Here is a 57,671-nt window from a genome sequence, read left to right on the forward strand (position 1 = left end):
CGCCGACGGCTTCTTCACCAACGTCTCCAACTTCAACACCACGGCGAACGAGGTCAACTACGCCAAGAACGTGCTGTCCGCGCTGGGCAACCCGGGCAACCTGCACGCCGTGGTGGACACCAGCCGCAACGGCAACGGCCCCGCGGGCGGCGGCGCCTGGTGCGACCCGTCCGGCCGGGCGATCGGCACGTACCCCACGACCGACACCGGTGACCCGGCGATCGACGCGTACCTGTGGGTGAAGCCTCCGGGCGAGGCGGACGGCTGCGCCGGCGCCGCGGGCACCTTCCTGCCGGACATCGCGTACGCGCTGGCCTCCGCCGGGGCGTCGGACCCGACCACGCCGCCGACCACGCCGCCGACCACTCCCCCGACCAGCACGCCCCCCACCAGCACGCCGCCGACCACTCCGCCGGCCGACGGGACCTGCTCGGTCAGCTACAAGATCGCCAGCTCGTGGAACGGCGGCTTCACCGCGGACGTCACCCTGCGCAACACCGGCAGCGCCGCCGTCAACGGCTGGACGCTGAAGTGGACCTTCGCCGGCGACCAGAAGATCAGCAACGCCTGGAACGCGAAGACCACCCAGTCCGGCGCGGCCGTGACCGCCTCCGACCTGGGCTACAACGCGTCCGTCCCGGTGGGCGGTTCGACCGGCTTCGGCTTCCAGGGCACGGGCTCCAGCACCACCGTGCCCACCGCCTTCACCCTCAACGGCACGTCCTGCAGCGTGTCCTGACGCACCGCCTGTCCGACGCGGCGGCCGGCCCGGAACGTCCCGGGCAGGCCGCCTCTTCTTCCTGCGCTGCGGGGAGGTCAGCGCTGGAGGGTGAGCAGGCCCGGTCGCCAGGGGAGCTGGTCGTAACTCCGCCGGCGCTGGGGTTCTTGCCCTGGTACAGGAGCTGCAGATTGCACGGGTCGACGGTCATGGTCTGGTCGGGGTTGCTGCGGACCAGATCGCCGTGGCTGATGTCGTTCGTCCAGGTGGCGCCGCTGTTGGCCTTGCCGGCGAAGGGGTTGCTCTCGCTGGCCGCCTGCGGCGTCCAGGTGCCGCCGAGGCTGGAGGCGGTGAAGGAGCGGAAGTAGCGCCCGTTCGCGCCCATCGCCTCGACGATCATCAGGTACTGGTTCTGGCCCTGGACCTTGTAGACCTGCACCGCCTCGAAGAGGTTCGCCTGGGAGTCGCTCATCACGGTGGTGTAGGTGGAGCCGAAGCTGGACGGGAAGTTCCCGATCGGCATGCTCGCGCGGTAGATGGAGCCGTTGTCCCCGGCGAAGAACAGGTACATGTTCTGGCCGTCGCCGATGAGCGTCTGGTCGATCGGGCCGGTGCCGGAGTTGCTGATGCTGCCGGTGAACAGCGGCTGCGGGGCGGACCAGCCGTTGGGGTTGGTCGGGTCGCTGGAGGTGCGGTAGATGAACGGCCACGTGCCCCACTGGTAGGCGAGCACCCAGATGTTCTTGGGGGCGAAGTAGAACAGGGTGGGCGCCACCGTCGACTGGCTCATCCCGGTCTGGGTGGCCGAGCCCATGTCCGACCAGTTGGTGAAGGGGGCGAAGGCCATCGATCCGTACCCGGAGCCCGAGACGTTCGAGGCGTAGACCAGGTGCTTGCCGTTGTAGACGACGTCGGTGAAGTCCTTGAGCGAGACCCACCCGTTGGCCGGCTGCGCCAGCGGCCCGGTCGAGGACCAGTGGTACGTCGACGGCAGCGTGCACGAGCCGCCGGTGCTGCCTCCGGTGGTCCCGCCGGTCGTGGTGGTGCCACCCGTGGTGGTACCGCCCGTCGTCGTGCCACCGGTCGTCGTGCCGCCCGTGGTCGTGCCCGTGGACGTGCCGCCCGAGGTGGTGGTGCCGCCGGTGCAGGCGACGCCGTTGAGGGTGAAGGCGGTGGGCACGGGGTTGCTGCCGGTGTAGGCGCCGTTGAAGCCGAAGCTCGTGGAAGCGCCGGTGGCCAGGCTGCCGTTGTACGAGGCGTTGGTCACCGTGACCTGCGCACCACTCTGGGTGTAGGAGCCGTTCCACAGCTGGGTGACGGTCTGCCCGGACGCGAAGGACCAGGCGACCTGCCAACTGCTCACCGGATCGCCCAGGTTGGTCACGTTCACGTTGGCGCCGAAGCCGCCCGACCACTGGTTGGTGATGCTGTAGTCCACCTTGCACCCGCTCGCGGCCTGCGCGGACGACGCGGTGAACGAGATGCCCGCGGCGGCCATGGCCGCCGCGACCAGGCCGATCAGCAACGGCCTGTGTTTCCTGAACAGGTGTGTGCGTGTGCGTTTCACAGAGCACTCCTCATGTCGTCGGTGGAGCGGCCGGGGCAGCGGGACGGCCGGCTCCGGCCGCCCGGATCACCCGGCGCCGAAGGCCGGCCGGGGTCAGCCGAGGGTCCATCGCTGGTTGCTGCCGCCGTTGCAGGTCCACAGTTCGACCAGCGCGCCGTTGGCCGTGGAGGCGCCGGTGACGTCCAGACACAGACCGGACTGCACGCCGGTGACGGTGCCGTCGGAGTTGAACCTCCACTGCTGGTTGGACTGGCCGTTGCACGTCCAGGTCTCCACCTTGGTGCCCGGCGACGTCTGGTTGTCGTAGGCGTCCAGGCACAGCTGACCGCCGCCGGAGGCGACCGTGAGCTGTCCGGACGAGGTGCGGGTCCAGGTCTGGTTGGCCTGGCCGCTGCAGTCCCAGATCTGCACCTGGGTGCCGGGCGTGGTCGAGGAGTTGGGCACGTCCAGGCACTTGCCCGCCCCCATGGCGCGCAGTGCGCCGGTCGACCCGCCGCCGGTGCCCCCGGTCGTGCCACCCGTCGTGCCGCCGGTGGAGCCGCCCAGCGCGGCCACCGCCGCGTTGTACGCGGGCTTCGGCTGGTAGTTGCTGTCGTACATCGTGGCCGCGCCGTACCCGGGGAAGGTGCCGGGGATCCAGGAGTGGCCGTCGTCGACGCCCCACTGGCTCACCCCCACGCAGCGCGCCACCGCCAGGCAGTCGTCGACCACGGTGGTGTAGTCGGCGGCCTGCTGCTGCAGGCTGGCGCTGGAGGCGGGCAGCTGGATCCGGTCGTCCAGCTCGGTGACGGCGACGTCCAGGCCGAGGTTCGCGAAGCGCTGCATGTTCGCGAGCATGGAGGAGGGCACCTGGCCGTCGATGAAGTGGCTCTCCAGGCCGATGCCGCCCAGCGGCACGCCCTGCGCGAGCATCGACTGCGCCAGGCTGTAGAGGGCGTTGCTCTTCGCGTTCTCGCCCTCGATGTTGTAGTCGTTGATGTACAGCTTGGCGTTCGGGTCCGCGGCGTGGGCGGTACGGATCGCGTCCGCGAGGTAGCCGGAGCCCATGGCGTTGGTGAAGGCGTCCTGACGCAGGCTGCCGTCCTCGTTGAACGGCTCGTTGATCACGTCCCAGGCGTAGATCTTGCCCTTGTAGTGGCTGACCTCGCCGGTGATGTGGGACTCCATCGCGCTCTGGACCTGGTTGGCGGGCAGGCTGCCGACCCAGCCGGGCAGCTGGGCGTGCCAGACCAGGTTGTGGCCGCGCACCCGGGCGCTGTGCGCCTGCGCCCAGGTGACGATCTGGTCGCCGGGGCCGAAGTTGAACGACCCGCGGGAGGGCTCGGTGGTGTCCCACTTCATCTCGTTGCCGGGCGTCACCATGTCGAACTGCGCGCCGGCGACCGCCATTTCGCCGCCGACGTTCAGGTCGCCGTCGGTGAGCGCGGTGCCGAAGTACTTGCCCTTGGCCTCGGCCAGCGACCGCAGCGTGGTGGCCGCGTGCGCCGGGGCGGCCGAGAGCACGGCCAGGACCGTGGCCGCCGTCACGGCCACCGCGGCGGCCAGGGCCCCCGATCGGCCGCGTGGTGTGCGGATCGTGCGCATGCCGGAAGGCATCGCGTACCTCCTTCGTGTTGCTCCTTCGTCTTTCGCGGGCGCTGCCCGGCGGGAGCGGTCGCGCGCGGGAAGCGGGCGCGCGGCCGTGCACGGTCCGGGGAGCGAGGGCTCTCGCCGGGACCGCGGTCACCCGCGGGACCGCGTACGGCCGCAAGGCTCCGGCGCGCTGCCGGAGCAGGGCGGGCGCGCCGCCGCCGGCCGCTCCGGAGCGGGGCCGGGCGCGCGGGCGGGCGCGTCCCGGGGAACCGGCATGCCGGGCGGACGCCCCGGAGGAAGAGCGTTCGCGGTGTTCGGCGGCCGGTCCTGCCGCGTGCCGCCCGCGTCCGGGCAGGCGGCTCGTGCGCCGCGCCGGGATTTGGGCGTCGACGGCCGCCCCGCGGGCGCGGTTGCCGAGCGGGCGCGGTTGCCGGGCTGCACGGCGCGCGTGGGGGCGCGCCCTGCTTCAGCGCGGCCGGCGCGCCCGGTGGTCGTGCGCCGCGCCGCCGCCGGGGGGCCGGTGCGTCCGGTCGTCGTCGAGGAGCCGGCGCACCCCGCGGGCGCCGAGGGCGGCGGCATACGGGTGTCGCCGGAACCCGCCCGGCCGGGCGGGCGTGCGGCCTCGTCCCGGCCAGGGCGGCGGCAGGCCGCGGAAGCTCTGCTGCGTCATGTGGACACTCCTGAAGCATGGGCCGCGAGCCTGATGTGAGCGCTCACAACCCGAGGTGGGGGGATGCGACGCCGAGCCGTCCCGGGACCGCGCGCGCACGGTCCGGTGAGCCGACACCGGGGTCGACACGAGGCTGACACACCTCCCGAGCCGAGCACAAGGGCCGTGCACCGGGCGATGCGACCCGGGTTGAGGACACCCGGGAAGCACCCCGGGTGACGGTTCGCTCGCACGGAGGGATTGACATCACCCCCCTCCTCCTGCACGCTGCGGTCGTTCCCCACACACACCACCTCTCCGACGGCAGGAGAAAACCCCACTGAAGTGTTAGCGCTCACATTCCGTCGAGTCGCACATCCGCCCTGCACCGACGCCTGTTCCGGGCGCCGGGGGCACCGCCGCCGCGCGGTGTCCGGATGTTCGCGCCCGGCTCCCCCCACATAAGGAGGACTCCGTGTCCGCACTCGCAATGGCCCGCCCCGGCAGACGGCTCACCCGCTGGCTGCCGGCGTTTCTGGGCGCGGTCGCCCTGATCGCCGGCGTGCTCGCCGGCACGACGTCGTCGTCCCAGGCGGCCGGGTCGCTGCCCTGCGACATCTACGCCTCGGGCGGCACCCCCTGTGTCGCCGCGCACAGCACCACCCGCGCGCTGTACTCGTCGTACAACGGCCCGCTGTACCAGGTGCGCCGCTCCTCGGACAACGCCACCAAGGACATCGGCCTGCTGTCGGCGGGCGGTTACGCCGACGCTTCCGCCCAGGACTCGTTCTGCTCCCGCACCACCTGTCTGATCACGGTCATCTACGACCAGTCCGGCCGCGGCAACAACCTCACCCAGGCCCCCGCGGGAAGCGCGGCCGGCGGCCCGGACAACCTCGCCAACGCCACCGCCGCCCCCACCACCGTCGGCGGCCACAAGGCGTACGGCGTCTTCGTCGCCCCCGGCACCGGTTACCGCGACAACCACACCAACGGCATCGCCACCGGCGACAACCCCGAGGGCATGTACGCGATCTTCGACGGCACCCACTACAACGGCGGCTGCTGCTTCGACTACGGCAACGCCGAGACCGACAGCCGCGACGACGGCAACGGCACGATGGAGGCCATCTACTTCGGCAACATCAAGGTCTGGGGCTACGGCGCCGGCAACGGCCCGTGGATCATGGCGGACCTGGAGAACGGCCTGTTCTCCGGCGTCAACCAGCACTACAACGCCAACGACCCGACGATCAACTACCGCTACACCACCGCCATCATCAAGGGCGGCCCGAACCACTGGGCCATCCGCGGCGGCAACGCCCAGTCCGGCGGGCTGTCCACCTTCTACGACGGCGTGCGGCCCAACGTCTCGGGCTACAACCCGATGAAGAAGCAGGGTGCCATCATCCTGGGCACCGGCGGCGACAACAGCAAGGGCGCCCAGGGCACCTTCTACGAAGGCGTCATGACCAGCGGCTACCCCTCCGACGCCACCGAGAACGCGGTGCAGGCGAACATCAACTCGGTGAACTACGGCAGCGGTTCCACCGGCGGGACGTCCACCGGACCGCTGCGGGCCGTCGGCGCCTGGCAAGTGCCTGGACGTGCCGAACAGCTCGGCGACCGCGGGCACCCAGGTGCAGATCTGGGACTGCAGCGGCCAGGCCAACCAGACCTGGACCCGCACCTCGTCCAACCAGCTCACGGTCGTCACCGGCGGCAGCCAGATGTGCCTGGACGCCTACGACAACCAGACCGCGCCGGGCACGAAGGTCGAGACCTGGCCGTGCAACGGCGGCGCCAACCAGCAGTGGCAGCTGAACTCCGACGGCACCGTCACCGGCCTCCAGTCCGGCCTGTGCCTCGACGTCACCGGCGCCTCCACCGCCAACGGCGCGCTCGCCGAACTGTGGACCTGCAACGGCCAGTCCAACCAGCAGTGGGCCCTGGGCTGACGCATCCGTCCGGCCGGCCGGGTGGGACGGCGGAGCCTTCGGGCCGACCGCCCCACCCGGCCGCGCCGGCGCGCCCCCGCCGCGAGGACCCGCCCATCCCCCCACCCCAACGGTTCACGGAGGTCGCTCACTGATGAACGGTCATGTTCGCGCCGCGGCAGAACGCCACCGGACGCTTCTCCTGGCGCTCGCCGGCCTGCTGCTCTCCCTGCTCGTCCCCCTGGTGTCCGCCGGGGCCGCGCCGCCGGCCGCGGCGCTCGGCAACGGCCTGGCGACGACCCCCCAGATGGGCTTCAACGACTGGAACGCCTACGGCTGCAACGTCTCCGAGTCGCTGATCAAGTCCACCGCGCAGGCGATGCACACCAACGGCATGCAGGCGGCCGGGTACACCTACGTCAACATCGACGACTGCTGGCTGACGCACTCCCGGGACTCCTCGGGCCACCTGGTGCCCGACCCCGCCAAGTTCCCCGACGGCATCAAGGGCACCGCCGACTACGTGCACTCGCTCGGCCTCAAGCTCGGCATCTACGAGGACGCGGGCACCGCCACCTGCGCCGGCTACCCCGGCAGCCTCGGGCACGAGACCACCGACGCCCAGTCGTTCGCCTCCTGGGGCGTCGACTACCTGAAGTACGACAACTGCAACAACAACGGGGTCCCGGCGCAGACCCGGTACACCGCCATGCGCGACGCCCTGGCCGCGACCGGCCGCCCCATCCTGTACAGCCTGTGCAACTGGGGCCAGGAGAACGTCTGGACGTGGGGCGCCGGCGTCGGCAACAGCTGGCGCACCACCGGCGACATCTCCGCGAGCTTCTCCAGCATGCTGTCGATCTTCCACAGCAACGTCGGCCTGGCCTCGTACGCCGGACCCGGCCACTGGAACGACCCGGACATGCTGGAGGTCGGCAACGGCTCGCTGACGGCCACCGAGGCCCGGTCGGAGTTCAGCCTGTGGGCGGAGATGGCGGCGCCGCTGATCGCCGGGACGAACATCGCCTCGGCGAGCGCCACAACGCTGTCGACCTACACCAACACCCGTGTGATCGCGGTGGACCAGGACTCCCTGGGCAAGCAGGGCGTCCTGGTCTCCTCCTCCGGGGGCCTCGACGTGCTCGCCAAGCCGCTGGCGGGCGGCGACGTGTCGGTGGCGCTGTTCAACGAGACCGGCTCCACGGCCACGATCAGCACGTCGGCCGCCGCGATCGGCAAGACGGGGGCGTCGTCCTACACGCTCACCGATCTGTGGTCCGGCGCGACGTCCAGCACCTCGGGCGCCATCAGCGCGTCCGTGCCGGCCCACGGCACGGCCATGTACCGGGTGGCGGGCGGCACCACGGGCGGCGGGGGCGGCACCGTCACGGGCGCGGTCCGCGCGGTGGGGGCGGGCAAGTGCCTGGACGTCCCCGGCTCGGCGGGCGCCGGCACGCAGGCGGACATCAGGACCTGCGACGGCGGAACCGGCCAGACCTGGACGCACAACGCGTCCAACCAGCTGACCGTCGGCGCCGGCGGCTCCCAGCTGTGCCTGGACGCGTACGACAACCAGACCGCGCCGGGCACCAAGGTGGAGGTCTGGACGTGTAACGGCCAGCCGAACCAGCAGTGGCTGGTCAACGGCGACGGCACGATCACCGGCGTCCAGTCCGGCCTGTGCCTCGACGTGACCGGCGCGTCGACCGCCGACGGCGCCCTCGTCGAGCTGTGGACCTGCAACAACCAGTCCAACCAGAAGTGGGCCCTCGGTTAGGCGGGCGTACCTCCCCCTCCCCCGCCCGGCCGCCCGGCGGTGCGGGGCGCGCGCAAGCGGCGCCCCCTCCCACCGCCGGGACGTCCGACGCCGTGCCCGCAGTGCGCAGACGCGCCGTATCAGAGGAAATCGACCCCTTTATGCGGGAGGTTGCGCTGTACCTGCCAAACCTGCACACTGCACCGGCCCGGGCGTTCCTCTCCGCCCGCGTCGCCCTTCGCCGCTCTTCTCCTGACACGGCCGTTGCCGGCACGGTCCGCACCACCGGGGCGACCGGGAACCGGGAGGACCGCCGAGGCCGGCACACCGACCGGCCATGACCTCAAGGAGAGTCCTATGCAACTGCGCTCACGCGCGAAGCTGTTGGGCATCGGCGCGGCGGCCCTGGCGGGGATCCCGCTCGCGGTCCTCGGGCCGGCGGAAGCCTCGCACGCCGCGGCGTCACCCGCGGCGAAGACCGCGCACTCCTGTGCCGCGAGCAAGCCGGGCTTCGCCTCCTGCAAGGCGATCGTCCGCACCGACACGGCGCAGGCCGCCTCGATCGCCCCGCACGCCACGCCGTCCGGCTACGGCCCCTCCAGCCTGCAGTCGGCGTACAACCTGCCCTCGGCCACGGCCGGCGCGGGCCGGACCGTGGCCATCGTCGACGCCTACGACGACCCCACCGCCGAGGCCGACCTCGGCGTCTACCGCGCGCAGTACGGACTGCCCGCGTGCACCACCGCCAACGGCTGCTTCAAGAAGATCGACCAGAACGGCGGCACCAGCTACCCGCGCGCCAACGGCGGGTGGGCCCAGGAGATCTCCCTGGACCTGGACATGGTCTCCGCGATCTGCCCGAGTTGCCACATCCTGCTGGTGGAGGCGAAGTCGTCCAGCTTCGCCAACCTCGGCGCCGCGGTGAACCGCGCGGCGGCCACCCCCGGCGTCGTCGCGATCAGCAACAGCTACGGCGGCTCGGACGCCTCGGACGCGAGCTACGGCTCGTACTACAACCACCCGGGCATCGCCGTGACCGCCAGCTCCGGTGACAGCGGCTACGGCGCGAGCTACCCGGCGTCCTCGCACTACGTCACCGCCGTCGGCGGCACCAGCCTCAAGTCGGCCTCCACCACGCGCGGCTGGACCGAGACCGCCTGGAGCGGCGCGGGCAGCGGCTGCTCCGCCTACAACGCGGCCCTGTCCGCCGCCGCTTCCTTCGGCACCGGCTGCGCCAACCGCGCCGAGGCCGACGTCTCCGCGGTCGCCGACCCCTCCACCGGCGTCGCCGTCTACGACAGCACCGCCTACCAGGGCCTGTCCGGCTGGCTGGTCTTCGGCGGCACCAGCGTGTCCTCCCCGGTCATCGCCTCGGTGTTCGCCCTCGCCGGCAACACCGGATCGATCGACAACAACTACCCCTACACGCACGCCTCGTCGCTGTGGGATGTGACCTCCGGCAGCAACGGCTCCTGCCCCACCACCCAGTGGTGCACCGCCCGCACCGGCTGGGACGGCCCCACCGGCCTCGGCACCCCCAACGGCGTCGGCGCCTTCTGATCCCGTCCGTCCACGACAGCCGGGGCCTCGGCCCCGGCGCCCCGTCGCACACCGCGGGCCGGAGCACCCCTCCGGCCCGCGGCCGCGCCCGGCCACCGCCGCACGCGGCGCTCGGTCAGTCGATCCGCAGCGCCGCCTTCACCCGGGCGAGGCGGGTGAGGGACTCGGCGTGGCGTTCGGCGCTGTGGCCGGGGCGGGGGTCGAGGAAGGGCGCGCGGGTGCCGGCCACGACCTGGAGGTCGGTGTACTGCAACAGGCCCTCGGCGCCGTGCCGGTGGCCGACCCCGGACAGCTTGCGGCCGCCGGCGGGCGCGTCGTAGGAGGCATAGGCGGTGCGGAAGCCCTCGTTGACGTTGACGGCGCCGACGTGCAGGCGGCGGGCGAGCGCTGCGGCGCGGCGCGGACTGCGGCTCCACACGCTGGCGTTCAGGCCGTACGGGCTGTCGTTGGCCAGTGCCACCGCCTCGTCGTCGTCCTGGAAGGAGCGGACCGACACCACCGGCCCGAACGTCTCCTCCCGGTACGCGAGCATGTCCGGTGTCACGCCGGACAGCACCGTGGGCTCGTAGAACAGCGGGCCGAGGTCGGGGCGTTCGCGTCCGCCGCAGAGCACCCGGGCGCCCTTGGACCGGGCGTCCTCGACGTGCCGCCGCACCCGGTCGAGCTGCTGCCGGGAGGTGAGCGACCCCATGTCGGCGCCGAAGTCCAGGGCGGCGGACATCCGCAGGCCGGCGACGCGGTCCAGGAGGAGCGCCAGGAAGCGGTCGTGCACCGCGGTGTCGACCAGGAACCGCTCGGCCGACATGCACAGTTGGCCGGCGCTGCTGAAGGCGGCGCGGACGGCCCCGCTCGCGGCGCGTTCGAGGTCGGCGTCGGCGAGCACCAGCAGCGGGTTCTTGCCGCCCAGTTCCAGCATGCAGCCGATGATCCGGTCGGCGGCGGCGCGGCCCAGCACGCGCCCGGCCGCGGTGGAGCCGGTGAAGGCCAGGTAGTCGGCCCGTTCGACCAGCGCCGGGCCGACGTCCGCGGGGTCGCCGACCACGATCTGCCACACCTCCTCGGGCAGCCCGGCCGCCACGCACAGTTCGCGTGCCCACAGCGCGGTGCACGCGGTCTGGGTGTCGGCCTTGTGCACCACCGCGTTGCCCGCGAGCAGCGCCGGCACCACGTCGGTCACGGTGAGGCTGAGCGGGTAGTTCCAGGGGGTGATGACGGCGACCACTCCTTTGGGGTGGCGCACCTCCCGGACCGTGGTCAGCAGCGGCACCACCGCGCGGCGGCGGCGCGGCGCGAGCAGGGCGGGGGCCCGGCGGGCGTAGTAGCCGCACACGCCCGCGGCGTCGGCCAGCTCCTCGAAGGCGTGGGCACGCGCCTTCCCGGTCTCCCACTGGACGAGGTCGAGCGCCTCGCGCTGCCGGTCGAGCAGCAGGTGCTGCATCCGCCGGAAGACCCGGGCGCGCTCGCGCGCGCTCCGCCGGGCCCAGGCGCCGCGCGCGGCGGCGGCCCGGTCGTGCGCGTGGGCCACGTCGTCCGGCAGGGCGCTCGGCAGGCGGGCGATGACGTCCAGGGTGAACGGCGCCAGGGGCGTGAGCACGGGTCCGCTGCCGGCCAGGCGCGCGGCCAGGCGGCCGGCGGTCTCGGAGGGCCGGGGGGCGGGGGCGGGCTGCGTGGCGCTCGGGGCGAGGGGCATCGGGTCAGTCCTTGAGCGGGGTCAGGCCGCCGTCCGCGTAGAGCGACGCGACGACTTCGCGGTAGTGCTGCTGGAGTCGTGACCGCCGCAGCTTCAGCGTGGGGGTCACCAGGCCGCTGCGCGGCGTCCAGTCGTCCTCGACGACGGCGAAGCGCTTGATCTGCTCCGGCTGCGACAGGCGCAGGTTCGCGCGGCCGACGGCGGCCCGGAGCGCGTCGGGGTCGGCCGGGCCCGCGGTGGCGATCAGGGCGACGTTGAAGGGGCGTCCGTCACCGATCACGCAGACCTGGTCGATCAGCGGTTCCTCCTCGGCGATCCGCGCCTCGATCCGGGCGGGGGCCATGTTCTTGCCGTAGGCGTTGACGATCAGGTCCTTCTTGCGCCCGGTGATGCGCAGCGAGCCGTCAGGGGCCAGTTCGCCGAGGTCCCCGGTGCGCAGCCAGCCGTGCTCGTCGAAGGCCGCGGCGGTCTCCTGCGGCCTGCCGCGGTAGCCGAGCATCGTGACGGCGCCCCGGACCAGCACCTCGCCGTCGGGCGCGGTCCGCACCTCCACCCCGGGCAGCGGCGGGCCGACCCAGCCCATCCGGTGCCGGCCGGGCTCGGTCACGCAGGCGGCGGCGCACAGTTCGGTCATGCCCCAGATCTCGCCCACCGGCAGGCCGAGGGCGCGCAGGAAGAGCATGGTCTCCTCGCGGATCGGCGCGGCCCCCACGTGCACGAGCCGGGCCTCGTCCAGGCCGAGCAGCGCGCGGACGGGCGCCAGGTGGCTGCGTTCCAGCAGGAGGTACTCCGCCCGCCCGTCGTCGTCCTCCCCCGCGGCCAGTGCCGCGCCCAGCTCCAGCGCGCGCAGGACGCCGTCGCGGAACTCCGCGGGCGCGCCGTCCAGTTCGGCCAGCAGGCGGGTGCGGAGCTTGTCCCACATCCGGGGCACCGAGAACAGCCAGTGCGGCCGCACCTGGGGCAGCACGGTGAACAGCCGGTCCGGCTGCGGGCAGCAGGTGACGTCGGCGCCCAGCAGCATCGGCAGGTAGTGCGAGCAGCACCGCTCGGCGATGTGCGCCATCGGCAGGTAGGACACCAGCCGGCTGCCGGCCGGCAGGGGCGCCCGTTCCAGGAAGGCACGGGCGGTGGCCAGCGCCACGCCATGGCTGATCTCGACGCCCTTGGGCGGCCCGGTGGTCCCGGAGGTGTAGACGACGGTGAGGACGTCCCGCGCGCGCACCCGGTACGGCGCGGGCCCGGGGTGCGCGTCGCCCGCGGCCAGCAGGTCCTGATAGGTCCGCACGCCCGCCGCGCCGGCGGCGGGACCGACGACGACGAGTTCGCGCAGGCCGGGGCAGCGCTCCAGCAGCCCGCGGGCGCGGGCCAGGCCGGCGGCGTCGCACACCAGCACGCTCGCCCGGGAGTCGGTGACCAGGTGGCGCAACTCCTCGTCGGGGGCGGTCGGGTAGAGCGAGCAGGTGGTCACGCCGAGCGTCATGGCGGCCGCGTCCGCCACGTGGAACTCCGGCCGGTTGCCCAGCAGCAGGCCGAGCGTGTCCCCGGGCCGCAGCCCGAGCCCGGCCAGTCCCGCGGCGCAGCGCCGGGCGTCGCCGCGGTAGCGGGCCCAGGTGTACCGCTCGCCGTCGGCGCCGGTCAGGGCCGGCCGGTCGGCGTACGCCTCGGCGGTGAGGTCGAAGGCGTCGGCGAGGGTGGCCGCGCCCAGGGCGCGGTCGACATGGCCGGCGGGGGCGTCGTCGACCGCCGCGGGCCCCGGCCCGTCGGTCGCCGCCGGTCCCTGCCCGGTCATGGGGCGGTCGTGGGGCACGGCCTCAGTCATGGATCACAGCCTCAGTCATGGGTCGCGGCCTCGTTCTCGGTCCCGCGCATGGCCGCGGGGGATTCGGGGAGATGGCGGTATTCCAGGGCCGCCAGGGCCAGTCGGAGCCGCGGCGCGGCGACACCGAGGAGTTCCCCGAGCGTGCCGAGTCGGGTGGAGACCCGCGGCTTCCTGGTCACCAGCGCGCGGCAGATCAGGTGTGCGGCCTGCCGGGGGTCGAGGGCGGGCAGCCGGGCGAACGCCTGGGTGGGCATGCTCATCCGGGTGCGGACCAGCGGCAGGTGGACGGTGCTGACGGCGATGCCCTCGTGGCGCAGCTCCGGGGCCAGCGACTCGCCGAACGCTTCGAGGGCCGCCTTGGAGGGGTTGTAGGCGGTGAACCGGGACATGCCCAGTTGGAGCCCGATGGTGCCGACGTTGACGATGTGGCCGTGCCCGCGCTCGCGCATCCCGGGCAGCAGGCGCAGGGTGAGGTCCACGGCGCCGAAGTAGTTGACGGCCATCGTCCTGCGGTAGTCGTGCGGCCGGTCCGCCGCGTGGACGGTGCCGCGGCGGATCGACCGCCCGGCGTTGTTGATCAGGATGTCGACTCCGCCGTAGTCGTCGATCAACCGGTCGGTGAACGACGACAGCCGGCCGGGGTCGGTGAGGTCGACGGAGAAGGTGCGCACCGTGCCGCCGCCGGTGGCGGCACGGCGCGCGCTCTCGTCCAGCTCCTGCGGGTGGCGGCCGAGCAGCAGCAGCTCGGCGCCGGCCTGTCCGAGCAGCACCGCGACCTCGCGGCCGATCGCTCCGGAGGCCCCGGTGACCAGGACCCGCCGCCCGCCGACCCGTGCGGCCAGCCGGGCGGACCGTCGCTGTCCGCGGGAGATGGGCATGTGCGTCCTTCGGTTCGGGTCAGACGGGCCGGCTGCCGGAGCCGGCCTTCGCCACGGACACCCCGTGGAGGTGGGAGGTGCGCAGGATGGGGTAGTTGAGTTCGCCGAACGGGCCCCCGGTGCGGCCGGTGCCGCCGTGGGTGCCGAGGTAGGGGACGAAGCCGATGTGGGAGTCGTTGACCTTCAGCAGTCCCGCGTTGGTGACCTCGCGGGTGAAGGCGTCGACGACCTTCTCGTCCCGCGACCACAGCGAGTTGCGGAGCCCGTACTCATTGTCGTTGACGAAGGCGATGACCGCGTCGAGGAGGTCGAAGTCGTCGCGGTCGTCGGGGACGACCACCGACAGCAGCGGGAAGAAGGTCTCCTCCCGCACGGCCCGCATCCGGCGCGCCTCGCGGAGCCCGTCGACCCGCAGCACGGTGGGCTCGACGAAGACGCCGTTGACCGTGCGGACGCCGTCGACGTCCACCCGCTCGCCGCCGCAGAGGACCTTTCCGCCCAGCTGCCGCGCCTCGGCGAGCACCTCCTGGAACCGGTCGATCTTCAGTACCGGGCTGAGCAGCACCTCCGGGTCGTCCGGGTATCCGGGGCGCAGTTCGCGGCAGCGGGCGGTGAGCCGGGCCAGCAGCTCGTCGGCGATGTCCGGGTGGACGACGGCGCACTTGGGCACCATGCAGATCTGCCCGGAGCCGTAGAAGCACTCGACGAGCGCCTCCACCGCGCCGTCCAGGTCGGCGTCGTGCCACACCACGGCCGTGTCGTTGCCGGCCAGTTCGAGCACCGGCTTCTTGCCGCGGGCCACGCACTCGGCGCCGAACTCCAGGCCGACGTCGCTGTCGCCGAAGAACATCACGTCGTCGACGTAGGGGCTGTCCAGCCATTGCCGCAGCATCGGGCTGGTCGGGCCGGAGACCAGGTTGAGGGTGCCGGGCGGGGCCCCCAGGTCCTCCAGGACGGGCGCGACCAGTTCGCGGTAGACGAAGGCCACGCCCAGCGGGGAGGTGCGGGGCGCCTTCACCACCAGGGTGTTGCCCGCGGCGAGGGCCGCGATGCCCAGGCCGGAGTTGGTGGCCGCCGCGTTCTGCGGCGGGTTGAGGCAGACCACGCCGTCCGGCTTGCGCAGCAGCGCGAGCGTGTGGTCCGGGCTGTCGAAGCGCTGGTCCATCTGGTCGCGGTAGAAGGAGACGGTCTGCTCGCTGCTGCCCATGAGCATGCCCGCGATCTCCCACTCGGCCAGGCGGCGCGGGTGTCCCTCGGAGATGAGGATGGCCAGCAGTTCGTCGTAGCGCTCGGTGAGGCCGGTGTGCAGCCGGCGCAGGAGCCGCAGCCGCGTCTCCAGGTCCACCCGGGCCCACTCGCGGCGGGCGGCGTGCGCGGCCTCCAGCGCGTCGGCCACGTCCTGGGGACCGCTGATCGCCACTCGGCCGACCATGCCGGTGACGTCGCCCTCCGGGTCGCCGGCGCCGAGCCGTTCGAGTTTGCGCTTGCGGACGAAGGAGGCCCGCGGGTCGGCCAGGAAGGCGCCGGCGTCCAGGCTGTACGTCCAGCCGGTGCCCGGGCGGTCCTCGCCGTTGATGTAGAGCGGGTAGGAGTACCGAAGGGGGGAGGTCGTCGAGGTCGTCGAGGTCGTGGAGGTCGTGGAGATGTCCCGCACGGTCATCGCCGGTCACCCGGCCAGGCCGGCGACGGCGGGCTCGCCCGCGGCCAGGGCGACCTCGTACGGTTCGGCGTCGGCCATCTCCCCGGCGTTGAACGACCTGTAGGCGCCCAGGTCCAGCAGGCCGTGGCCGCTGTAGCAGAAGACGATGACGGCGTGCCGCCGCTGCCGGGTGCACTCCTGGGCCAGGTCGATGACGGCCCGGATGGCGTGCGCGGACTCCGGCGCGGGGACCAGGCCGTGCAGCCGGGCGAAGAGCGTCCCGGCCTCGAAGACCTCCCGCTGGGCGTACGCCCGGGAGTCGAGGATGCCCTCGTGGCGGGCCAGCCCGACGAGCGGCGCGGCGCCGTGGTAACGCAGCCCTCCGGAGTGGATGGGCGGCGGCACGAACTCGTAGCCGAGGGTGTATGTCCTGGCCATGGGGCCCGAGCCGCTGCCGTCCGCGAAGTCGTAGCGGTACTCGCCCGCCGTCAGGGTGGGGCAGGCGGCCGGTTCGGCGGCCAGGATGCCGATGTCGGCGCCCGCCAGCTTGTCGCTGACGAAGGGGAAGGCGAAGCCGCCCATGTTGCTGCCGCAGCCCACCGACGCCACCAGGTGGTCGGGCTGCTTGCCGATCTCCGCCAACTGCTCGCGGGTCTCCAGGCCGACGACGGTCTGGTGGAGCAGCACGTGGTTGGCGAAGGCCCCCATGGAGAAGCGGTCCCCGGGGTTGCGCCGAACGGTCTCCAGCGCCTCGGAGACGGCCGTGGCCTCGGAGCCCGGGTGGTCGGGGGTGCCGGCGAGCAGCGCCCGGCCGTACTCGGTGTGCGGCCCCGGGCTGGGGAGCACCTGCTGCCCGAAGGTCTCCATCAGGTTCCGGCGGTAGGGCTTGCTCTCGTAGCTGGCCCGGACCATGTAGGCCAGCGCCTTGATGCCGAAGAGGCTGCAGGCCAGGGAGAGCGCGCTGCCCCACTGGCCGGCGCCGGTGTCCGTCACCAGGCGGTCCACGCCTTCCAGCTTCGCGTAGTACGCCTGTGCCAGCGCGGAGTTGAGCTTGTGGGAGCCGGACGGGCTGGCGCCCTCGTACTTGAAGTAGATCTCCGCCGGCGTGTCCAGGTGGCGTTCCAGCCCGTGGGCCCGGAACAGCGGGGTGGGCCGCCAGAGGCGGTAGGCCGCCCGCACCTCCTCGGGAATGGTGATCCACCGCTCCATGGAGCTTTCCTGCGCGACCAGGGCCTTGGGCAGCAGCCGCTCCATGAATTCCCGGTCGACCGGTTCCCGGGTCACCGGGTGCAGGTAGTCGTCGGGAATACGCGGCAGGTCGGGGACTACGTTGTACCAGCGCTTGGGAATCTTCGAGAGGGGAAGGTCGTGGCGCTCCAGGAAATTCACGGCTACTCGCTGTCCTTTCGTTCAGTACGCACATCGGTCGAATGATTGACTACTGGACGGAATGCGGGCATGCGGACCCGTGCGGGCATGCGGGCCGTCGATCACCCCGGAAGGATTCGGCAGTGGTAGGTGAATTGCGCGGTGGCCACGTGATCGCCCGCCGGGTCGTAGAGGAGCGAACTCACCACCTCTTCGAACCGCTCTCCGGCGGCGAGCCGCGAGCACCTCGCCCGCACGTCCTCGCCGGACACGTCCGCGACCGCCCTGAGCTGCCCGCGGGCCGCGCGCAGATAGCGGATCTCCGAGGCGCGGAGCACGAAGCGGACGGTGGTCACCCGCTCGCCCAGCGCCCCGGCCAGCGCCCCTCCCGCGGCCGCCTCGGCCACCAGGAAAAGAGCCGCGGCGTGCCCCGTTCCCACGTGGTTGAGCAGGTGGGGGGCGTCGGGCAGGGTGGCGACGGCGCCGTCCGCGCCCAGCTCCGCGAGCCGCGCGCCGACGAACTTCTGGAACGGCACCAGCTCGTTGATCGCCGCCCTGAGGTCGTCCGGGCCGATGGCCGCCGCAGGCGCGGCGGGCGCGCCGGGCTGGTGAGTGGTCTGTGTTCCCGAGCGTTCCAGGACCGTCTCCGATCTCTTCGGTTCGGCGATGTCGATGTCGGTGTCGATGTCGGTGTCGAACTCAGTCGAGAGTGTGACACGGAGGCGGCGGAACATTTTGCATTTCGCCGCATGGCGATTCGTGTTCCTTTTTCCTCGCACAGAATGGTGCAAGGTTGCCGATGGGCAATGTTGCCGCAGGGCAAGCTTATGACCGCAGGGCATTCGGGTGCACCGCGATCATATGTCAGCACATGCAATTGCACGGACACCGCCCATCGTCCGGAAATTCGCCGGATCCGGTGGAACACGCGCGGGCGCCTGGTGGATCCGCGGCCGATCTGCTGCAATTGCCGGACCGAATATCCGGGCTCGCCGAACTGAAATGACGGGGTGTTCTCGTGCCGCACGATGAGATCGAGTCGGAGGGGACCGGCGCCTTGGGCCGCACGGCCGGCCACCCCCGCCGGTGGTGGGTGCTCGCGTCCCTCGTCGTCAGTCTGGTGCTGGTGGTCCTCGACACCTCGATCGTGAGCGTGGCCCTGCGCACCCTCGCCCTCCCGGCGCCCGCGGGGCTCGGGGCCTCCTCCGGCGAACTGCAGTGGGCGGTCGACTCCTACACCCTGGTCTTCGCCTCGCTGCTGATCACCGGCGGGGTGGCCGCGGACCGGTTCGGCAGGAAGCGCACGCTCCTGGCCGGCCTGCTGGTGTTCGGGGCCTTCTCGGCCGCGTCCGCCTACGCGCAGCACGCCGGCCAACTCGTCGCCGCCCGCGCGGGCCTGGGCATCGGCGCCGCGCTGGTGGTGCCGGCGACGCTGGCGATCATCACCGACGTGTTCCCGGCGCGGGAGCGGCCGAAGGCGATCGGCCTGTGGGCGGCGTCGGCCGGACTCGCCGTGGCAATCGGCCCGGTCACCGGCGGGCTGCTGCTGGAGCACTTCTGGTGGGGCTCGATCTTCCTGATCAACGTCCCCATCGTGCTGGCCGGTTTCGCCGCGATCGCCGCCGTGGTGCCCGAGTCGGCCGATCCGGCCGGCAGCCGCTTCGACCCACCGGGCATCCTGCTCTGCGTGGCGGGCCTCTGCCTGCTCGTGCTCGGCATCGTCAAGGGCGGCGAGGCCGACACCTGGACGGCGCCGCCGGTATGGGGGAACACGCTCGCGGGCCTGGCCGTGCTCGCCCTCTTCGTCCTGTGGGAACGCCGCAGCAGCCACCCGGTGGTCGATCTCGGATGGTTCCGGCAGGCCCGGTTCTCTGCCGCCGCCGCGGCGATCGCCGTGGTCTTCTTCGGCCTGCTCGGCACCTCCTTCTACATGATCTTCTACTTGCAGAGCGTCCGCGGCTACTCCTCGCTCCGGGCCGGGTGCTGCCTGCTGCCGCTCGCCGCGGCCCAACTCGCCTTCTCCCCGCAGAGCACCGCCCTGGTCCGACGCTTCGGCGTCCGCGCCGTGTGCACGGCGGGGCTGCTGCTGACCGCGCTGACCTTCCTCGGCGTGAGCACACTGGACCAGCACTCCCCGATCTGGCGGTGCGAAGTCCTCTTCTTCATGATGGGCAGCGCGATGGGCCTGGTCATGCCCGCCGCGACCACCGCCGCCATGGCCACCCTGCCCGACCGCGCGTCGGGCGCCGGCGCGGCACTGCTCAACGCGCTGCGACAGGTCGGCGGAGCGCTGGGCGTGGCCGTGCTCGGCTCCATCCTGTCCTCGCACTACCGCGATCGGATCCAGGAGCCGCTCAGCCTGCTGCCCGCCGGCTTGCGTCCACTCGCCGGAGAGTCCGTCGCCGGAACGCTGACCGTGGCCGACCGCCTCGGCCCGCGCGGCGCGCCCCTGGCCGCCGACGCGGTGCACGCCTTCGTCTCGGCGCAACGCGTCACCTCACTGGCCGCAGCCGGCGTCATGCTCCTCGGCGCCGTCGCCGTGTTCGTCTTCCTGCCCCGCCACCGCGAACACCGAGACCCCGCCGCCCAGCGCACGACCTCCCCCGAGGGCGGCCTGGAATTCCGGACGGAGTGAGGCACGGTCTTGCGGGGGGAGGCAGCACGCTCGTACGGCGGGCGGCACGGTCGTACGGCGGGCGCGGCGCAGTCGCACGGCGGGCGGTGTCCGTGACGCCGTCCTGGCGAACGGTCAACAACGCGGGCGTCCAGAACCCGGCGGCCTCGTCGAGCACACCGGCCTCCGCACCGGCGCCGCGGCAGGCCGGCGCCGCCCGGGGCCGGGGGCGGGGCGGCGCCGGGGGGCTGGTCAGAACTGCACGTCGGAGCAGGCGTAGAAGGCGTTGCCGGTGTCGGCGATCGTCCACACGCCGACGATCATCTGCTTGCCGGTACGCCCGGTGGGGACGGTGCCCTGGTGCACGACGGTGGCCGGCGGCTGGGCGCCGTTGTACGACACCTTCAGGAAGGGCGTGGTGTCCAGCTCCGAGCGGGTCAGCGGCTTGGTCGGATCGTAGCCGTTCTTGGTCAGGTAGTACGAGAAGTCGGTCGTGGCGTGCTGGGCGGTGAGCTTCCAGGTGAAGGTGTAGCTCTGGCCGCCGGTCAGGCGGGTGGCCGGCCAGGCCCCGCCGCGCGGGTCGTCGAGCTGGGCGAAGCGGCTGACGCCGCCGCTGCAGATCGTGCCGTCGGCGGGACCGGCGGCCGGGAAGCCCTTGGGGCCCTCCACGCTCTGCGGCTCGTACTGGATGTCACCGCAGTTCTTGACGGTGCCGGCCGCACACAGGGCCTGGCGGCTGGGCGGGGTGCTGATGTACCCGTGGCTGCTGGCACTGCCGGTGGCCAGCACGACGGCGCTCAACGAGCCGAGGCCGACGACGGCGGCGGCGAGCTTCTTGCGCATGACAGGCTCCCTGGGAATGTGGGGGGATTCCGCCGGTCTGCCGGGACCGGGCGGCACCGGGTCGTTCGGGCCCGGTGCCGCCCGCCAGGTCTAGACCACGCCTCACCGTAGCTGCGCAAAATGGGCATGTCCACAACAATGACAGCCACTTTCGGCCGTCCTGACGCCGGTCGGCGCGCTCGCGTCCGTGGCCGTGCCGTCAGCCCTTGCCGGGTGCCCGGGTTCCCTGCGGCTCGCTGCTGCAGCCGCCCTTGCGGCAGTCCGCGTTCGAGCAGGACATGGCCCTCCCCCTCTCCTGCCGTCGAAGGAACGTCACGCGGCGGGACCGCACCCGGGCCGCACTGACCGTCTGCCCACCGACGGCCACACATTCCTCACAGTTTTCCTCCACTCTCATCAGCGCTCGTCCGCGCTCATCCCCGCTCATCCCCTGCTCATCCGCCCCGAACGTCCGGCTCGCACCCGCCGCGCCCGCCCGCCCTGCCCGCAGCCGTGCCCGCGGATTCTGCCGGATTCTGCCGGTGCCCGGCGGCGGACGGGATACCGGGCGGACCCCGTGCCCGGCGGTGACCATGAGCGGCGCTGGCCCCGCCTCACGGGAACAGCACGCAGCACCGCAGACAGCGACAGCAGACAGCGAAGGAGTAGGTGTGCGCATCGAAACCCGACGCCGACGCGGCCTGGCCCGCATCGGCGTGGTCATGGCCGCCGTCGCGGCCCTCGCCATCGCCGTGACCGCAGCGCCGGCGAACGCCGCCGCGCCCGCGGCGACCCCCGCCGGCGCGCGCAAGGCCGCCGGGACGGTCTCGCCGGCCGACGGCATCGGCAATCCGACGCTCAGATTCGCCAACGTCAACAGCGGCCTGTGCCTGGCCTACGACCCGGAGTCGCGGGGCGCGGCGCGCCAGGAGGGCTGCGGCGACGACAACACCGTCTTCTGGGAGGCCGCGAGCAACGGCAACGGCGCGTACGAGCTGATCGACCTGCACAACAACCAGTGCCTGTCCATCGCGGGCGGGTCCCGCGCCGACGGGGCGACGGTCTTCGTCTACAACTGCGCCAACACCGCCGACCAGCTCTTCACCCTGGTCCCGGAGTTCGCCGGCTACCCGGGCGCCTACGAGCTGGTGAACGTCAACAGCGGCAAGTGCGTGGCCGTCGGCGGCGCGCGCAAGGACTACGACGCCTGGGTCATCCAGTGGTCCTGCGCGCCGAGCGGCGAGTTCATGTGGCGTCCGTACTGACGTCGCCGAGCACGTTCCGGACCGAGGTCGCCGCGCACATTCCGACGACGCCCACGCGCGAGGTCGTCCGGCCGCCGGCCGGGCGGCCTCGCCCCCGTCCGCGCCCCCGTGACGGCCGTCCGCCCGTACGCCGCCCGGCCCCCGGCCGTCTGTCGGCCCGGAGCGGGCGGCGGTAGCCTGCCTCCACCGGCACCCCCGTGCGAGTCCTGGCCCCCTCGGAGGTCGCGGCGATGGAACCCGGCGCACAGCGCCACCCCGCGCAGCCCTCCGGGGCGCTGGCCCAGGCCGCGACCCGGGCGCAGACGCTGGAGGACCTGTCCGCGCTGTTACGGGACCTGCGCCGTCGGCACGCGCGCGAGCGGCGCGACAGCCCCCTGACGTACCGGGAGTTGGCGAGCAGGACCGGCTGGTCGCAGGCCGCGATCGCGGAGTACCTCACCGGCCGCACCCTGCCGCCCACCGACCGGTTCGACGCCCTGGCCGAGGTGCTGGGCGCCGGTCCGGCCGAGCGCGGCGCGCTGGCCGACGCCCGCGACCGGGTCGAGGAGAACCAGCGCAGGAGCAGGACCCGGGCCGGCCGCGCCGCGCCGCCGCCCCCTCCGGCCGGCCCCGGAACCGCGGAGCCGCCGACCCCGGCCCCCGGCCCCCGGCCACGACGGTCCCGGCCCCGGCGACTCCGGCTCCGGCTCCGGCTCCGGCTCCGGCTCCGACGTCCCGGGTCCCGACGGCCCGAGCACCCAAGGCCCCGGCCCCGGGGGTCCGACCGAACGCCCCGGCCCCGAACGCCCCGAGGGTCCGGGTCCCGACGGCCCCAACGGCCCCCGCTCCGGCGCTCCCGGTCCCGCTCCCGCGAGCACACCGGAGCGCGCCACGCACCCCGCTCCCCGCCAACTGCCCGCCGGCACCGCCCTGTTCACCGGACGGGACGAGGACGTCGCGCGCCTGCTCGCCCTGGCCGCCCACGCGCCGGCCAGGAACGTCCCGGGCGCCGTGGTGATCTCTGCCATCGACGGCATGGGCGGGGTGGGCAAGAGCGCGCTGGCCGTCCACGCCGCGCACCGGCTGGCCGAGCGCTTCCCGGACGGCCAGCTCTTCCTCGACCTGTACGGCTTCACGCAGGGGAAGGCGCCGCGCGATCCCGGCGACGCGCTGGCCGCGCTGCTGGGCGGTCTCGGCGTCCCGCCCCAGCGGATCCCCGGGGACGTCGACGCCCGCGCCGCGCTCTACCGCGACCGCCTGTCGGGCACCCGCACCCTGGTGGTCCTGGACAACGCCGCCGACGAGGACCAGGTACGCCCGCTGCTGCCCGCCGCCGGAGGCTGCCTGGTGCTGATCACCAGCCGCCGGCGCCTGACGTCCCTGGACGACGCCCTGCCGCTGTCCTTGGACGTGCTGCCGGTCGACGCGGCGGTGGCACTGCTGCGCGAGGCGTCCCGGCACGACACCGGGTCGGCCGACGAGTCCCTGTGGCACCAGGTCGCCGAGCGATGCGGACGCCTGCCGCTGGCCCTGCTGATCGCCGCCGCCCTGCTGCGCACCGGCGGCAAGGCGTGGGACCTGCGGCGGCTGCTCCACCGGCTCGCCTCGCGGCGCTCCGGCGACGAGCTGGCCGGGTACACGGTCACCGGCCGCAGCCTCGCCGCGGTGTTCGACCTGTCCTACCGGGAGCTGTCGCAGCGGCAGCGGCTGCTCTTCCGCCGCCTGGGCCTGCTGCCGGGACCGGAGATCGACGCCTACGCGGCCGCCGCCCTGCTGGACGCCGACCTGGACGAGGCCGACCTGCTGGTGCAGCAACTGTCCGACCACAGCCTGCTGCTCGGCGCGGCCCCGGGCCGCTACCGCGTGCACGACCTGATCCGGGCGCACGCCCGTACCCTGGCCGCCGCCGATCCCGAGGACCAGCGCGAGCAGGCCCGCGACCGCCTGTTCGCCTACTATCAGCACACCGCACGGCGCGCCGGCGTCCTCCTCGACCGCGTCCCGCGGCAGGGACCCGGCGGTCCCGCGCCCCGCCACGCGCCCGCCCTGCCGGACGAGCAGAGCGCGCGGACCTGGCTGCGCGTCGAGCGCGCCGGCCTGGAGGGCGCCTTCGAGCAGGCGCACGGCCGCGGCATGGGGGCGCACACCGTGGCGCTGGCCGCCGGGCTGGCCCAGATCATGGTGACGGACGGGCCGTGGGCCCGCGCGCTCGCCGTGCACGAGACGGCCGCCGGGCACCTCGGCGACCGCCGCGGCCGGGCCGGCGCGCTGACCGATCTCGGCCGCGTGCGGCGTCTGACCGGGGACGCCTCCGGCGCGGCCGACGCGCTCGGCCTGGCGCTGCGGCTGCACGCCGAGGTGGACGAACCCCTGGGCCGGGCGGGCGCGTTGGTCGAACTCGTGCGCGTGCGGCACCTCACCGGCGACTACGCCGGCGCGGGCGAGGCGCTCGCGCAGGCCCTCCGGCTCTACCGCGGCCTGGGCAACCGGCACGGACAGGCCACCGTGTTCGCCGAGCTGGGGCGGGTGCGGTATCTGACCGGGGAGTTCACCGGCGCGGCCGACGCGCTCACGCGGTCGCTCGGGCTCTACCGCGAGCTCGGCAACCGCCAGGGGCAGGCCACCGCCTTGTCCGAACTGGGGCGCGTGCACTCCTTCGTCGGGGACCTCGCCGCGGCCGCCGACGCCCTCGCCCGGGCCCTGGAGCTCAACCGCGAGCTGGGCAACCGCCAGGGTCAGGCGACCGCCCTGACCGACCTGGGCGCGGTGCGGCGGCTGGCCGGCGACCACACGGGCGCCGCCGACGCACTCGCCCAGGCTCTCCAGCTCTACCGCGACTTGGGCCACCGGCACGGCCAGGCCCTCGCCCTGGCCGAGTCGGGCGTGGTGCGGCGGCTGGCCGGCGACCACACGGGCGCCGCCGACGCGCTCACCCGGGCCCTCCGGCTCTACCGCGAGCTGGGCCACCGCGGCGACGAGGCCTGGGCGCTCAACCACTACGGCACACTGCTCCTCGCCATGGGCGACCGGCCCCGGGCCCTCGCGCTGCACCTGCGGGCCCTGGCCGTGCACCGTGAGTTGAGCAAGCACGACGACGAGGCCGTCTCCCTCGAAGGCATCGCCGAGTGCCACCTCGACGCCGGCGACACCGTCCACGGCGCCGACCGTCTGCGTCAGGCGCTGGAGATCTACCGGCGCCTCGGCATGCGCCCGGACGCCGACCGCGTCCGCGCCCGCCTCACCGACGTGACCGGAAGCGGGCGCTCGTCGTGACGACACACGGCGCCGGGCCGCCGTCGACGCCGTGGCGCCGGAGGTCCGGCCGGCACGGCTCAGCCGGCCTGTCGTCCTTCCGCCCGTTCGGCCGCCAGCGCCGCGAGTTCGCGGGCGACCGCGCTGTTGTGCGCGGCGGCGTCGGCGCGGGCCTTGGCGGGGCTCCAGCGTCCGGCGAGCAGCCAGATGGACGGCAGGAAGACCAGTTGGCCGATGAAGCAGAGCCACCACCAACGCTGCCACTGCTCCGGGCCGTCCTCGGTCGCCTTCCGCACCGCCGGCGCCTCCTTCTGCAGGGAGGCCAGCGCGGACGCGACCGCGGGGTCCTTCAGGCCGCGGCCGTAGGTGTTCAGGAACGTCAGATCGGCCGGCGGGACCGCGGCCAGCGCGGTGAGTTTCGCGCGCGCCTGCTGGACGGCGGGCCCGTCGGTGCGCAGCAGGACGAGGTCGGCCGGCGGGACCTCGGCCAGCGCCTGCAGGTCCGCGGTCGCCGTGGCGACCGGCACGTGCAGTCCGGCCGCTATCTCGCCGACGGCCTTGGCCAGGGTGGCCGGGTCGGTGGCGCCGGTGGCCAGGGCGGTCTGGGTGGCCGGGTCGAGGGTGGCGGCGGTGGCGAGCTGCGCCCGGTAGCGCGTGCTGAGCGTCATCACCCGGGCGATCTCGCCGACCGGTTTGCCGGAGATCTGGCTCAGCGCCGCGGCCTGCGCCTTCTGGTCGTCCGGGTGCGCGATCAGGGCAGTGGAGACGGACGGTGACAGGCGCGCGGCGGTCGCGACCTCGGCGGAGTCCCGCGCGGCCAGCTGCTGCGCCCTGGCCGCGATGCCCGGGTCCGCCGCCACCGCCTTGACGATCGCGTTCTGCGACGCGCTCAGGTTCGGGTCCTTGCCCGCCACCGCGGCTTCGACCTGCGGCCCGTGGTCCACCAGGGTCTCGGCGGCGGGGATCGCGAAGGTCACCGAGCCCAGGGTCGCCACGACGATGACGCGCAGCATCGCGCCCCAGATCGCCAGGCCGGTGGCGGTGGCGGCCGGGCTGTGCTTCTCCACGGTCTCGGTGAAAGCGGCCATCCACGCGGAGAGGGCGATCGCGCTGCCGACCGAGATGAGCGCGATGATCCACGCGAAGTGGTAGTAGCCGGTGTCGGCGTGCGTGGTGGCCAGGGCGAACAGCGCCACGCCGACGGCGCTGACGGCCGCGCCGACCACCATGAACGGCTTGCGCACGCGCAGCCGGTCGGACACCACGCCGGCGATGACCAGAGCGACGGCCTGCAGACCCCAGTACCAGTTGCCCAGGGCGTTGGCGCGGGCCAGGCTGTAGCCGAAGGTCGTGGTGTAGAAGACCACGAACAGGCCGACGGCCATGTAGAAGAACAGCAGGAAGGCGCCGATCCCGAACGCCGGTCCGATCACGTCGGTCCGCAGCACCTGCCGCCACCGGCCGTCCACGGCCCGGTCCGGGTCGACCCCGCGGGCCCGCGCCTCGACCACGGCCTGGTCCCGCAGGCTGACCATCAACTGGTCGCGCAGCCGCGGCGCCAGCTCCCGCAGGCCCACGAACGCGATCACGAACACCCCCAGACCCACGACGCCGCAGAACCGGAACTGGTACTGCCAGTCGGGGTGCGAGGTGAGGGTGTTGCTGGAGACCTCGGTCACCAACAGCGAGCCGACCACCGGCCCCAGCGTCCACAGGCCCATCGCCGAGGCCCGGCCGACCTGCGGCGAGAAGTCCCGCACCAGCGCCGGGCTGGCCACCAGGACGACGCCCTCGACGATGCTGACCAGTCCGAACAGCACCAGGTACGTCAGCTTGGTGTGCGCGTTCGGCAGCCCGAACAGCACCAGCCCTCCGGTCAGGGCCAGTCCGTAGACCACCAGGTTCGCGCGGCCCCAGCGGTCCGCGAGCCCGGCGACGACCGATCCCACGGCGCCGAGCCCGTAACCGGTCACGATCACGGCGATGAAGTACGCCAGCGACATGTGCAGGTTCGCGGCGATCTGCGTCGAGACCGCGTTCTGCACGAAGAGCTCGTAGTACAGCGTCACCGTGCTCACCACGATGATGCCGAGATAGAGCGCGCGCGCTCCGTTCCCGGGATACCGGTCGAGTTGGCGTCCCCACAGCCCGCGCCGGGCGTCGATCGGCGGCGCGGCCGGGATGGTCGGTGCTGACATGTCGGTACCCCTTCTGTCGGAGCAGGTGGGAGTCCGCTGGTGGCAGAGCACCGGAGGGGCCTCCGGCCGCCGACCGCAGGCCGGCGCTGTGCGGCGGCGCACGCGGGCCGGAGTTCCCGACCGCCCCGGCGGCCCGCGCTGCCTCAGCGGACCCTGGACCGCCGGGAGGCGCCGGACCCCGCGCCCGCGGGCAGCGGCGCGGACCCCGTCGAGTCGGTGGTCGCGGCGGCGGCGAAGACTCCCGGAGCTTGTCGTCTCTTCATGCCGCTCATCGTGACGACGCGGTCGCCGAAGAGCTTCTCCGCCATTGCCGCGCCGCGGCGGAGCCGGTGCCCCGGGGGCCGACCGCACGGCGGCGATGCCGGACCCGACCCCCGGAAGTACAGATGCGTCGCCTGTCCGCCGGCCACTGATCCCGTGGTGGGGGCGGCGACCGACATGGGCGTCGAGCGCCTCGACGCGGTCTCCGCACGGGCGCGTGCGGCGGTCCGCGCTCAGACCGCGGTGCGTGGCAGGTCGAGGGAGCGGTTCTCCTCCACCACGCCGTAGCCGGCGCTGGTGTACAGGCTCATCGCCACGTCGTTGCCGCCCCACACGGTGAACATCAGCGTCGTGTCGCCGGCGGCGAGCGTGGCGCGCTCGCCGACCGCCATCGCCGCCCGCCCGTAGCCCTTGCCGCGGTGCTGCTCGTGGACGTGCAGCGAGTAGCCGTACGTGACCCCGGGCAGGTGCCCGTGCCTCAGCCAGCCGGTGCCGATCGGCTCACCGCTCGCGGCTTCGAGCACCAGGAGCGTGGTGTCGGGCGTCGCCAGGCCGTCGGGGAGGAGCCGCGCGAAGTCGCGGTCGGACTTGCGTACCGCGTCCTCCCGGCTCAGGGCTCCTGCCCTGACGATCCCCGCGACGTACGACGCCCGCTCGGCGGACAGCCAGGCCGTGAAGTCGGCCTCGGTCATCCGCCGGGCGGTGACGCCTCCGGGCGCCTGCGGCGGCGGGTCGGCGAGCCGCGCCCTCGTCTGGGCGCGCAGGCCGTAGCCGGCGAAGAGTTCGCCGCCGGGCTCGGTGAGGGCCACGTCCACCCGATGTGCACCGCGGTCCGCGCACCACTGCTCGGCCCACTCCCGCGCGGCCTCTTCGAATCCTCGGCCCGCGTGCTCGGCGTCGACGTGGAGGTCGCCGATGCGGCCCGCAAGCGTGCCGTCGTCGTCGGACACGGCGACGGCGACGTGTCCGACCACCGCACCGGCGTCCACGATCCGGGCGACGGTCCACTCGGCGGCGGTCTCCCGCAGGTGCTCCAGCATGCGATCCGCCGCGGCCGTACCGAGCCCGACCGCGGTGTAGGAGGCGCGCCGCCGCTGCTCGAAGTCCACCTGCCACCGTGTGCGGCCGGGGCTGTCGTCGAGAACGTATTCCGTCATCCGATCAGACTATCCACGTGATCAACCAGGAACTCCAGCCCGGTCGGTGCCGCTGCTTCGTGCCGAGTGCTTCGTGCCGAGTGAGGCCGCGAACCGGTCCAGCAGGTCGAGCGCCACGGCGCCGCCGTCCGCCTCGGTGACGGCGGAGCCGCGCAACCGCGGGGCGCGGCCGGGCGAACGGCGGACCCGTTCGCTCGGCCGCGGCCCCGGGCGTCGAAGAGCCGTCGGCGAGGCGGCAGGAAGCGGCGGGACACGCGACGGGATGCGGCCGGCCGTCAGACGCTCGTGCAGGTGCCGCCGTTGAGGGTGAAGGAGGTCGGCGCGGGGTTGGTGCCGCCCTGGTCGGCGAGGAAGCCGACCGTGACGGAGCCGCCCGCGGGGATGGAGGTGGTGTAGTCCACCGGGGTCACCGTCACCGCGCCGCCGCTCTGGGCGGGCGTGCCGCCCCACATCTGGGTGATGGTCTGGCCGGCGGTGAAGGTGAAGGCGAGGGTCCAGCCGGTGAGCGCGGCGCTGCCGGTGTTGCGGATGGTGATCTCGCCCTGGAAGCCGCCGGTCCAGCTGCCCGTGACCTGGTAGCCGACGCCGCAGCCGCCCGCGGAGGAGCCGGTGGACGTGGTGACGGTGACGGTGGAGCTGCGGGACGAGCGGTTGCCCGCCGCGTCGCGCGCGTACACCGCGAAGGTGTAGGCGGTGCCGGCGGTCAAGCCGGTGACGGTGGCCTGATTGGTCGTGGCGGACGCCGCGGCGCTCTCGGTGCCGCCGCTCACCCGGACGACGTCGTAGCCGGCGACGCCGGTGTTGTCGGTGGAGGCGGTCCAGCTCAGCGTGACCGAGGTGGCCGTAATCCCGGTGGCGGTGGGGGTCCCGGGCGCGCTGGGCGCCTGGGTGTCGGCGCCGGAGGAGGAGCCCACCGTGACGACGAACGTCGTGATGCTCGACGCCGGGAGCGTGGCGGTGAGGGTGCCGTTCGCCAGGGTGGGCCCGCTCAGCGCCGCGAGGGTCCGGGAACCGTCCGTCACCCAGGAGGACACGCTGGACGCGGTGGTGTTCGCCAGGGTGAACTGCTGGCTCACCGCGCCGGTTCCCTTGTTGACGGCCACGATGACCACGTTGGAGCCGCCGGCGTAGGCAGAGGTGTAGACGTTGCTCTGGGGATTGGCAGCGGCGTCGACGCGGACGTACCCCGGGCGGACGAACTTCGAGAAGTGCGCCATGACCGCTCCGCGCTTGCTGATCTGCCCGTCCTCGCGCATGGGGCCGTAGCTGCGCCGGATGTACCACCACACGTACGCCTGGAACTCGGCGTCCACCATCGCGTGGTGCATGTGCTCCCCCACGCCGAGCGCCGCGGGCCACAGGTCGGCGGAGTCCGTGCTATTGGGGTAGTAGACCTCGGTCATCCACAGTTCCTTGCCCTGCCCCTTCTGCTGGAAGAGGGGGTAGGGGAAGTTCGCGAACGGCGTGCCGTAGAGGTGGGCGCCGAGGATGTCCAGGTTGGCCAGGGCCGTCGCGTCGTTGAGGATCGGGTCGGACATGCTCTTGACGTACTGGAAGGACTCCGGCGCGATGACCCGCGTCCCGATCGAGCCGGCGTTGTTCCGCAGGAAGGTGACGATCTCGCTCGACGTCCACCACGTCCAGTCCTGGGCGTAGTCGGGCTCGTTCTGGACCGACACGGCGTACAGGTCCACCCCGTTGCTCTTCATGAACTGGTAGAAGGCGTTCAGGTGCTGGGCGTAGGCGCCGTACGAGTCGTGCCGCAGCCGCTTGGCGTCGGTCTGGCTGCCGTGGGTGAACGTCTCCACCATGCTCGCCGGGGGATTCCACGGCGACGCGAAGACGATCGCCCCGAGGGCCGCCGCCCGCTGGGCGGTGGCGACTTCCGCGCCCCAGTTCGCCTGGTTCTCGTCGATGTGGATCCGGAGGACGGAGAAGCCCAGCTGGCCCGTGCCGTTGCCGAACGCCGTGTCGCGCTGGGCGGCCGTCAGGTCCCCCGCCCACGCGGGGTGGTTCATGCCGCCGAAGCCGCGGATCGTCTGCCGCCGCGCGGACGGGTCGACGGACACGGCGGCAGCCGTTGCGGCCGTCGCCCGGGAGGAGGGCACGGCGACCGCGAGCAGCGGCAGCGCGCCCATCGTCGCCAGCACGGCCCGCCGGCTCGGCGACCGCGGGCCTTCGGTGGTCGGTTCGTCCCGTCGTGATGTCATGGCTGTCTCCAGGCTCTGTGTCTGCGGCCGGTGGCCGGTGGGACAGCCGGAGGACGCTGTCACCGTGGGGGGACCCGCCGCCGCCCGAGGGTGGGCGCGGGCGGGGGGGTGAGGGTGTGGGTGCCCGCGCGGGGGCGCCGCGGCGGACACCCGCGGCGGCGAGGACGCGCGTCTCGCGTGCCGCGGACAAGTGAGCGCTAACATTCGGCTCGCATACGACGTTCGCTCCTCTCGGCGTCGGCGTCAAGCCCTGCGGTGCGACGCTCACGGGCCCGGTCGCCCCGGCTCAGTCCTTGACCGCTCCCGCGGTGACGCCCGCCGCGACGTAGCGCTGGGCGAGGACGAGGAGGACCGCCGCGGGCACGGACGCGACGACGGCGGTGGCCATGATCGCGTTCCACTCCTGGTTGTTGTTGCCGATGTACTTGTAGATGCCGAGCGTGATGGGGCGCATGCTGCCGCCGCCGTCGAGCGTGCTGGCGAAGACGAAGTCCGACCACGCCCACAGGAAGCCGAAGAGCGACACCGTGATGACGGCGTTCCTGCTGACCGGCAGCACCACCGAGACGAAGGTGCGCAGCGCGCCGGCGCCGTCGATCCTGGCGGCGGCGATCAGCTCGTCGGGGATGCCGGACATGAAGGCGGCGAAGATCATCACGCCGAAGGGGACGGCGATCGTGGAGTCCGCGACCACCAGCCCCCACCAGGTGTTCATGATGCCCAGGTCGAGGAAGACGCCGTAGAAGCCCATCGCCATGACGATCCCCGGGATCATCTGGGCGATCAGCAGCAGCACCCCGACCGCGCCCGCGCCGCGCGGGCGCAGCTTGGCCAGCGCGTAGCCGGCGGGCGCGGACAGCAGCAGCGTGAGCGCGACGGTCCCCAGCCCGACCAGCAGGCTCACCCACAGGTAGGGCAGCTGGTCCCGCAGCACGGCGCGGTAGCCGCTGACGGTGGGGTGCAGCGGCAGCAGGTCCGGCGGGTCCTTGCGCATGTCCTGCTGCGGGGTGAGCGAGACGTTGACCATCCAGTACACGGGGAAGAGCATCAGCGCCGTCAGCACGATGCCGACCGCGGTCCGCACGCGGGCGGTGCGGCGGCCGGTGGGGCGCGCGGCAGACGGGGACACGGCGGTCACGGGACCTGCCTCCTCTGGACGCGGATGTAGACCAGGCCGAAGGCCAAGGCGATGAGGATGAGGATGTTCCCGACCGCCGCGCCGGGGCCGAACCGCGGGAGCAGCGAGCCGAAGCCGAGCCGGTAGGACCAGGTGGCCAGCGTCGAGGAGGAGTCGCCCGGACCGCCCCTGGTCATGATCCAGATCAGGTCGAAGACCTTGAGCGTGTAGATGAAGCCGAGCAGCAGGGTGATCGCGGAGACCGGCCGCAGCAGCGGGAAGGTGATGCGCCGGAACTGCTGCCAGCGGCCCGCCCCGTCGAGGGCGGCCGCCTCGTACAGCTCGGCCGGGATGTTCTGCAGCCCGCTGTGGAGGATGACCAGGTTGAACGGGACGCCGATCCAGATGTTCGCGATGATCACCGAGGTGAGCGCCCACGACGGCGACGTCAGCCAGTCCACCGGGCCCGCACCGGCCAGCCCGAGGAGGTAGTTCACCACGCCGGACTCGCTGTTGAGCATCCACGACCACGTGGACGCCGACACGATCAGCGGCAGCAGCCACGGGACGAGGAACAGCGCCCGCAAGGTGGCGGCGAGCCGGAAGCCTCGGTCGAAGAACACCGCGAGCGCGAGCCCGAGCCCGTACTGGAAGACGATCGACACCAGCGTGAACACCATGGTGTTGCGCAGCGCGGTGCCGAACGCCGGGTCCCGCAGGACCTGGTGGACGTTGTCCCAGCCGGTGAACTCCGCGCCGCCCTGCACGAACGAGCGCACGGTGTAGTGCCGTACGGACAGGTCGACGTTCCGGTACAGGGGGTAGAGGTAGAAGGCCGCGAGGTAGGCCACGACCGGCGCCAGGAAGCCCCAGGCCGCCAGTTGCGAGGAGCGGCGGCGGGGCGGCGGGGGCGGGGGCGGCGACAGCGGGCGGGCGGGCGCCCCGGACGTGTCCGGGGACCGTTGCAGGCCACCGGCCTGGGCGGTGCTCATACGTGCTCCTCAATCACGGTGCTGCCGTGTTCCGGTGCCGGTCGTGCGGACCGTGCCGGGAGCCGCGGGTGAGGCGGGCCCCGGCGGGTGGGCCCGCCGTGCCGCCGGGACGGTCGGCGGCACGGCGGAGCGGGGGAAGCGGACCGCCGCGCCGCCGCGGACCCGGTCGGCCCGTCCGGCGGGCGACGTGCTCCAGCCCTGGTGGTTCTCGGCTTCTAGCCCTGGTGGTTCTCGACGGCCTTCTGCGCGTCCTGGAGGGCGGCCTGCGGACTCTTGCCGCCGGACAGGGCGCTCTGGACGGCGCCCCACAACTGTTCGGAGATGACGGGGTACGTGGTGCCCAGGCCGCCGCTGGTGCGGCCGCGGGCGGCGCCGACGGCCGCCTTCCACGGCGCCAGCCCCGGGTCCTTCGCCGTCTGCCGGCTCTGGACGGCGGTGGTGGGCGCGATGTAGGACAGCGTGGTGTCGGTGGCCATCAGGTTGGCGTCGCTGGTCAGGCAGGCGACGATCTTGGCCGACACGGCGTAGCGGGCGCCGTCCTTCTGCACGGGCACGGTGACGAACTCCCCGCCGGTGGGCGCCGGGGCCACGCCGCCGGTCCTGCCCGGGATGGAGACGACGCCGTAGGGGAAGCCGGCCTTCTTGGCGTTGCCCAGCTGCCAGGTGCCGTTCTCGCCGAACGCGAAGTCGCCGGTGGCGAACTCCTGCCAGCTGGTGGTCTGGGTGTTGGTCAGCACGTCGTTCGGGGCCAGCCCCTGGGACACCCAGTCCTTCCACAGCGACAGCGCGGCCACGCCGCCCGCCCCGTCCAGGTGGTCGAGGTCGCCCTGGGCGCCCCAGAACCACGGCAGGAACTGGAAGCTGCCCTCCTCCGTGCCGATCGCGGAGAAGGTGATGCCCTTTTTGCCCGCGGCCTTGACCTTCGTCAGCGCCGCGGTCAGCGACGGCCAGTCCTTCACCGAGGACGGGTCGACACCGGCGGCGTCCAGGACGGTCTTGTTGTAGTAGAGGGCCAGCGTGTTGGCGCCGATCGGCACACCGTAGGCCGCCCCGTCGACGGTGCCGGCGCCGATGATGTTCGGCTGGATCGAGGACGTCGGCACGCCGACCTCGCTCATCTTGTTCAGGATCCCGGCCTGCACCAGCGTGGAGACCACCGGGTTGTCCACCAGCATGACGTCCGGCGCGTCGCCCTGCTGGGCCGCGAGCAGCGCCTTGTTGCCGAGGTCGGTGGTGTCGTACGCGGTGCGCTTGACGGTCACGCCGGCCTTGGCGCCGCAGGAGGCGACGAGCCTGCCCCACCCGGAGGAGCCGTCGAACTGCGGGTAGGGGTCCCAGAAGGTGTACGTCCCCGAGGCGGCGGATGACGAGGAACCGCCGCCGGATCCGCCGCAGGCGGCGAGTGCCGCCAGCGCGGCGCAGGTGGCGACGAACGCGAGGGCACTGCGTGTTGGTCTCATGGCGATCCTTGCTCGGTGCGTGGCGGGGGTGGGGGGAGCGGTCGGCGGCGGGCGCCGGCAGGCCGAGGGAGGGACAGGGGCGGGACGGAGACGGAGTCGGAGGGGGGTCGCGCGCAGGCCCGGCCGGCTAGCGGGTCGGTATCCAGACCCGCATCGGGCCGTCGCTCCTGTTGGCCCAGGCGTAGTAGGGGACGGCGGTGAGCCGCAGCGGCGTGCCGTGGGACTCGTCGGGCTCGTCCGGCCGTTCGGCGCCGTCCGCGGGCGCCGGGCGGGTGGCGTCGCGGTACGGCCACCAGCCCTGCTCGGGCAGGGCGCGGCGGTGTCCGGCGGCGGTCACGGTGGTGACGCCGCCGAGGAGGTCGGGGCGGTGCTCCTCGGCGAGGGGGGCACGGGTGTCGAGCACGACGTCGTCCAGGCCGCCCCCGGGGTGGTCCACGCCTTCCAGGCAGTAGACCAGGGGGCCCCGCTCGATGGCGGCGCAGCCGCGGACGGCGTCGACGCGGGGATCGGCCCGTGTGAGCCGCGGTGCCACGCGCAGGTCCAGCACGACCTCGTCGCCGGGCGCCCAGGACCGCTCCAGCCGCAGCCATCCGTCCGCGGCCGGCGCGGGCGCCGGGTCCTCCCCCGCCACCGCGACCCGGGGATCGGCGGACCACTGCGGGATGCGCAGGGAGAGCGTCCAGGGGCGGCCGGCCGGTCCCTCCTCGACGGTGATCCGGATGCGGCCGGTCCGGGGATAGTCGGTGTTAACGCTCACAGCGGTGGTCGTCCCGGCGACGGCGCCCGCGTAGCGGCCCCCGGCGTACTGGTGGAGCTGCAGTCCGCCGTCGTCGGTGGAGGCCACGTAGTGCTCCAGGCTGGCCAGCAGCCGCATGACGTTGGGCGGGCAGCAGGCGCAGCGGAACCAGCGGGTGCGCCGCGCGGACTGGTCGCCGCCGGCGTCGGTGTGGCCGTCGCGGACCTGGAGCGGGTTGACGTACAGCCACCGCTCGCCGTCGAGGGACATGCCGGCCAGGAAGCCGTTGAACAGCGTGCGCTCGATGAGGTCGCCGTAGCGGGCCCGGCCGGTCAGCAGGGCCATCCGCCAGCCGAACTGGACGGAGGCCACCGCGGCGCAGGTCTCGCAGTAGGCGCGCTCGTTGGGCAGCTCGTACGGGTCGCCGAAGTCCTCCTCGTCGTGGTGGGCGCCGAGCCCGCCGGTCAGGTGGGTCTTGGTGGCCACCATGGCCGACCACAGCCGTTCGCACGCGGCGGCCAGTTGGGCGTCGGCGTTCTCCGCCGCCAGGTCGGCCGCCGCCGCCAGCAGGTAGAGCTGCCGCACCGCGTGGCCCTCGACGTTCTCCTGCTCCCGCAGCGGCACCCGGTCCTGGCAGTACGCCTCGCCGCCCAGCACGCCGTGGCCGCGCCGGTCGACGAAGTAGGCCGCCAGGTCCAGGTAGCGGCGCTCGCCGGTCTCGCGGTAGAGCTCCACCAGCGCGGTCTCGACCTCCGGGTGGCCGTCCACGCCGTCGATGGGCCGGCCCGGTCCGAAGGCCGTGTCGATCTGGTCGGCGAAGCGCGTCGCCACCTCCAGCAGCGCCTTGTCGCCGGTGGCGCGGTGGTGGGCGACGCCGGCCTGGATCAGGTGGCCGGCGCAGTACAGCTCGTGGCCCCAGCGCAGGTCCTGGTAGCGACCCGCGCCCTTCCCGGCCTGGAACCAGGTGTTGAGGTAGCCGTCCGGCTCCTGCGCCGCCGCGACCAGGGCGGTGATCCGGTCGACGTCCGCGGCGAGATCGGGGTTCGCCGCGCCGGCCAGTTGCCAGGAAGCCGCCTCCAGCCACTTGTAGACGTCGGAGTCCATGAACGGGTAGTCGCCCCGGAACTCCCCCGCCGCGCTGCCCGCGGCCAGCCGCAGGTCGTGCAGGTTGCCGGCCGACTCCAGCAGCCCCGGCCCCTGCGGGATGGCGACGCCGGCGTTGACCTGCCGGCGCTCGTGCCAGAAGCCGGAGCGGATGTCCGCCGAGCCGGCCGGGCGCAGCGCGGTACGCGCCCCGGCCGTCGGCCGGACCGGGCCGGCCGGCCGGCGGGTGACGGGTTGGTACGGGACATGGAACTCCCTGGAGAAGTGCGGCCGACGGCGCGCCGGCGCCGAAAAACTCTGAGCAACCGTTTTCTTGCCGGAAAACTAGGAGTGGTATCAGGGTCCCGTCAAGACGTCTGCACGCCCCGCTTCCGTCAGCTCGTCGCCTTGGGGATACGGCCGGTTTGCTGGCACTATGATCCGTACCCGGCACATGAGCAAAGGATTGTCCGTGACTGAAACCGATCGGCGCCCCGCACCGCGGGGGCGCGTGACCCTGGCCGACGTGGCGGACCTGGCCGGCGTCAGCGTGGGCACCGCCTCCAAGGCGCTCAGCGGCAGCGGCCGCATGCGCCCCGAGACGCGCCAGCGCGTGCTGGACGCGGCACGGCGGCTGGACTTCCAGCCCAACGAGGCCGCCCGCAGCCTGCTCGCCGGACGCACCTGGACGGTCGGGCTGGTCACCACGGACGGCATCGGCCGCTTCAGCACCCCCGTGCTGCTCGGCGCCGAGGACGCCCTGGGCGCCGGCAAGATCTCCGTCCTGCTGTGCGACACCCGCGGCGACGCCATCCGCGAACGCCACTACGTGGAGACGCTGTTGGCCCGGCGGGTGGACGGAATCATCGTCACCGGCCGCCGCACCGATCCCCGTGACCCGCTCCCGGGGCTGCGCGGCGTGCCGACCGTCTACGCCCTGACGCCCTCGACCGATCCCGCCGACATGTCGGTGGCCTCCGACGACGAGGGCGGCGCCCGCCTGGCGGTGGAGTACCTCATCGACTCCGGCCGCCGCCGTATCGCGCACGTCACCGGCCCGGCGCACCACGCCGCTGCGCGGCACCGGGCGCGGCTGACGCAGGAGCTGCTCGACCGGGCGTCGCTCGAACCGTCCGGCGGCCGGATGCACTTCGGGGACTGGAGCGAGGCGTGGGGCCGCCGCGCCGCCGCCTCCGTCCTGCGCACGGCTCCGGACACCGACGCCTTCTTCTGCGGCAACGACCAGATCGCCCGGGGCGTCACGGACACCCTGCGCGAGGCCGGCCGCCGCGTCCCGGACGACATCGCCGTCGTGGGGTACGACAACTGGGACACCATGGCCCTCGCCTCCCGTCCGCCGCTGACCACCGTCGACATGAACCTCCCCGACATCGGGCGGATCGCCGCGCTGCGGCTGCTGGACGCCATCGACGGGCATCCGGGCAGCGGCGTCGAGACGGTGCCGTGCCGGCTCGTGGTCCGCGAATCGGCCTGACCGCGGCCGGCGGGCGGGCCCGCCGGGCGGCCGATGACCGGAGCCGGTGACCGGAGCCCGCGGCCCGGGCCGGTGAGCGGAGCCGGTGACACGAACCGGAAGCCCGGCCGGCCCGGGTGCCGGCCGCCGCCCCGCGGGGAGGGCGGCGGCCGGCGCGGCCCACCGGCCGGGCGGCGCCCGGTTCAGCGCGGGTCGAGCCGCCCGGTTCAGCGCGGGTCGAGCCTCCACAGGTGGTCCGCCGTGCCGTTGTCCTCCCACTGGAGGACCTGGGCGCCGCTGGCCGTGCTCATGTTCTGCACGCCCAGCAGCAGCCCGCTGTTGCTGTTGGCGATCTTGTAGAAGCCGGCGCCGTCGGAGGTCACCCGCCACAGGTGGTCGGCGGTGCCGCTGTCACCCCAGACCAACGCGGTCCCGCCGTCGGCCGTGCTCATGCCGGTGATGCCGAGCACGAGCCCGCTGGCCTGGTTCCGGATCTTGTACAGGCCCGAACCCGCGGACACCAGCGCCCACTTCTGGGTGCCGGAACCGTTGACCGTGGCCTGGTCGACCATGGTGCCCTGGGCCGTGCCGCCGTTCTTGGTGTCGAGTGCCAGGCCGCTGTTCTTGTTGGTGATCTGGTACGTGCCGTCCAGCGTGCTCCCTCCGCCGGTCGCGGGGGTGATGACGAGGTGGTAGCCGTAGGTGCTGTTCGCCGAGACGGGGACGGTGACGGAGCCGTTGGTCACCGTGTAGTCGGACTCGGTGAGCGTGGTGGGGCCCGAGACGGCGGTGGTGCGGCCCGGGGAGGGGGTGTACTCGACCTTCACGTGGACGCGGGAGCTCAGGGCGGACAGGGCGTTCAGGCCGTTGACGGTGACGGCGCAGTCGCCGGAGCCGCCGCCGAAGACGACGTCGACCTCGTTGCCGGCGCTGTTGCGGGAGGCGGCGCCGTCGATGCCGGTCTGGGCGGGCGGGGTGGTGACGAGCATGGAGCCGCTCATGTCGGCGTACCACTTGTAGAGCCAGTAGGCGCCGTTGGGGCTGCCGCCCTGTCCGGTCAGCAGGTCGCCGAGGGCGCCGGACTGGTTCCAGAAGGCGAGTTCGGCGTCGTGGACGCCGAGGCGTTCGAACTTGGCGATGTAGCCGACCAGCGCGCCGGGCACGCCGACCTCGGCGGGGGCGGCGTACTCCTCGATGGCGATCGGACGGGGGCTGATGCCGTACTTGTTCTCCAGCGCGGTGACGGTGGCGACGTCGCCGGCGATCTTGGAGGAGCGGATCAGCTCGTGCCAGGCGATGATGTCGGGCACGGTGTTGGTGGCGACCGCGTTCCGGAGGAAGTTGTCCATGTCGCCGATGTTGTCCGAGAAGCTCGGGCCCTGGATCGGCGTGGTGGAGTCCTTCGAGCGGATCTCGCGGTAGGTGCGGGTCCAGAAGTCCTCGAAGGTGCCGTTGGAGGACTGCCAGGTGTTGTCCGACTCGTTCCAGGGCGCGTACGCGGCCAGGTTGGTGATCCCGGACGCCTTGGTCTGGGCGATCTGGTCGTCGACGACGCTCAGCCAGTTGTTCCAGCTGAACTGGTAGGGCCAGCCGGCGTAGTAGTCCGAGAGCCGGTTGACGACCTTGGCGCCGGCCCGGGCGGCCTTCGGCGCGACCGTGAGGATGTCGCCGGTGCCCTGCTGGCGCCCGCCCTGGGGCTTCTGCACGAAGGTGTTCGGCTTGATCGCCTGCACCAGGTTGTCGGCCGGGGTGGAGGCGTTGGCCAGGCCGTAGAGGCTGCCGGTGGCGACGTGGGTGACCGGGCGCAGCACCTGGTCGGCGCTGACCACCAGGGTCGTGGACGGGGAGGCGGCGGCCTGGGCGGGCGGGCCGGCGACGGCGGTGGACGCCAGGGCCAGGACCGCGGCTCCGAGGCCGAGGGCGCCGGCGGCTCGGCGGCCGGGGCGGTGATGCGCGAATCCACGCATGGGGGGAACACCCTTCCGAAAGATGTGGGGGGCGCGCGGCGACCGCCACGGGACTCGCAGGGCACCGAGCCGCCCGTCCAACGGCTCCGTGCCGACCGGTGCGGACCGATCGCTACGCAAAAGAGCAATGGTTTGCTCAGCGCACAACGTAGGAGTGTTCCGCTGACCGGTCAAGGGAGCGCGCAAGGCTTCGCCGAACGCCCGGCTCGGTCGGCGCGCCACGGGTCCTCCTGGCGGCGAGCGGGCCGGAGTGGCGATTCATCCGACTACACGCTTGTAGTAGATTGACGCGCCTTGGCGCACTCGCGCGCCCGACAAGGAGGCGTTCGATGGGACCGACGCAGATCAACGGCCTGCCCGCCCACGTGCTGCTGGTGCACGTCGTGGTCGTGTTCGTGCCCCTGACCGCGCTGCTGCTGGTGGGCAGCGCGATCTGGCCCGGCTGGCTGCGGCGGCTGGGCATCGCCCTGCCTCTGCTGGCCCTGCTGACACTGATCAGCGTGCCGCTGACCACCCATGCCGGCGAATGGCTGGAGCGGCACACCGCCTCCACACCCCAGATCCGCCACCACGCCGAACTCGGCGACGGCCTGCTGCCGTGGGCGGTGGGCCTGTTCGTCCTGGCCCTCGCCCTGTGGGAATGGCAGCGCCGCACCACCCGCGGCGCGCGGTCCGCGAGCGGCGCGGACGCCTCCGGCGCGGACGCTTCCGGGACCGAAACCTCCGGCACGGACGCCTCCGGCAATGGAGTCTCCGGCACCGCGGCTTCCGGCACAGGGCCGCGGAGCCTGCCGGGCGGCCCCCTACGCATCGCCGCCGTCGCTCTGTGCGCGGTCGTCGCCGCGAGCTCGCTCGTGCAGGTGTACCGGATCGGCGACTCCGGCGCGAAAGCCGCCTGGACCGGGAACTTCTCCAGCCACAGCACCCCCGACCAGCACGGCTGACCCCCCACACCGGCGACAGGGCACGGCGGGACCCGCGCCGAACGCCCCGGCCCCCGCCCCCAGGGCTCAGCGCGGTCCGGAGCCCCCAAGCTGCCGGCGACGTCAGCGCCGAGGCGGGCCGAGGTCGTCCCGCAACGCCTCCCGGAGTACACCGCATCGGACACGGGCCCCTGCGAACCACTGCTTCGCCCGGACGAGCCGCGGGTCCGTACGCGGCAGGAGCCCTGCTCCGGAGTCGCGACGGCCGGCCGCCGCGTCCTGCTCCTGGTACTGCCAGGACCAGGACAACACGACGCCGCGCGTACAGACTGGACCGCGGGAAAGCCGGGGAGTCGACCGGACGGCGCTCTGCTCGCGCGACCGGACGGCACCCGGAGGTCGTCGGCGTGCGCGCCGGTCGGCGCGGCTCGACCGGTGCTCGTCACCGATGGTGTGAAGGAGATCCGACCATGACCCGTATCGCGCTGGTGACCGGCGGCAACCGAGGGATCGGCCGCGCCGCCGCGGAGGCCCTCGCCGACGACGGCACCGATGTCGTCCTCACTTACCGGTCCAACCGCGAGGAGGCGGAGGACGTCGTCGGCCAGCTCGCCGCTCGCGGCCGCACCGTGGCCGCCCTGCACCTGGACCTCACCCAGCCGGGGGCCTTCCCGGACTTCGCCGAGCGACTGCGCGCGGAGCTGACCGGCCGTTGGGCGACGGACCGCTTCGACATCCTCGTCAACAACGCCGGATTCGACCTGCTGACACCGTTCGGCGAAACCACCGTCGACGCGATCGACGCCCTGTACTCCGTGCACGTGCGGGGACCGGTCCTGCTGACCGAACTCCTGGCTCCCATGGTCCGCGACGGAGGCCGGATTCTGTTCACCTCCAGTGGCCTGACCCGCTACGCCGCCAACCCCGCGTACTCCGTCTACGCCGCCATGAAGGGCGCCGTCGAGGTCTACACCCGGTACGCCGCGAAGGCCCTGGGGGCACGTGCGATCACGGTGAACGCTCTCGCGCCGGGCGCGACCGCGACCGATTTCGCCGGTGGTGTCATTCGCGACGACGACGCGTACCGGGCCATGATCACGGCCAACCACGCGTCGGGCCGTGTCGGCGAGCCCCAGGACATCGGCAACGCGGTGCGGGCCATCACCGCCGAAGCGGCGTCGTGGATCACCGCGCAGCGCATCGAAGCGTCGGGCGGACAGAGCCTGTGACGCGGAACCCGTGACGCGGCGCCAGTGACCTGGAGCCTGTGACCTGGAGCCTGTGACGCGGCGCCCGTGACGCGGAGACCTTTCCGACCGGCGAGTCCTGGTCCCCGGCGGTACCGGCGGTCTTCGAGCAACTCAGGGCGCGCCGAGCACGAACAGGAGCTGTACCGCTCTGACGTGGCGCACACCCGCGTCGTCACCGCCCGGCGCGCTCGTCCGGGGTCGTAACGTCACGGCAGCCGGCTGGTCGCGATTCGGCAACGCCGCCTTCCGGCGCGCTCGGGAAGCCGCATCGTCGTTCCCCAGGGGTGCGCGTCCCGGGAGGTACCGTGTCGCTTCCGCAATTACCGCCGTTGAACGACCGATACCAGTACGACCTGGCACGCGTCACCGTGCTGCGGTGGTTCGGCATCCGGGCCGACAGCACCGGTAACACGTGGAGTCCCAGGGACAGCGCGCTCTTCGTGGCCGCCATCTTGTCCCCGCTGGTCGTCGCCGGCCTCCACCAGACGTTCTGGCATCCCACCGCGCAAGGCAGGGGAGCCTATTTCTTCTGGCTCGGCTACTACGTGGGCACCGACCTGATCACGGTCCTCGGCCAATGGGTCGGCTGCAGGGCTTTCCACCGCGCGCTGCCCAGCGTCGACCGCATGCTCACCCCGCACGGCGCCTGGGAGGTGCACTGCTGGATCGAGCGTGGCATGAGGCCCTGGCGGCAGCAGCGGTGGATGCTCGTGGGGGCGGCGTTCTCCTGCGCGACCGTCTGGGCGCTCTCCACGGCCCACCAGGTGACGGACCACATGTCCATCGACGTCGCTTCGTACCTGACGGTCGTCATGACCGGCGCGGCCGGCGCGAACAGCCTGTTCTGGCTGGTGCGCGCCGCCCGGCTGGCCCGGATCGTCACCAAGCCGGGGAACCTGCGGCTCGTGTGGTCGGCGCCCGCCCGGACGCCGGGCATCGAGGCGCTGTCGCGTTGGCACCGCTCCATCACTCTGGCCGTGGTCGGCGGGGCCGCGGTGGCGTTCGCTCCGTGGGTCTGGCTCGCTCCCTACGTGGGCCACGAGGGCGTCTACCTCGCGACGAAGTGGGTGGTGGCCGGCCTGATCATCGTGGCCATCGTCCTGTTCGGGTTCTACCCCCAGTGGCGGCTGTCGCAGGCGGTGATGGCCAAGCGCACAGCCGTGCTCCACGTGCTCTCGCACCGGCTCCCGCGCCACCTGCCGGGCGGGCGGGTGCTGACCGAGGATGAAGCAAAGGATGTCGACCTGTACGAGAAGGTGTCGCAGAGTCCGTCGAGCGTGATCGACGGGCAGACGGTGGCGGCGACGCTCCTGTCGGTCGGCGGCGTCCTGGTTCCGCTGGCGGTCGCGGCTCTCGCACGGTAGGGACGGGGGCGGGGGCGTACTGCGGGCTGGGCCGGGCCGGGGTCGGGCCGTGCCGCGGCCGGGTCGGATCGGGCCGGGCCGGGTCACGGGGTGATGGTCAGTGGTGTGCCGGGGTCGATGACGTCGACCGGGACGTCGGGGGCGAGGCGGCGGACGGCGTCGACGAACGCGCCGAGGTCGGACGCACCACGTTCTTTCGCCACTTCCGCGACAAGCAGGAGGTCGTCTTCGCCAGGGAGCAGGAGTTGCTCGGCCTGGTCGCCGCGGCCGGCGAGACGGACCAGGCGGACGACGCCCCGCCTCCGCGCAGTGTCACCGAGGCCGTCGAGCAGCTGGGCCCGGTCCTGCTCGCCCTGTGTTCCCGGGCGACCGCCGATCCCGCGGGCTACACCAGCCACTACGCGTTGATCGAGCAGCACCCGGAACTGCGCGACCGCGACGCCGCGAAGATGCGGCAACTCGGGGAGAAGCTGAGCGAACTGCTCGTCCGACGCGGAGCCGACGAAGCGACCGCGGTCCTCGCCGGCCACATCGCACTGGCCTGCTTCCAGACCGCCAGACGTCTCGGCAACAATCCGCTCACCCTGGAGGACGACACCCGCGCCGCACTCGCCCGAGCGCTGCCCCTCGGGACCGGCACCAGCGCGCCGGCCCCGAACCCGGCCGGATCGCGACCCGTCGAGGCGAGAACGGCTACGTGTGGATGCGCCGGTTCGAGGACGAGGACCAGAGCAGGAAGCTGTACGAGGCCGTCTACCAGCACGACCGCTGGGAGAACGAGATCGGGCCGGTCGTCCACGGCCTGCTGATCTCCGAGAAGACCGTCGTCACCCGCGTGGTCCCCACTCCGGCCTCGCCCCTGCGGTGACCCGGCTCCGGGCAGTTCGAGCAGGCCCTGTCCGCACTGGGCTTCGAGCTGCCCGGCCCCTGACCGGCCGCGCACCCGGCGGGCTCCCCCTCTCCCCCTCTCCCCCTGCACGCGCACCGACGCGCACCGGATCACACGACACCGGCGCCCGAGTCGTTCGACGCACGGGTGCGCGGGGAAGCGACGGCCGCCGTCGTCGACCCGAGCAGTGCGAGCTTCTCGGCGCTGCCGCTGTCGGGATGCGGGTGCCAGACGACCAGCAGCAGACCGGTCGGCCCGCTGATCACCAGCTTCTCCCGCATCAGGGTCAGCTCTCCCATCTGCGGATGTGCCAGCCGGGAGGGCGGCGTGCCGGTCCGCGGCTGGACGTCGTGACGCGCCCACAGCTCGCGGAACCGCCGGCTGCGCAACGACAGTTCGCCGACCAGTTCCACGGTCCTGGCGTCGTCCGCGGCGTCGGCCACGCTCGCGCGGAACGCCGCGACCATCTCCGCGGCCACCGCGTCCCAGTCCGGGAACAGCGCGCGCTCCTCCGGGTCCAGGAACGCCGCGAGCAGACGGTTCCGACCGGTCTGGAAGTTCGGCGAGAGCGCCACCGCGAGCCGGTTGGCGGCGAGGACGTCGAAGTGGCGGTCCTCCACGAACACCGGCAGGTGCAGCGTCTCGACCAGGAGCCGGATGCTCGCGGGCACCGCCTGGCGGGGGGAGCGGCGGCGCGCCGAAGGCGGGCGCGGGGCCGCGAGCCGCATGAGGTGCTCGGTCGCGGTCTGGTCGAGCACCAGTGCGCGGGCCAGGGATTCCAGCACGGCCGGCGACGGATTGCGGTTGCGGCCCTGTTCGAGCCGCAGGTAGTACTCGGTGCTGATGCCGGCCAGTTGGGCGACCTCCTCGCGGCGGAGCCCTGGCACCCGCCGATCCCCCTGGAAGGGCAGACCCACGTCGCCGGGGCGTATCCGTTCGCGTCGCGCCCTGAGATATTCGCCCAGCAGATTGCTCTCGCTCATCGTTCGACGATAACCCCGATCGGACCGGCCCTGACGGGCCCTGACTGGTACTGACACTCCCAGGGAGTCAGAGGATCTTCACCGCTCCGCCACGGCGCCGTTAGCGTTCCGAACGGATTGCTTCGTGAATCCATTTCCCCGCGAGTGACGGAGGCGGAAAATGACGGCGAACGAGACGACGGGGGGTCGGAGCGACGTGCGGCGCGTCGCGGTCGTGACGGGCGGCAGCCGGGGCATCGGCCGGTCGGCGGTGCTCGAACTGGCCGCTCGGGGTGTCGATGTCGTCTTCACCTACTGTACGAACGCCGAGGCCGCGGACGAGGTGGCCGCCGAAGGACGCGAGCACGGACGTCGCGTCACCGCCCTGGGGTTGGACGTGGCCGACGTCGACGTGCTGGACTCCTTCGTCGACAATCTGCGCGTCGAACTCTCCGACATGGGCGCGGACCGATTCGACTATCTCGTCAACAACGCCGGGATCTGGCACACCGCTTCTTTCACGGACACGACCGCGGCGGATCTCGACCGGCTCTACGCGGTCAATGTGCGCGGGGTTTTCTTCGTCACCCAGAAACTCGTTCCGCTGCTGCGGGACCACGGGCGGATTCTGAACCTGTCCTCGGGACTCGTGCGCTTCGTGTTCCCCGGCAAGGCCGCGTATGCGGTGAGCAAGGGGGCGATCGAGCCGCTCACCCGGTATCTCGCCGCCGAGTTGGGCACACGCGGCATCCGGGTCAACACCCTGGCGCCGGGGGCGACAGCGACCGACTTCAGCGGCGGCGTCATCCGGGACGACCCGAACTACCGCAAGCGGGTCGGGGACATCACCGCGCTCGGCCGCCCGGCCGAGCCCGGGGAGATCGGCTCGGTGGTCGCCGCGCTGCTGTCCGACGACATGCGCTGGATCAACGGTGAGCGCGTCGAGGCGTCAGGTGGCATGCGGCTGTAGCGAGCGCTGTGACCGGACCCCGCGGCGCCGGCCCGTGCGCGTACGCCATGGTGATTAACCGGCTCGTCGACACCGTCGTCCGTCACCCACACCGGTCGCCGCGAGGGCGCCCGCCGGGGAACCGCCCCGCGTTCACCCGGCATTTCGGCTCGGGCTCGACAGCGGCCCTCGCCGGCGGTTCGCCGGCGTACCCGACCGCCCGCCGACCCGGCCATCGAAAGGTCAGCGTTCGCGTCCCCGGGGTTTCAGGGGGGTGGGCGGGAGGGGTGGGGCGTCGAGGCGGGGGGATGCGTAGCCGTGGACCTCGCCGAAGCGGGTGCCGTTGATCCACTCCTCGCGTGCGGTGACGATGTCGCTCTCCGTGCGACCGACGAAGTTCCACCACATGAGGATCTTCTCCTCGAAGGGCTCTCCGCCCAGGAGCATCAGGGAGCTCTCGTGGTCGGCCGCGAGTGGGAGCGTGGTGCGGCCGGCGCCGAGGTAGAGCATCGAGCCGGGGGCCAGGCGGACGCCGTCGACCTCGGTCTCTCCGGACATGGTGAGCACGGCGTACTCGAAGTCGCGCTCGACGGGGAGCCGGGCCGAGGCGCCCGCCGCGAGGGTGAGATCCGCGCCGACCAGCGGGGTGTGGACCGTGCCGGGCGACCTCGCGCCGTCCAGCTCGCCGAGGATCACCGTGGCGTGCACGCCGTTGCCTCCGGTGACCTGCGGCAGCTCCGCGTGGTGCTCGAAGGCCGGCGCGATGTCCCGGCGCACGTCCGGCAGCGCCACCCACAGCTGCGCGCCGTGCAGGTAGCGGGCGTGGTCGCGCGGCGACTCCTCGGAGTGCGAGATGCCGCGCCCCGACGTCATCAGGCCGAGCTCGCGCGGCCGCACGGTCTGCTTGCTGCCGAGGCTGTCGCGGTGCAGCACCTCGCCCTCGTGCAGCCAGCTCACCGTCTGCAGGCCGATGTGCGGGTGCGGCGGCACCTGCATGCCGGGCTCCTGCGCGATGTCGTCCGGCCCGTAGTGGTCGACGAAGCACCACGCGCCGACCATGCGCCGCCCGAGGTTGGGCAGCAGGCGGCGGACGACGGTGCTCTCGCCGAGCGGCACGGTCCGCGCGGTGAGCAGTTCGCGGACCGGCGCGGCGGACACGTCCTCGCGCCCGCCGCACTCGGTGGCCGCCGGTTTCACGTCGAGATTGCTCATGCCCCGATCATGCACCGCCGAGGGCCGCGGACGAGAGGTCCACCAGCTTCTCGGGAATGTCGGCCAGGCAGCCGCGCAGCCGCTCACCGAGCGCCTTGGCCTGCGGATCGGCCGCGGTGGAGGCCGCCACGCCGTCGCCGAGCAGGCCGTGCACGACGAAGTTCACCGCCCGCAGGCCGGGCAGCTCGTACCGGCTGACCGGCAGCCGCGCGGTCTCCGGCAGCAGGGCGCGCAGCCGGGGCACGTCCAGCCAGCCGCGCAGCCACGCGTACGCGAGGTCGTCGCGGGCCCACAGGCCGACGTTCGCGTCGCCGCCCTTGTCGCCCGACCGGGCGCCGATCAGCGTGCCGAGCGGCAGGCGCACGGTCCTGCCGGCCTGGCCGTTCGGTTCGGTGCGGGCCGGCCGCGGCGGGTCGGCCTCGGCGCCGGGCGGCCGTACCGGCGCGGGCGGCACGGCGTCGGCGAGTGCGGCGGGCGGCGCGCTGCGGGCGGCCTGCGACGGCGGGCGCGGCGCCGCGATCCTGCTCCCGTCCGCGAGCACCGCGTACTCGGTCACCTCCGACGCGTCCACCAGCGCCGGCCAGTACACGCCGTACTCGGTGGCCTTCGGCGAGGCGTGCTCCAGGTAGAGCCCAGGGTAGGCGGCCAGCGCGATGGAGGCGACGGCGGAGAAGAAGCCGCGCCCGGCCTTCGCGGGGTCCGGGTCCTTGACGGTGACGGTGAGCCGGTCGGCCTCGCGGCCGTGCTCGCGCCGCAGGTCGTACGTGGCGAACGCGGCCGGTCCGCCGGTCGCGTCGCGCAGCGCGGCCTCGGCGTAGTCGGCCTTGGCGTCCAGGTCGAGGCCGGTCAGGACGAAGGTGGCCGCGTTGCGGTGGCCGCCGAGGTGGTTGAGGCAGACCTTGAGGTGGGCGGGCGCGGGCTCGCCGGCGACCGGGCCGACGGCGACCCGGTCGGGACCCTGCTGGGTGAGCCGCACGGTGTCCAGGCGGGCCACCACATCGGCGTTCGGGTACGCGGGACGGCCGGTCTCGTACAGCAGTTGGGCCGTGACGGTGCCGACGGTGACCGCTCCCCCGGTGCCGGGGTGCTTGGTGATCACGCTGGAGCCGTCGGGGTGCAGCTCGGCGATCGGGAAGCCGGGGTGGACGGGGTCGGCGATCTCGGTGAAGAAGGAGTAGTTGCCGCCGGTGGCCTGGGTGCCGCACTCGATGATGTGGCCGGCGGTGACCGCGCCGGCCAGCGCGTCCCAGTCGTCCGTCGCCCAGTCGAACGCCCAGGCCGCGGGGCCGACGACGAGCGAGGCGTCGGCGACCCGGCCGCAGATCACCACGTCCGCGCCGGAGCGCAGCGCGGCGGCGATGCCCCAGCCGCCCAGGTAGGCGTTCGCGGTGACGGGGTCGACGCCGGAGCCGGCGAGCGGGCGGCCGGTGGCCAGGTGGGCGAACTCGTGGCCGCGCGCCTGGAGTTCGGCGAGCCGGGGCAGCAGGTCGTCGCCCTCGACATGGGCGACGGAGGGCTTCAGGCCGCCGAGCGCGGCGAGTTCGCGGACCTTCGCGGCCAGGCCGGCGGGGTTGAGGCCGCCGGCGTTGACCACGATCTTCACGCCGCGCTCCAGGCAGGTGCCGAGCACGTCCCGCAGTTGGGCGAGGAAGGAGACCGCGTAGCCGCCGTCGGGGTCGCGCTGCCGCGCCTTCCACAGCAGCAGCATGGTCAGTTCGGCCAGGTAGTCACCGGTGAGCACGTCGATCGGGCCGCCCTCGACCATCTCGCGGGCGGCGGAGAGACGATCGCCGTAGTAGCCGGAGCAGTTGGCGATCCGCAGCACGCCCTGGTCCGACGCGCCCTGGCCCGACGCGCCCCGGCGGGACGCCCGATGGGCGGGCGCGGCCGGACCGGGGGTCTCCCCCGCGCCCGGGCCGGGCGACTCGACGGGGTTTCCGGGCGTCGCACCAGTCACCGTACTCTCCCGTCACTTCTCCTCTGGGTCACCGACCTGGACGATCATCTTGCCGGTGTTGGCCCCGCGCAAGACCCCGAGGAAGGCGTCCACCATCCCGTCGATGCCCGGTACCACCGTGTCGTCCGGCACGATCCGGCCGGAGCGCAGGTGCGGTACGCAGAACTCCTCCAGTTCGCCCTGGAGTCGCGTGTGGTGGCGGACCAGGAAACCTTCGAGCCTCACCGCCTTGTGGACCAGGTCGTAGAGGTTGCGGGGGGCGGCCGGCGGCCGGTGCGGATCGTTGTACTGGGCGATGCTGCCGCACCAGGCGATCCGGCCGTGCTCGCGCATGGCGCCGATCAGGGCCTCCAACTGCTCGCCGCCGACGTTCTCGAAGCCGACGTCGACGCCCTCGGGCGCGATCGCCGCCAACTGCTCGGCGTACGGCCCCCGGTGGCGGTCGAAGGCGGCGTCGAAGCCCAGATCGCGCACCAGGTGCTCGGCCTTGGCGGCGGAGCCGGTGCTCCCGTAGACGCGCGCGGCGCCGAGCACCCGGGCGAACTGGCCCACCGCGGTGCCCACTCCGCCCGCCGCGGAGTCGACGAAGACCGTCTCCCCCGGCCGCAGCCGGGCGGTGCGGGTCAGGCCGACGTACGCGGTCAGGCCGGTGCCGCCGAGGACGCCGAGCCTGGCGCGCAGGGGTACGCCCTGGCCGCGCGGCAGCACGCGCGCCTCGCCGGGGGCGAGCAGGGCGTGGGTGCGCCAGCCCCGCCGGTGCGAGACGAGGTCGCCGACCGCGAGGCCCGGCGCGGAGCCGGCCACCACCCGGCCGACGGCCCGCCCCTCCAGCGGCGCGTTCAGCTCCCAGACGCCCTCCTCCATGGCCTCGCGCATGTACGGGTCGACGGACAGGTAGATGTTCTCGACCAGGACGGTTCCGGCCGTGGGCACCGGCACGGCGTGCTCCACCCGCGCGAAGTCGTCCGCGACGGGCATCCCCACGGGCCGGGCGACCTGGTGGTAGGTGACGGCGACGGGGGCCGGGCCGGTGGCGGTCGGCGCGCGGCCGGTGGCGGTCGACGCGGGGCCGGTCACGGCAGCGGACACGGGTCCGCAGGAGGGCACAGGGACGGGTCCGGGTGCGGGCTGGGTCGTGCGGTGCGTGCTCATGCCCGGCACGCTAGGCGCGCGCGGGAGCGGGAGGCAGGGGGCCGCGGTGATGGGTCGGCCGGTTCCATGAGCGGCGCCGATGGATAAGGAGCCGCCGTTACCCTGGGCGGCATGACCGATCTCGCCGTGCGGGAGCTGCGCGTCCTGGTCGCCGTGGCGGGGGCGGGCAGCTTCACCGGCGCGGCCGAGCGCCTGGGCACCACCCAGTCGGCAGTCTCGCACACGGTGCGCGCCTGCGAACGCAAGCTCGGCGCGGTGCTGTTCGACCGCGGCCGGCACGGCGCGCGACCCACCGCGGCGGGCCGGGCCCCGGCCGCACAGGCACGGCGCGTCCTGCGGCTGCTCGACGGCATCGCCGACGAGGTGCGCGGCGCGGCGACCGGCGAGCCCTCGGGCACGGTGCGGGTGGCCGCGTTCCGCAGCGCGGCCGCGCACCTGCTCCCGGGGGCGCTGGCGGCGCTCGGCGTACGGCATCCGGACGTGGCGCCGCGGGTGCGGATCGTGCCCGACCTCGGTCCCGGCACGCCCGGGGAGGTCGTGGCCGGCCGGGCGGACCTGGCGATCGCGACGCTGGACGGCTCGGCGCCGCTGCCGCCCGGGCTCGTGCGCGGCGCCCTGCTGGCCGAGCCGTACGCGCTGGCACATCCGGCGGGCGCGGCCGACCCGCGGACGCTCCCCCTGGTCGACTGGGCCGAGAACTGCTCGTCGTGCACGCGCGCGTGGTGGTCGGAGCAGGACTGGATCCCGCGGGCCACGCTGGACGCGGGCGACGACAGCGTGGTGCTGTCCATGGTCGCCGGCGGCCTCGGGATGGCGATCATGCCCGCGCTGGCGCTGCTGGAGGCGCCGGCCACGGTCGCGGTCGCCGATCTGGGCCCGGGCCGTCCGACCCGCACCGTCGGCTACGTCACCACGCCGGAGCTGGCCGGGACGCGGGCGGTATGGGCGGTGATCCGCGAACTGCGCGCCGCCGCGAGGACGGTGCTGCCCCTGGTGCGGGGCGCGGCGGCCCCGGTCCGCGCGGCGACCGCGACCGCGCTCGTGGCGCCCGACGCGGACGCCGCCGCGACGGCACGCCGGCCGTCGCCGCGCCCGGTCGCGCGCACCGCGCGCCCGCCGCGGTAGCGGCTCCTGACCGCCGCGGTAGCGGCGCCTAACCCTCCGCCGGGTGATCCGCGTCCGCGCGGCGATCCGCCTCCGCCTCCGCCCGGTGCGCGAGCAGCCTGCGGTACGCCTCCAGGCCGTCGGGGACCCAGGGCCACCGCGGCAGCCGGGCGGTCAGCTCGTCCTCGGTGAGGAAGGCGTGCCAGGCGACCTCCTCGGGCTGCGGGTCGACCGGGAGCGTGCAGCGCACCTGGTACACCGCGGACCACCAGGTGTGCGGGCCGTCCTCGTACAGGAACCTGAACAGCGGTTCGGGCTGCGGGAGTCCGCTGACGCCCAGTTCCTCCTCGGCCTCGCGCAGCGCCGCCTCGTCGTAGGTCTCGTCGGCGCCGAGGACGCCGCCGACGAACATGTCGTAGTGCGAGGGGAAGACGAGCTTGCGGGCGGTGCGGCGGTGCACGAAGACGCGGTCGTGCTCGTCGCGGACCAGCACGAAGGCCGCACGGTGTCGCAGCCCCCGGGCGTACGCCTCGCCGCGCGGCGCCTGGCCGACGACGCGGTCCTGCTCGTCGACGATGTCGAGGATCTCGTCCGCGGAGAGCGGCGCCTGGTCCCCGGCGGCGGGGCCGGCGTCGCTGCCGGCGGCGGGACCGGTCGCGGGGCCGGGCGCGGCAGCAGGACCGCGCGCGGGCGCGGCGGCGGGATCCGGGCGGCGGGCGTCATCGGGCATGGTCGGGCGCTTCCTGCGAGCAGGGACTCGGCGGCGGCCGTCCGTCCGTGCTGACAGGGCACCGAGCGGCCGGCGCGGTACGCCGAGACTATCCCGGCGCCCCCGCGACGCGGCCGGGGCCCGCGCTCACGCCGTCGCTCACGTCCGCGCCCACGACCGTGGGCCCCTCCGCGTCCGGCACGAGGATGTCGAGTTCGCGCAGTGCCCCCACGCAGATCTCGCGCATCAGCGCCTCCGCGTCCGCGGCGTCGCGGGCGCGGACCGCCTCGGCGACGCGGACGTGCAGGGTGACCGCCTCCGGGTCGGGCGCGGTGAACATCACATGGTGCTCGGTGCGTCCGGTCAGCACCTCGGCCACCACGTCGCCGAGCCGCGCGAACATCTCGTTGCCCGACGCGTCGAGGACCACCCGGTGGAAGGCGATGTCGTGCACCAGGTACGCGGCCAGGTCGGCGGCGCGCCCGGCGGCGGCCATCTCCGCGGCCAGCACGGTGAGTTCGCGGCACTGCTCGGGTGTGGCGGCGTGTGCGGCGAGCCCCGCGGCGACCGGCTCGACCGCGGTGCGCAGCATGGTCAGCGAGCGCAGTTGGCGCGGCCGGTCGGCGCCGGCCAGCCGCCAGCGGATCACGGCGGGGTCGAAGACGTTCCACTCCTCGGTGCGGCGGACCGTGATGCCGACCCGGCGGCGGGACTCCACCAGGTGCATCGCCTCCAGCACCCGCACCGCCTCGCGGACCACCGTACGGGAGACGCCGTAGCGGTCCTCCAGCTCGTCGATGCGCAGGACGGTGCCCGGCGGGTGCTCGCCCGAGGCGATCGCCGGGCCCAACTCGTCCAGCACGCGCGAGTGCAGGCCGTTGCCGCCCGCCTCCCGCCCACCCGCCGTGTCCTCCTGACGCATACCCCCAGCCTAGGCGGACAGGGAGGCTCATAGCTCCACGACACGCACACTCATATGACGTTTACGTCACGACCTCTTGAATAAGTAGCACCTATGGGTGTTCAGTGGTCGCCAGCCGACCCGCCAGAACCACCACCCGCACCCGCCTCGCGCCGCGGCCGCCAAAACCCGGCACCCCGCGCCCGGCACCCCGCACGGGCGCGGACCTGTCCGAAGGAGTTGTCGTGAGAAAGCAGGACCGATGACGGCCGCGCCCGGCGCCCTCCCGGTGATCGTCGTCATGGGGGTCTCGGGTTCGGGCAAGTCGACCGTCGGCGGGCTGCTGGCCGAGCGGCTCGGTGCGCCCTACGCCGAGGCGGACGACTTCCACCCGCCGGCGAACATCGCCAAGATGTCGGCCGGGCACCCGCTGGACGACGCCGACCGCGCGCCCTGGCTGGACGCGATCGCCGGCTGGATCGCCGAGCGCGGCGAGCGCGGCGGCGTGGTCAGCTGCTCGGCGCTGCGCCGCCGCTACCGCGACCGGCTGCGGCGCGCCGACCCCGGCCTGTTCTTCCTCCACCTGGACGGGCCGCCGGAGCTGATCGCCTCGCGGCTGGCGGCGCGCATGGAGCACTTCATGCCGTCCGGGCTGCTCGCCTCGCAGTTCGAGGCGCTGGAAGCACTCGGGGCCGACGAGGCCGGCGCGGTCGTCGGCATCGAGGGCACCCCGCAGGAGATCGCCGCCCGGGCGCTGGCCGCGCTGCCCGGCGCGACGCCGTAACCCCGAGGCGACGCCGAAACCCCGAGGCGACGCCGAAACCCCTGACGTTCCTCCCGAACATCCCCCCGGCCCCGACCACCCTCCCGGACGTCCCCGGCCCCGACACCCCCCTGCCCCACCCTCGCCCAGCCCCCTCCCCGATCCACCCTCCCCCAGCACCCTCTGGAGTCCTCCGTGTCCGCACTCAGCGTCGAGCTGCTGGCCGCCGCCACCCCGCCGCCGATCACCGACGCCGGGAACACCCGGCTCGCCCTGTCCGCCCTCGCCGGGATCGCCGTCATCGTCGTGCTGATCACCCGGTTCAAGCTGCACGCCTTCCTGGCGCTGACCATCGGCTCGGGGGTGCTCGGCTCGGTCGCGGGCGCTCCGCTGGCCAAGACCGTCACCAGCTTCACCACCGGTCTCGGCACGACGGTGGCGAGCGTCGGCACCCTGATCGCGCTCGGCTCGATCCTCGGCAAGCTGCTCGCCGACTCCGGCGGCGCGGACCAGATCGTCGACACGATCCTGGCGCGGACCAGCGAGAAGCGGCTGCCGTGGGCGATGGCGCTGATCGCGGGCCTGGTCGGGCTGCCGATGTTCTTCGAGATCGGCCTGGTGATCCTGATCCCGGTGGTGCTGCTGGTGGCCCGGCGCAGCGGTCAGTCACTGATCAGGATCGGCATACCCGCGCTCGCCGGCCTGTCGATCATGCACGGCCTGGTGCCGCCGCACCCCGGCCCGCTGGCGGCGATCGACGCGATCCACGCGGACATGGGGACCACGCTGGCGCTCGGCGTGCTGGTCGCGCTGCCCACGCTGGCGATCGCCGGCCCGCTGTTCGGGCGGGTGGCGTCCAGTTGGGTCCACGTGTCGCCGCCGGAGCGGATGACGCCCGCCCGCGCCTCGGACGAGCTGGACACGCGGCCCAGCTTCGTGGCCACCGCGGGCACCATGCTGCTGCCGGTCGTGATGATGCTGGCGAAGGCGCTCGCCGACGTGTTCGTGGACGACCAGGGCAGCCTGACGTACCGGATCTTCGACGTCATCGGCACGCCGCTGATCGCGCTGCTGGCCGCGGTGATCGTCGCGATGTTCACGCTCGGCCGGGCGGCGGGCTTCGACAAGGAGCGGATGTCGGCGACGGTCGACGCCTCGCTCGCGCCGATCGCCGGCGTCATGCTCATCGTCGGCGCGGGCGGCGGCTTCAAGCAGACGCTGGTCGACTGCGGCGTGGGGCAGACCATTCTGGACTGGTCGAAGGACTGGAACATCTCGGCGCTGCTGCTCGGCTGGCTGATCGCGGTGCTGATCCGGATCGCGACCGGCTCGGCGACGGTGGCGATCATCTCCGCGGCCGGCCTCGTCGGGCCGCTGGCCGAGGGCATGTCGACGTCGCACACCTCGCTGCTGGTGCTGGCCGTGGGCGCCGGCTCGCTGTTCTTCTCGCACGTCAACGACGCCGGCTTCTGGCTGGTCAAGGAGTACTTCGGGATGGACATCCCGCAGACCCTGAAGACCTGGTCGGCGATGGAGACGGTGATCTCGGTGGTGGCGCTCGGCTTCGTGATGCTGCTGTCGGTGATCATCTAGCCGGTGACCGCCGGGCGACGTGAACCGCTCCGGCCGTCCCCACCGCGGGGACGGCCGGGGCGGTCGCCGTTCACCGGTGCGGGCTCCCGGCACGGCTCACCCGGGGCTCACCCGTGCGGCGTCGCCGGCGCGGCTCATCCGTGCGGGGCGGCGCAGCGGCTCACCAGCGCGGGACCGCCGGCGTGGTCCACCGCGGGTCCGCCTTGCGCATGGCCGCCGCGTCGTCGCGGTCGCGCATCGTGCCGTCGTCGTCGAGCCAGCGCCGGTGCAGCCGGTCGAGCGCGTCGCGGTCGAGGTCGACGCCGAGACCGGGGCGGTCGCTCACGGTCAGCGCGCCGCCGGGGAAGACATGGCGCTCGGTGATGACGTCCTCGGTCTGCCAGGGGTAGTGCGAGTCGCAGGCGTAGTCGAGGTTGGGCACGGTCGCGGCGACGTGGGTCATCGCGGCGAGGCTGATGCCCAGGTGGGTGTTGGAGTGCATGGACAGGCCCACGCCGAAGGTGCGGCAGACCGCGGCGAGCTGCTGGGTGTTGCGCAGGCCGCCCCAGTAGTGGTGGTCGGAGAGCACGACCTGGACCGCGCCGCGGGTGAACGCCTCGGGGATCTCCGGGAACGTCGTCACGCACATGTTGGTGGCGAGCGCCAGGTCGGTGCCGGCCGCGACCCGGGCCATCCGGTCGGTGCCGCTGGCCGGGTCCTCCAGGTACTCCAGCACGTCGGCGAGTTCGCGGGCGACCTCCAGGGAGGTCTCCACCGACCAGGCGCCGTTGGGGTCAAGCCGCAGCGGCCGGCCGGGGAACGCCTCGGCGAGCGCGCGGACCGCGGCGATCTCCTGGTCGGGCGGGAAGACGCCGCCCTTGAGCTTGAACGAGCCGAAGCCGTACCGGTCGGCGAAGCGCCGCGCCTGGGCGACGACGCCGGCCGGGTCGAGCGCCTCGCCCCAGTCGTCGGCTTCGCCCTGGCCCTGGGGGTGGGCGGCGAAGCGGTAGAAGAGGTAGGCGCTGTAGTCGACGCGGTCGCGGACCTTGCCGCCGAGCAGCGCGTGCACGGGCAGGCCGAGGGTCTTGCCGAGCGCGTCCAGACAGGCCACCTCGAAGCCGGAGACGACCGACAGCCGCAGCTTGTCGGCGGTCTGGACGCCGCGCAGACCGCCGACGTCGACGGAGTCGGAGACCTCCGCGGGGTCGCCGCAGACCTGGTCGGCGAGGGTGAACAGGCCGTTCAGGTCGCTGATCGAGCGGCCGGGCAGCGCCTTGGCCAGCGGCGCGGCGAGGTCGAGGTAGCGGGTGTCGCCGTACGTCTCGCCGATTCCGGTGGTCCCGTCGGCGGTGACGACCTCGATGATGAGGCGGGGGGTGTACGGCTGGTGAACGCCCTGGGTGTTGAGCAGCGGCGGATCGGCGATCAGGATGGGGGTCAGCCGCACCTCGGCGACGACGGTGCCGGTGCCGACGGCGCCGGCAGGAGTGGCCCTCGGAACCGCTGTCTGCATATGTGAATTAGGTTCACCCATAAGTCCAGAGCCTAGGCGGGCGCGGCACCGGGCGTCAACGCGGCCTCCCGTGCGCCGGCCGACGCGGGCGCGAGCCGCCCGCCACGGGTGTGACGTACGCGCCACGCGGGGCGCCGTAGGGGACCTGGACTGCATACCGACCAGTCGGTACGATTTCGGCCATGACGGATACGGACACTCCCCCCGGGCTCGACCTCGACCGGCTGCGCGCCTACCTGGACCGGGAGCGCCCCGGCATGGTGGCCGGCCCGCTCGACGCCCGGCTCATCGAGGGCGGCCGCTCCAACCTCACCTACCGGGTCGGCGACGGCGCGGGCGCCTGGGTGGTGCGCCGCCCGCCGCTGGGCCACGTGCTCGCCACCGCGCACGACATGGCCCGTGAGCACCGGGTGATGTCCGCCCTGGCCCCGACGCCGGTCCCGGTGCCGGGCACGGTGCTGCTGTGCGAGGACCCCGAGGTGCTGGGCGCGCCGTTCTACGTGATGGAGTTCGTGCCGGGCACGCCGTACCGCACCGAGGCGCAGCTGCGCGAGCTGGGCGCGGAGCGGACCCGCGGGATCGCGCTGGCCCTGGTCGACACCCTCGTGGACCTGCACGCGGTGGACCCCGCGGCGGTGGGCCTGGCCGACTTCGGCCGCCCCGAGGGCTTCCTCGACCGCCAGCTGCGCCGCTGGGGCAAGCAGCTCGACG

Annotated in this window: 43 protein-coding genes and 3 pseudogenes (2 of these 46 running past the window's edge); 18 read left to right on the plus strand and 28 right to left on the minus strand. The window is 73.4% G+C overall.

From position 1 onward, the window contains the following. Window positions 1–739 carry the 3' portion of a glycoside hydrolase family 6 protein gene (locus VSR01_RS06470; protein ID WP_326448315.1) on the plus strand. Its footprint begins 701 nt before the window's first position, so the window shows 739 of its 1,440 coding nt (coding positions 702–1,440); its start codon lies beyond the left edge, outside the window; its stop codon occupies window positions 737–739. A 77-nt stretch (window positions 740–816) separates the two neighbouring features. Here VSR01_RS06470 and VSR01_RS06475 read toward each other — a convergent pair. The 4 genes and pseudogenes from VSR01_RS06475 to VSR01_RS06485 form a co-directional block, all read right to left on the minus strand. Beyond that, window positions 817–1,868 (minus strand): annotated as a pseudogene (locus VSR01_RS06475) (non-reducing end alpha-L-arabinofuranosidase family hydrolase); the annotation flags it as partial. 54 nt (window positions 1,869–1,922) lie between these two features. After that, window positions 1,923–2,216, minus strand: a pseudogene (locus VSR01_RS37655) (cellulose binding domain-containing protein); the annotation flags it as partial. A gap of 162 nt (window positions 2,217–2,378) precedes the next feature. Next, a complete protein-coding gene (locus tag VSR01_RS06480) occupies window positions 2,379–3,881 on the minus strand; it encodes an endo-1,4-beta-xylanase (protein ID WP_326448316.1) in 1,503 nt (500 codons plus the stop codon). A 442-nt stretch (window positions 3,882–4,323) separates the two neighbouring features. Continuing rightward, the gene (locus VSR01_RS06485) at window positions 4,324–4,527 is read right to left on the minus strand and encodes a hypothetical protein (RefSeq protein WP_326448317.1); all 204 of its coding nucleotides are present in this window, start codon (window positions 4,525–4,527) and stop codon (window positions 4,324–4,326) included. A gap of 469 nt (window positions 4,528–4,996) precedes the next feature. Between VSR01_RS06485 and VSR01_RS06490 the strand changes: the two genes are divergently transcribed. From VSR01_RS06490 to VSR01_RS06500, 3 genes are all read left to right on the plus strand, one after another. Then, the gene (locus VSR01_RS06490; protein WP_442785652.1) at window positions 4,997–6,598 is read left to right on the plus strand and encodes an arabinofuranosidase catalytic domain-containing protein; all 1,602 of its coding nucleotides are present in this window, start codon (window positions 4,997–4,999) and stop codon (window positions 6,596–6,598) included. After that, the gene (locus VSR01_RS06495) at window positions 6,598–8,220 is read left to right on the plus strand and encodes a glycoside hydrolase family 27 protein (RefSeq protein ID WP_326448318.1); all 1,623 of its coding nucleotides are present in this window, start codon (window positions 6,598–6,600) and stop codon (window positions 8,218–8,220) included. Before VSR01_RS06490 ends, VSR01_RS06495 begins: the two co-directional genes overlap by 1 nt. Window positions 8,221–8,556: 336 nt before the next feature. After that, window positions 8,557–9,759 (plus strand): S53 family peptidase, encoded by a 1,203-nt coding sequence (locus VSR01_RS06500; protein ID WP_326448319.1) that lies wholly within the window; start codon window positions 8,557–8,559, stop codon window positions 9,757–9,759. Window positions 9,760–9,874: 115 nt separating this feature from the next. Here VSR01_RS06500 and VSR01_RS06505 read toward each other — a convergent pair whose 3' ends face one another. From VSR01_RS06505 to VSR01_RS06530, 6 genes are all read right to left on the minus strand, one after another. Continuing rightward, window positions 9,875–11,449, minus strand: coding sequence for a succinic semialdehyde dehydrogenase (locus VSR01_RS06505; RefSeq protein WP_326448320.1), 1,575 nt, complete (start codon window positions 11,447–11,449; stop codon window positions 9,875–9,877). 4 nt (window positions 11,450–11,453) lie between these two features. Beyond that, complete coding sequence (locus VSR01_RS06510; RefSeq protein ID WP_326448321.1) at window positions 11,454–13,268, minus strand: AMP-dependent synthetase/ligase; 1,815 nt, start codon at window positions 13,266–13,268, stop codon at window positions 11,454–11,456. Between the two features lie 11 nt (window positions 13,269–13,279). Beyond that, window positions 13,280–14,146, minus strand: coding sequence for an SDR family NAD(P)-dependent oxidoreductase (locus VSR01_RS06515; RefSeq protein ID WP_326448322.1), 867 nt, complete (start codon window positions 14,144–14,146; stop codon window positions 13,280–13,282). 19 nt (window positions 14,147–14,165) lie between these two features. Next, window positions 14,166–15,806, minus strand: coding sequence for an aldehyde dehydrogenase family protein (locus tag VSR01_RS06520; protein ID WP_326448323.1), 1,641 nt, complete (start codon window positions 15,804–15,806; stop codon window positions 14,166–14,168). A 6-nt stretch (window positions 15,807–15,812) separates the two neighbouring features. Then, window positions 15,813–17,174, minus strand: coding sequence for a TrpB-like pyridoxal phosphate-dependent enzyme (locus tag VSR01_RS06525; RefSeq protein WP_326448324.1), 1,362 nt, complete (start codon window positions 17,172–17,174; stop codon window positions 15,813–15,815). Window positions 17,175–17,275: 101 nt separating this feature from the next. Continuing rightward, entirely contained in the window at window positions 17,276–17,887 is a 612-nt protein-coding gene (locus VSR01_RS06530; RefSeq protein WP_326448325.1) for a DUF4442 domain-containing protein, read from the minus strand. Window positions 17,888–18,171: 284 nt separating this feature from the next. Between VSR01_RS06530 and VSR01_RS06535 the strand changes: the two genes are divergently transcribed. Next, on the plus strand, window positions 18,172–19,788 hold the full coding sequence (locus VSR01_RS06535) for a DHA2 family efflux MFS transporter permease subunit (protein WP_326448326.1): 1,617 nt from the start codon (window positions 18,172–18,174) through the stop codon (window positions 19,786–19,788). A gap of 231 nt (window positions 19,789–20,019) precedes the next feature. Here the strand turns inward: VSR01_RS06535 and VSR01_RS06540 are convergent, their stop codons facing one another. Further along, on the minus strand, window positions 20,020–20,610 hold the full coding sequence (locus tag VSR01_RS06540; protein WP_326448327.1) for a lytic polysaccharide monooxygenase auxiliary activity family 9 protein: 591 nt from the start codon (window positions 20,608–20,610) through the stop codon (window positions 20,020–20,022). Window positions 20,611–21,260: 650 nt separating this feature from the next. On the opposite strand from VSR01_RS06540, the gene VSR01_RS06545 reads away from it, so the two are divergent. From VSR01_RS06545 to VSR01_RS06550, 3 genes and pseudogenes are all read left to right on the plus strand, one after another. Beyond that, entirely contained in the window at window positions 21,261–21,854 is a 594-nt protein-coding gene (locus tag VSR01_RS06545) for an RICIN domain-containing protein (protein ID WP_326448328.1), read from the plus strand. A gap of 230 nt (window positions 21,855–22,084) precedes the next feature. Beyond that, window positions 22,085–22,345, plus strand: a pseudogene (locus VSR01_RS37660) (helix-turn-helix domain-containing protein); the annotation flags it as partial. 499 nt (window positions 22,346–22,844) lie between these two features. Beyond that, entirely contained in the window at window positions 22,845–25,106 is a 2,262-nt protein-coding gene (locus tag VSR01_RS06550; protein WP_326448329.1) for a tetratricopeptide repeat protein, read from the plus strand. Window positions 25,107–25,165: 59 nt separating this feature from the next. Here VSR01_RS06550 and VSR01_RS06555 read toward each other — a convergent pair whose 3' ends face one another. The 8 genes from VSR01_RS06555 to VSR01_RS06590 all read right to left on the minus strand — a co-directional run bounded on the left by VSR01_RS06555 (window position 25,166) and on the right by VSR01_RS06590 (window position 36,497). After that, window positions 25,166–27,283: an MFS transporter gene (locus VSR01_RS06555; protein WP_326448330.1), complete on the minus strand. Its 2,118-nt coding sequence runs from the start codon at window positions 27,281–27,283 to the stop codon at window positions 25,166–25,168. Window positions 27,284–27,426: 143 nt separating this feature from the next. After that, window positions 27,427–27,591, minus strand: coding sequence for a hypothetical protein (locus tag VSR01_RS06560; RefSeq protein ID WP_326448331.1), 165 nt, complete (start codon window positions 27,589–27,591; stop codon window positions 27,427–27,429). Between the two features lie 186 nt (window positions 27,592–27,777). Continuing rightward, window positions 27,778–28,701, minus strand: coding sequence for a GNAT family N-acetyltransferase (locus tag VSR01_RS06565; protein ID WP_326448332.1), 924 nt, complete (start codon window positions 28,699–28,701; stop codon window positions 27,778–27,780). 275 nt (window positions 28,702–28,976) lie between these two features. Next, window positions 28,977–30,911, minus strand: a complete 1,935-nt coding sequence (locus tag VSR01_RS06570; protein WP_326448333.1) for a cellulose binding domain-containing protein — start codon at window positions 30,909–30,911, stop codon at window positions 28,977–28,979. Window positions 30,912–31,197: 286 nt separating this feature from the next. Further along, window positions 31,198–31,959 carry a carbohydrate ABC transporter permease gene (locus VSR01_RS06575; protein WP_326453519.1) on the minus strand — a complete coding sequence of 254 codons (762 nt, stop codon included), beginning with the start codon at window positions 31,957–31,959 and terminating at the stop codon, window positions 31,198–31,200. An 86-nt stretch (window positions 31,960–32,045) separates the two neighbouring features. After that, the gene (locus VSR01_RS06580; protein WP_326448334.1) at window positions 32,046–33,020 is read right to left on the minus strand and encodes a carbohydrate ABC transporter permease; all 975 of its coding nucleotides are present in this window, start codon (window positions 33,018–33,020) and stop codon (window positions 32,046–32,048) included. Window positions 33,021–33,235: 215 nt separating this feature from the next. Further along, the gene (locus tag VSR01_RS06585; protein ID WP_326448335.1) at window positions 33,236–34,480 is read right to left on the minus strand and encodes a sugar ABC transporter substrate-binding protein; all 1,245 of its coding nucleotides are present in this window, start codon (window positions 34,478–34,480) and stop codon (window positions 33,236–33,238) included. A gap of 127 nt (window positions 34,481–34,607) precedes the next feature. Next, window positions 34,608–36,497: a glycoside hydrolase family 127 protein gene (locus VSR01_RS06590; RefSeq protein WP_326453520.1), complete on the minus strand. Its 1,890-nt coding sequence runs from the start codon at window positions 36,495–36,497 to the stop codon at window positions 34,608–34,610. A gap of 274 nt (window positions 36,498–36,771) precedes the next feature. Between VSR01_RS06590 and VSR01_RS06595 the strand changes: the two genes are divergently transcribed. After that, window positions 36,772–37,794: a LacI family DNA-binding transcriptional regulator gene (locus tag VSR01_RS06595; RefSeq protein WP_326448336.1), complete on the plus strand. Its 1,023-nt coding sequence runs from the start codon at window positions 36,772–36,774 to the stop codon at window positions 37,792–37,794. A gap of 206 nt (window positions 37,795–38,000) precedes the next feature. Here the strand turns inward: VSR01_RS06595 and VSR01_RS06600 are convergent, their stop codons facing one another. Further along, on the minus strand, window positions 38,001–39,740 hold the full coding sequence (locus tag VSR01_RS06600) for an RICIN domain-containing protein (RefSeq protein ID WP_326448337.1): 1,740 nt from the start codon (window positions 39,738–39,740) through the stop codon (window positions 38,001–38,003). 329 nt (window positions 39,741–40,069) lie between these two features. Here VSR01_RS06600 and VSR01_RS06605 point away from each other — a divergent pair, with 329 nt between their 5' ends. The 3 genes from VSR01_RS06605 (at window position 40,070) to VSR01_RS06615 (ending at window position 43,277) form a co-directional block, all read left to right on the plus strand. Then, window positions 40,070–40,684, plus strand: a complete 615-nt coding sequence (locus VSR01_RS06605) for a hypothetical protein (RefSeq protein WP_326448338.1) — start codon at window positions 40,070–40,072, stop codon at window positions 40,682–40,684. A 449-nt stretch (window positions 40,685–41,133) separates the two neighbouring features. Beyond that, entirely contained in the window at window positions 41,134–41,892 is a 759-nt protein-coding gene (locus VSR01_RS06610; RefSeq protein ID WP_326448339.1) for an SDR family NAD(P)-dependent oxidoreductase, read from the plus strand. A gap of 350 nt (window positions 41,893–42,242) precedes the next feature. Further along, the gene (locus VSR01_RS06615) at window positions 42,243–43,277 is read left to right on the plus strand and encodes a hypothetical protein (protein WP_326448340.1); all 1,035 of its coding nucleotides are present in this window, start codon (window positions 42,243–42,245) and stop codon (window positions 43,275–43,277) included. A gap of 83 nt (window positions 43,278–43,360) precedes the next feature. Here the strand turns inward: VSR01_RS06615 and VSR01_RS06620 are convergent, their stop codons facing one another. Further along, on the minus strand, window positions 43,361–43,807 hold the full coding sequence (locus VSR01_RS06620) for a hypothetical protein (protein ID WP_326448341.1): 447 nt from the start codon (window positions 43,805–43,807) through the stop codon (window positions 43,361–43,363). A 173-nt stretch (window positions 43,808–43,980) separates the two neighbouring features. Here VSR01_RS06620 and VSR01_RS06625 point away from each other — a divergent pair, with 173 nt between their 5' ends. Further along, window positions 43,981–44,145 carry a hypothetical protein gene (locus tag VSR01_RS06625; protein WP_326448342.1) on the plus strand — a complete coding sequence of 55 codons (165 nt, stop codon included), beginning with the start codon at window positions 43,981–43,983 and terminating at the stop codon, window positions 44,143–44,145. A gap of 131 nt (window positions 44,146–44,276) precedes the next feature. On the opposite strand, the gene VSR01_RS06630 is transcribed toward VSR01_RS06625, so the two are convergent. Further along, window positions 44,277–45,149 carry a helix-turn-helix domain-containing protein gene (locus tag VSR01_RS06630; RefSeq protein WP_326448343.1) on the minus strand — a complete coding sequence of 291 codons (873 nt, stop codon included), beginning with the start codon at window positions 45,147–45,149 and terminating at the stop codon, window positions 44,277–44,279. 160 nt (window positions 45,150–45,309) lie between these two features. Here VSR01_RS06630 and VSR01_RS06635 point away from each other — a divergent pair, with 160 nt between their 5' ends. Then, entirely contained in the window at window positions 45,310–46,098 is a 789-nt protein-coding gene (locus VSR01_RS06635; RefSeq protein ID WP_326448344.1) for an SDR family NAD(P)-dependent oxidoreductase, read from the plus strand. Between the two features lie 222 nt (window positions 46,099–46,320). Here the strand turns inward: VSR01_RS06635 and VSR01_RS06640 are convergent, their stop codons facing one another. The 3 genes from VSR01_RS06640 to VSR01_RS06650 all read right to left on the minus strand — a co-directional run bounded on the left by VSR01_RS06640 (window position 46,321) and on the right by VSR01_RS06650 (window position 50,335). Next, on the minus strand, window positions 46,321–47,289 hold the full coding sequence (locus tag VSR01_RS06640) for a pirin family protein (RefSeq protein WP_326448345.1): 969 nt from the start codon (window positions 47,287–47,289) through the stop codon (window positions 46,321–46,323). Between the two features lie 7 nt (window positions 47,290–47,296). Then, window positions 47,297–49,054 (minus strand): acyclic terpene utilization AtuA family protein, encoded by a 1,758-nt coding sequence (locus VSR01_RS06645; protein ID WP_442785653.1) that lies wholly within the window; start codon window positions 49,052–49,054, stop codon window positions 47,297–47,299. 204 nt (window positions 49,055–49,258) lie between these two features. Continuing rightward, window positions 49,259–50,335, minus strand: a complete 1,077-nt coding sequence (locus VSR01_RS06650) for an NADP-dependent oxidoreductase (RefSeq protein ID WP_326448346.1) — start codon at window positions 50,333–50,335, stop codon at window positions 49,259–49,261. Between the two features lie 174 nt (window positions 50,336–50,509). Between VSR01_RS06650 and VSR01_RS06655 the strand changes: the two genes are divergently transcribed. Next, window positions 50,510–51,523, plus strand: a complete 1,014-nt coding sequence (locus tag VSR01_RS06655; RefSeq protein ID WP_326448347.1) for a LysR family transcriptional regulator — start codon at window positions 50,510–50,512, stop codon at window positions 51,521–51,523. Window positions 51,524–51,551: 28 nt separating this feature from the next. Here the strand turns inward: VSR01_RS06655 and VSR01_RS06660 are convergent, their stop codons facing one another. After that, window positions 51,552–52,232, minus strand: a complete 681-nt coding sequence (locus VSR01_RS06660) for an NUDIX hydrolase (RefSeq protein ID WP_442785406.1) — start codon at window positions 52,230–52,232, stop codon at window positions 51,552–51,554. An 88-nt stretch (window positions 52,233–52,320) separates the two neighbouring features. After that, window positions 52,321–53,133 (minus strand): FadR/GntR family transcriptional regulator, encoded by an 813-nt coding sequence (locus VSR01_RS06665; RefSeq protein WP_326448348.1) that lies wholly within the window; start codon window positions 53,131–53,133, stop codon window positions 52,321–52,323. A gap of 241 nt (window positions 53,134–53,374) precedes the next feature. On the opposite strand from VSR01_RS06665, the gene VSR01_RS06670 reads away from it, so the two are divergent. Together VSR01_RS06670 and VSR01_RS06675 are read left to right on the plus strand one after the other, a co-directional pair. Continuing rightward, window positions 53,375–53,896, plus strand: coding sequence for a gluconokinase (locus VSR01_RS06670; protein WP_326448349.1), 522 nt, complete (start codon window positions 53,375–53,377; stop codon window positions 53,894–53,896). 174 nt (window positions 53,897–54,070) lie between these two features. Then, complete coding sequence (locus tag VSR01_RS06675) at window positions 54,071–55,468, plus strand: GntP family permease (protein WP_326448350.1); 1,398 nt, start codon at window positions 54,071–54,073, stop codon at window positions 55,466–55,468. Window positions 55,469–55,628: 160 nt separating this feature from the next. On the opposite strand, the gene VSR01_RS06680 is transcribed toward VSR01_RS06675, so the two are convergent. Then, window positions 55,629–56,960 carry a glucarate dehydratase family protein gene (locus VSR01_RS06680; protein WP_326448351.1) on the minus strand — a complete coding sequence of 444 codons (1,332 nt, stop codon included), beginning with the start codon at window positions 56,958–56,960 and terminating at the stop codon, window positions 55,629–55,631. 182 nt (window positions 56,961–57,142) lie between these two features. Between VSR01_RS06680 and VSR01_RS06685 the strand changes: the two genes are divergently transcribed. Beyond that, a protein-coding gene (locus VSR01_RS06685) for a phosphotransferase family protein (protein ID WP_326448352.1) crosses the window boundary here: on the plus strand, window positions 57,143–57,671 show its 5' portion. Its footprint extends 503 nt past the window's final position; 529 of the gene's 1,032 nt are visible here — the first part of the coding sequence; it begins with the start codon at window positions 57,143–57,145; its stop codon lies off the right edge, out of view.

This window comes from Actinacidiphila sp. DG2A-62 (genome assembly GCF_035825295.1).
In the GTDB taxonomy this organism is placed as follows: Bacteria; Actinomycetota; Actinomycetes; order Streptomycetales; family Streptomycetaceae; genus Actinacidiphila.

Bases quoted from the DNA above. Each gene is read 5' to 3' on its own strand.
- VSR01_RS06480 (WP_326448316.1), bottom strand. From the start codon at position 3,881: ATGCCTTCCGGCATGCGCACGATCCGCACACCACGCGGCCGATCGGGG.
- VSR01_RS06485 (WP_326448317.1), bottom strand. From the start codon at position 4,527: ATGACGCAGCAGAGCTTCCGCGGCCTGCCGCCGCCCTGGCCGGGACGA.
- VSR01_RS06490 (WP_442785652.1), top strand. From the start codon at position 4,997: ATGGCCCGCCCCGGCAGACGGCTCACCCGCTGGCTGCCGGCGTTTCTG.
- VSR01_RS06495 (WP_326448318.1), top strand. From the start codon at position 6,598: ATGAACGGTCATGTTCGCGCCGCGGCAGAACGCCACCGGACGCTTCTC.
- VSR01_RS06500 (WP_326448319.1), top strand. From the start codon at position 8,557: ATGCAACTGCGCTCACGCGCGAAGCTGTTGGGCATCGGCGCGGCGGCC.
- VSR01_RS06505 (WP_326448320.1), bottom strand. From the start codon at position 11,449: ATGCCCCTCGCCCCGAGCGCCACGCAGCCCGCCCCCGCCCCCCGGCCC.
- VSR01_RS06510 (WP_326448321.1), bottom strand. From the start codon at position 13,268: ATGACTGAGGCCGTGCCCCACGACCGCCCCATGACCGGGCAGGGACCG.
- VSR01_RS06515 (WP_326448322.1), bottom strand. From the start codon at position 14,146: ATGCCCATCTCCCGCGGACAGCGACGGTCCGCCCGGCTGGCCGCACGG.
- VSR01_RS06520 (WP_326448323.1), bottom strand. From the start codon at position 15,806: ATGACCGTGCGGGACATCTCCACGACCTCCACGACCTCGACGACCTCG.
- VSR01_RS06530 (WP_326448325.1), bottom strand. From the start codon at position 17,887: ATGTTCCGCCGCCTCCGTGTCACACTCTCGACTGAGTTCGACACCGAC.
- VSR01_RS06540 (WP_326448327.1), bottom strand. From the start codon at position 20,610: ATGCGCAAGAAGCTCGCCGCCGCCGTCGTCGGCCTCGGCTCGTTGAGC.
- VSR01_RS06555 (WP_326448330.1), bottom strand. From the start codon at position 27,283: ATGTCAGCACCGACCATCCCGGCCGCGCCGCCGATCGACGCCCGGCGC.
- VSR01_RS06560 (WP_326448331.1), bottom strand. From the start codon at position 27,591: ATGGCGGAGAAGCTCTTCGGCGACCGCGTCGTCACGATGAGCGGCATG.
- VSR01_RS06565 (WP_326448332.1), bottom strand. From the start codon at position 28,701: ATGACGGAATACGTTCTCGACGACAGCCCCGGCCGCACACGGTGGCAG.
- VSR01_RS06570 (WP_326448333.1), bottom strand. From the start codon at position 30,911: ATGACATCACGACGGGACGAACCGACCACCGAAGGCCCGCGGTCGCCG.
- VSR01_RS06575 (WP_326453519.1), bottom strand. From the start codon at position 31,959: ATGCTCTTCCCCGTGTACTGGATGGTCAACGTCTCGCTCACCCCGCAG.
- VSR01_RS06580 (WP_326448334.1), bottom strand. From the start codon at position 33,020: ATGAGCACCGCCCAGGCCGGTGGCCTGCAACGGTCCCCGGACACGTCC.
- VSR01_RS06585 (WP_326448335.1), bottom strand. From the start codon at position 34,480: ATGAGACCAACACGCAGTGCCCTCGCGTTCGTCGCCACCTGCGCCGCG.
- VSR01_RS06600 (WP_326448337.1), bottom strand. From the start codon at position 39,740: ATGCGTGGATTCGCGCATCACCGCCCCGGCCGCCGAGCCGCCGGCGCC.
- VSR01_RS06605 (WP_326448338.1), top strand. From the start codon at position 40,070: ATGGGACCGACGCAGATCAACGGCCTGCCCGCCCACGTGCTGCTGGTG.
- VSR01_RS06610 (WP_326448339.1), top strand. From the start codon at position 41,134: ATGACCCGTATCGCGCTGGTGACCGGCGGCAACCGAGGGATCGGCCGC.
- VSR01_RS06625 (WP_326448342.1), top strand. From the start codon at position 43,981: ATGCGCCGGTTCGAGGACGAGGACCAGAGCAGGAAGCTGTACGAGGCC.
- VSR01_RS06630 (WP_326448343.1), bottom strand. From the start codon at position 45,149: ATGAGCGAGAGCAATCTGCTGGGCGAATATCTCAGGGCGCGACGCGAA.
- VSR01_RS06635 (WP_326448344.1), top strand. From the start codon at position 45,310: ATGACGGCGAACGAGACGACGGGGGGTCGGAGCGACGTGCGGCGCGTC.
- VSR01_RS06640 (WP_326448345.1), bottom strand. From the start codon at position 47,289: ATGAGCAATCTCGACGTGAAACCGGCGGCCACCGAGTGCGGCGGGCGC.
- VSR01_RS06645 (WP_442785653.1), bottom strand. From the start codon at position 49,054: ATGGTCGAGGGCGGCCCGATCGACGTGCTCACCGGTGACTACCTGGCC.
- VSR01_RS06655 (WP_326448347.1), top strand. From the start codon at position 50,510: ATGACCGATCTCGCCGTGCGGGAGCTGCGCGTCCTGGTCGCCGTGGCG.
- VSR01_RS06660 (WP_442785406.1), bottom strand. From the start codon at position 52,232: ATGCCCGATGACGCCCGCCGCCCGGATCCCGCCGCCGCGCCCGCGCGC.
- VSR01_RS06665 (WP_326448348.1), bottom strand. From the start codon at position 53,133: ATGCGTCAGGAGGACACGGCGGGTGGGCGGGAGGCGGGCGGCAACGGC.
- VSR01_RS06670 (WP_326448349.1), top strand. From the start codon at position 53,375: ATGACGGCCGCGCCCGGCGCCCTCCCGGTGATCGTCGTCATGGGGGTC.
- VSR01_RS06680 (WP_326448351.1), bottom strand. From the start codon at position 56,960: ATGCAGACAGCGGTTCCGAGGGCCACTCCTGCCGGCGCCGTCGGCACC.